At 70.4% G+C, this 55,460-nt stretch carries 57 protein-coding genes, 1 tRNA gene, 1 pseudogene and 1 riboswitch (2 of these 60 only partly in view); of the genes and pseudogenes, 18 read left to right on the top strand and 41 right to left on the bottom strand.

The window, feature by feature from the left end:
• The 3 genes from K7C20_RS11540 to K7C20_RS11530 all read left to right on the top strand — a co-directional run.
• Positions 1–2,601, top strand: the 3' portion of a protein-coding gene (locus K7C20_RS11540) for a phosphoribosyltransferase (protein ID WP_053208888.1). 75 nt of this gene lie to the left of the window's left edge; only the last 2,601 of its 2,676 coding nucleotides appear in the window; its start codon lies beyond the left edge, outside the window; the stop codon is at positions 2,599–2,601.
• A complete protein-coding gene (locus K7C20_RS11535) occupies positions 2,601–3,422 on the top strand; it encodes an HAD family hydrolase (RefSeq protein ID WP_030081447.1) in 822 nt (273 codons plus the stop codon). Before K7C20_RS11540 ends, K7C20_RS11535 begins: the two co-directional genes overlap by 1 nt.
• 241 nt (positions 3,423–3,663) lie before the next feature.
• Positions 3,664–4,287 carry an O-methyltransferase gene (locus K7C20_RS11530; protein WP_209443869.1) on the top strand — a complete coding sequence of 208 codons (624 nt, stop codon included), beginning with the start codon at positions 3,664–3,666 and terminating at the stop codon, positions 4,285–4,287.
• Between the two features lie 138 nt (positions 4,288–4,425).
• Here the strand turns inward: K7C20_RS11530 and K7C20_RS11525 are convergent, their stop codons facing one another.
• From K7C20_RS11525 to K7C20_RS11490, 7 genes are all read right to left on the bottom strand, one after another.
• Positions 4,426–4,635: an FmdB family zinc ribbon protein gene (locus K7C20_RS11525; protein ID WP_030081451.1), complete on the bottom strand. Its 210-nt coding sequence runs from the start codon at positions 4,633–4,635 to the stop codon at positions 4,426–4,428.
• A 25-nt stretch (positions 4,636–4,660) separates the two neighbouring features.
• Entirely contained in the window at positions 4,661–5,818 is a 1,158-nt protein-coding gene (locus K7C20_RS38155; protein WP_280921982.1) for a sugar kinase, read from the bottom strand.
• An 86-nt stretch (positions 5,819–5,904) separates the two neighbouring features.
• A complete protein-coding gene (locus K7C20_RS11510) occupies positions 5,905–6,525 on the bottom strand; it encodes a bifunctional 4-hydroxy-2-oxoglutarate aldolase/2-dehydro-3-deoxy-phosphogluconate aldolase (RefSeq protein WP_053208889.1) in 621 nt (206 codons plus the stop codon).
• Between the two features lie 309 nt (positions 6,526–6,834).
• Positions 6,835–7,980, bottom strand: coding sequence for a galactonate dehydratase (gene dgoD / locus K7C20_RS11505; protein ID WP_030081455.1), 1,146 nt, complete (start codon positions 7,978–7,980; stop codon positions 6,835–6,837).
• A gap of 184 nt (positions 7,981–8,164) precedes the next feature.
• The gene (locus tag K7C20_RS11500; protein WP_245171016.1) at positions 8,165–9,043 is read right to left on the bottom strand and encodes a FadR/GntR family transcriptional regulator; all 879 of its coding nucleotides are present in this window, start codon (positions 9,041–9,043) and stop codon (positions 8,165–8,167) included.
• 124 nt (positions 9,044–9,167) lie between these two features.
• Complete coding sequence (locus K7C20_RS11495; RefSeq protein ID WP_030081459.1) at positions 9,168–9,815, bottom strand: DUF4383 domain-containing protein; 648 nt, start codon at positions 9,813–9,815, stop codon at positions 9,168–9,170.
• A gap of 218 nt (positions 9,816–10,033) precedes the next feature.
• On the bottom strand, positions 10,034–11,419 hold the full coding sequence (locus K7C20_RS11490; protein WP_078953018.1) for a coiled-coil domain-containing protein: 1,386 nt from the start codon (positions 11,417–11,419) through the stop codon (positions 10,034–10,036).
• Between the two features lie 142 nt (positions 11,420–11,561).
• On the opposite strand from K7C20_RS11490, the gene K7C20_RS11485 reads away from it, so the two are divergent.
• A tRNA-Val gene (locus K7C20_RS11485) sits at positions 11,562–11,636 on the top strand.
• A gap of 68 nt (positions 11,637–11,704) precedes the next feature.
• On the opposite strand, the gene K7C20_RS11480 is transcribed toward K7C20_RS11485, so the two are convergent.
• The 13 genes and pseudogenes from K7C20_RS11480 to K7C20_RS11420 all read right to left on the bottom strand — a co-directional run bounded on the left by K7C20_RS11480 (position 11,705) and on the right by K7C20_RS11420 (position 19,052).
• Positions 11,705–12,859 (bottom strand): tyrosine-type recombinase/integrase, encoded by a 1,155-nt coding sequence (locus K7C20_RS11480; protein ID WP_030078311.1) that lies wholly within the window; start codon positions 12,857–12,859, stop codon positions 11,705–11,707.
• Positions 12,859–13,047, bottom strand: a complete 189-nt coding sequence (locus tag K7C20_RS11475) for a helix-turn-helix transcriptional regulator (RefSeq protein ID WP_030078309.1) — start codon at positions 13,045–13,047, stop codon at positions 12,859–12,861. The genes K7C20_RS11480 and K7C20_RS11475 overlap by 1 nt, the downstream gene beginning before the upstream one ends.
• Entirely contained in the window at positions 13,044–14,441 is a 1,398-nt protein-coding gene (repSA, locus tag K7C20_RS11470) for a replication initiator protein RepSA (protein ID WP_030078307.1), read from the bottom strand. Before repSA ends, K7C20_RS11475 begins: the two co-directional genes overlap by 4 nt.
• Positions 14,438–15,097 (bottom strand): methyltransferase domain-containing protein, encoded by a 660-nt coding sequence (locus tag K7C20_RS11465; protein WP_030078305.1) that lies wholly within the window; start codon positions 15,095–15,097, stop codon positions 14,438–14,440. Before K7C20_RS11465 ends, repSA begins: the two co-directional genes overlap by 4 nt.
• The gene (locus K7C20_RS11460) at positions 15,097–15,291 is read right to left on the bottom strand and encodes a hypothetical protein (RefSeq protein WP_030078303.1); all 195 of its coding nucleotides are present in this window, start codon (positions 15,289–15,291) and stop codon (positions 15,097–15,099) included. The genes K7C20_RS11465 and K7C20_RS11460 overlap by 1 nt, the downstream gene beginning before the upstream one ends.
• A 5-nt stretch (positions 15,292–15,296) precedes the next feature.
• Complete coding sequence (locus K7C20_RS11455) at positions 15,297–15,479, bottom strand: hypothetical protein (protein ID WP_048829028.1); 183 nt, start codon at positions 15,477–15,479, stop codon at positions 15,297–15,299.
• A gap of 91 nt (positions 15,480–15,570) precedes the next feature.
• Complete coding sequence (locus K7C20_RS11450; protein WP_030078301.1) at positions 15,571–15,894, bottom strand: hypothetical protein; 324 nt, start codon at positions 15,892–15,894, stop codon at positions 15,571–15,573.
• 15 nt (positions 15,895–15,909) lie between these two features.
• Positions 15,910–16,098, bottom strand: coding sequence for a mobile element transfer protein (locus K7C20_RS11445; RefSeq protein WP_030078299.1), 189 nt, complete (start codon positions 16,096–16,098; stop codon positions 15,910–15,912).
• 12 nt (positions 16,099–16,110) lie between these two features.
• Positions 16,111–16,830, bottom strand: coding sequence for a DUF2637 domain-containing protein (locus K7C20_RS11440; protein ID WP_030078297.1), 720 nt, complete (start codon positions 16,828–16,830; stop codon positions 16,111–16,113).
• Positions 16,831–16,900: 70 nt separating this feature from the next.
• Positions 16,901–17,080: a hypothetical protein gene (locus tag K7C20_RS11435; RefSeq protein WP_030078296.1), complete on the bottom strand. Its 180-nt coding sequence runs from the start codon at positions 17,078–17,080 to the stop codon at positions 16,901–16,903.
• 5 nt (positions 17,081–17,085) lie between these two features.
• A complete protein-coding gene (locus tag K7C20_RS11430; protein WP_030078293.1) occupies positions 17,086–17,286 on the bottom strand; it encodes a hypothetical protein in 201 nt (66 codons plus the stop codon).
• A gap of 91 nt (positions 17,287–17,377) precedes the next feature.
• A pseudogene (locus tag K7C20_RS11425) lies at positions 17,378–18,720 on the bottom strand (FtsK/SpoIIIE domain-containing protein).
• Between the two features lie 2 nt (positions 18,721–18,722).
• On the bottom strand, positions 18,723–19,052 hold the full coding sequence (locus tag K7C20_RS11420; RefSeq protein ID WP_030078289.1) for an SCO3933 family regulatory protein: 330 nt from the start codon (positions 19,050–19,052) through the stop codon (positions 18,723–18,725).
• A gap of 180 nt (positions 19,053–19,232) precedes the next feature.
• Between K7C20_RS11420 and K7C20_RS11415 the strand changes: the two genes are divergently transcribed.
• Complete coding sequence (locus K7C20_RS11415) at positions 19,233–19,991, top strand: GntR family transcriptional regulator (RefSeq protein WP_030078288.1); 759 nt, start codon at positions 19,233–19,235, stop codon at positions 19,989–19,991.
• A 6-nt stretch (positions 19,992–19,997) separates the two neighbouring features.
• Here K7C20_RS11415 and K7C20_RS11410 read toward each other — a convergent pair whose 3' ends face one another.
• The 3 genes from K7C20_RS11410 to K7C20_RS11400 all read right to left on the bottom strand — a co-directional run bounded on the left by K7C20_RS11410 (position 19,998) and on the right by K7C20_RS11400 (position 22,856).
• Positions 19,998–20,567, bottom strand: a complete 570-nt coding sequence (locus K7C20_RS11410; protein WP_245171017.1) for a nuclease-related domain-containing protein — start codon at positions 20,565–20,567, stop codon at positions 19,998–20,000.
• A 609-nt stretch (positions 20,568–21,176) separates the two neighbouring features.
• Positions 21,177–21,626: a HEPN domain-containing protein gene (locus tag K7C20_RS11405; RefSeq protein ID WP_150127180.1), complete on the bottom strand. Its 450-nt coding sequence runs from the start codon at positions 21,624–21,626 to the stop codon at positions 21,177–21,179.
• A 45-nt stretch (positions 21,627–21,671) separates the two neighbouring features.
• Positions 21,672–22,856, bottom strand: coding sequence for a DUF262 domain-containing protein (locus K7C20_RS11400; protein ID WP_078953020.1), 1,185 nt, complete (start codon positions 22,854–22,856; stop codon positions 21,672–21,674).
• A 622-nt stretch (positions 22,857–23,478) separates the two neighbouring features.
• Here K7C20_RS11400 and K7C20_RS11395 point away from each other — a divergent pair.
• Entirely contained in the window at positions 23,479–24,543 is a 1,065-nt protein-coding gene (locus K7C20_RS11395; protein ID WP_030078286.1) for an HNH endonuclease, read from the top strand.
• A gap of 423 nt (positions 24,544–24,966) precedes the next feature.
• Here the strand turns inward: K7C20_RS11395 and K7C20_RS11390 are convergent, their stop codons facing one another.
• Entirely contained in the window at positions 24,967–25,707 is a 741-nt protein-coding gene (locus K7C20_RS11390) for a GntR family transcriptional regulator (RefSeq protein WP_030078285.1), read from the bottom strand.
• Positions 25,708–25,796: 89 nt separating this feature from the next.
• On the opposite strand from K7C20_RS11390, the gene K7C20_RS11385 reads away from it, so the two are divergent.
• Positions 25,797–26,891 (top strand): DUF1152 domain-containing protein, encoded by a 1,095-nt coding sequence (locus tag K7C20_RS11385; RefSeq protein WP_167352501.1) that lies wholly within the window; start codon positions 25,797–25,799, stop codon positions 26,889–26,891.
• A gap of 20 nt (positions 26,892–26,911) precedes the next feature.
• Here K7C20_RS11385 and K7C20_RS11380 read toward each other — a convergent pair whose 3' ends face one another.
• On the bottom strand, positions 26,912–27,811 hold the full coding sequence (locus K7C20_RS11380) for a LysR family transcriptional regulator (protein ID WP_030078283.1): 900 nt from the start codon (positions 27,809–27,811) through the stop codon (positions 26,912–26,914).
• A gap of 246 nt (positions 27,812–28,057) precedes the next feature.
• Between K7C20_RS11380 and K7C20_RS11375 the strand changes: the two genes are divergently transcribed.
• From K7C20_RS11375 to K7C20_RS11345, 7 genes are all read left to right on the top strand, one after another.
• On the top strand, positions 28,058–28,504 hold the full coding sequence (locus tag K7C20_RS11375; protein WP_245171018.1) for an ATP-binding protein: 447 nt from the start codon (positions 28,058–28,060) through the stop codon (positions 28,502–28,504).
• Positions 28,505–28,694: 190 nt separating this feature from the next.
• Entirely contained in the window at positions 28,695–29,999 is a 1,305-nt protein-coding gene (locus K7C20_RS11370) for an MFS transporter (protein WP_246655295.1), read from the top strand.
• A 194-nt stretch (positions 30,000–30,193) separates the two neighbouring features.
• Positions 30,194–31,564 carry a M20/M25/M40 family metallo-hydrolase gene (locus K7C20_RS11365; protein WP_053208892.1) on the top strand — a complete coding sequence of 457 codons (1,371 nt, stop codon included), beginning with the start codon at positions 30,194–30,196 and terminating at the stop codon, positions 31,562–31,564.
• A 48-nt stretch (positions 31,565–31,612) separates the two neighbouring features.
• A complete protein-coding gene (locus K7C20_RS11360) occupies positions 31,613–32,839 on the top strand; it encodes a CaiB/BaiF CoA transferase family protein (RefSeq protein WP_030078271.1) in 1,227 nt (408 codons plus the stop codon).
• The gene (locus K7C20_RS11355) at positions 32,836–33,630 is read left to right on the top strand and encodes an enoyl-CoA hydratase/isomerase family protein (RefSeq protein ID WP_053208893.1); all 795 of its coding nucleotides are present in this window, start codon (positions 32,836–32,838) and stop codon (positions 33,628–33,630) included. Before K7C20_RS11360 ends, K7C20_RS11355 begins: the two co-directional genes overlap by 4 nt.
• Positions 33,631–33,833: 203 nt before the next feature.
• Positions 33,834–34,385: a DoxX family protein gene (locus tag K7C20_RS11350; protein WP_030078267.1), complete on the top strand. Its 552-nt coding sequence runs from the start codon at positions 33,834–33,836 to the stop codon at positions 34,383–34,385.
• 153 nt (positions 34,386–34,538) lie between these two features.
• Entirely contained in the window at positions 34,539–35,039 is a 501-nt protein-coding gene (locus K7C20_RS11345) for a VOC family protein (protein WP_053208894.1), read from the top strand.
• Between the two features lie 83 nt (positions 35,040–35,122).
• Here K7C20_RS11345 and nicT read toward each other — a convergent pair whose 3' ends face one another.
• From nicT to K7C20_RS11330, 3 genes are all read right to left on the bottom strand, one after another.
• Entirely contained in the window at positions 35,123–36,301 is a 1,179-nt protein-coding gene (gene nicT / locus K7C20_RS11340; RefSeq protein WP_030078263.1) for a Nickel transporter NicT, read from the bottom strand.
• Positions 36,300–36,549: riboswitch (cobalamin riboswitch) on the bottom strand. Its footprint overlaps the gene before it by 2 nt.
• Before the next feature lie 75 nt (positions 36,550–36,624).
• Positions 36,625–37,473, bottom strand: a complete 849-nt coding sequence (locus tag K7C20_RS11335; RefSeq protein WP_030078261.1) for an alpha/beta fold hydrolase — start codon at positions 37,471–37,473, stop codon at positions 36,625–36,627.
• Positions 37,470–38,120 carry a MarR family winged helix-turn-helix transcriptional regulator gene (locus K7C20_RS11330; RefSeq protein ID WP_078953023.1) on the bottom strand — a complete coding sequence of 217 codons (651 nt, stop codon included), beginning with the start codon at positions 38,118–38,120 and terminating at the stop codon, positions 37,470–37,472. Before K7C20_RS11330 ends, K7C20_RS11335 begins: the two co-directional genes overlap by 4 nt.
• Before the next feature lie 118 nt (positions 38,121–38,238).
• Between K7C20_RS11330 and K7C20_RS11325 the strand changes: the two genes are divergently transcribed.
• Entirely contained in the window at positions 38,239–38,664 is a 426-nt protein-coding gene (locus tag K7C20_RS11325) for a hypothetical protein (protein WP_030078257.1), read from the top strand.
• Here K7C20_RS11325 and K7C20_RS11320 read toward each other — a convergent pair.
• The 8 genes from K7C20_RS11320 to K7C20_RS11285 all read right to left on the bottom strand — a co-directional run bounded on the left by K7C20_RS11320 (position 38,621) and on the right by K7C20_RS11285 (position 47,792).
• Positions 38,621–39,277, bottom strand: coding sequence for a nucleoside/nucleotide kinase family protein (locus tag K7C20_RS11320; protein WP_053208895.1), 657 nt, complete (start codon positions 39,275–39,277; stop codon positions 38,621–38,623). The two genes, K7C20_RS11325 and K7C20_RS11320, sit on opposite strands and share 44 nt — an antisense overlap.
• A gap of 169 nt (positions 39,278–39,446) precedes the next feature.
• A complete protein-coding gene (locus K7C20_RS11315) occupies positions 39,447–40,643 on the bottom strand; it encodes a methyltransferase (protein WP_053208896.1) in 1,197 nt (398 codons plus the stop codon).
• Between the two features lie 269 nt (positions 40,644–40,912).
• Positions 40,913–41,491 carry a GNAT family N-acetyltransferase gene (locus tag K7C20_RS11310; RefSeq protein ID WP_030078252.1) on the bottom strand — a complete coding sequence of 193 codons (579 nt, stop codon included), beginning with the start codon at positions 41,489–41,491 and terminating at the stop codon, positions 40,913–40,915.
• Positions 41,492–41,623: 132 nt separating this feature from the next.
• On the bottom strand, positions 41,624–42,268 hold the full coding sequence (locus K7C20_RS11305) for a DedA family protein (protein WP_030078250.1): 645 nt from the start codon (positions 42,266–42,268) through the stop codon (positions 41,624–41,626).
• A gap of 264 nt (positions 42,269–42,532) precedes the next feature.
• Entirely contained in the window at positions 42,533–42,997 is a 465-nt protein-coding gene (locus K7C20_RS11300; RefSeq protein WP_030078248.1) for a DoxX family protein, read from the bottom strand.
• 79 nt (positions 42,998–43,076) lie between these two features.
• Positions 43,077–45,059, bottom strand: a complete 1,983-nt coding sequence (locus K7C20_RS11295; protein ID WP_030078246.1) for an FAD/NAD(P)-binding protein — start codon at positions 45,057–45,059, stop codon at positions 43,077–43,079.
• Between the two features lie 204 nt (positions 45,060–45,263).
• Complete coding sequence (locus K7C20_RS11290) at positions 45,264–47,012, bottom strand: alkaline phosphatase D family protein (RefSeq protein ID WP_048829025.1); 1,749 nt, start codon at positions 47,010–47,012, stop codon at positions 45,264–45,266.
• Between the two features lie 135 nt (positions 47,013–47,147).
• On the bottom strand, positions 47,148–47,792 hold the full coding sequence (locus K7C20_RS11285; protein WP_030078241.1) for an HNH endonuclease family protein: 645 nt from the start codon (positions 47,790–47,792) through the stop codon (positions 47,148–47,150).
• A gap of 208 nt (positions 47,793–48,000) precedes the next feature.
• Here K7C20_RS11285 and K7C20_RS11280 point away from each other — a divergent pair, with 208 nt between their 5' ends.
• Together K7C20_RS11280 and K7C20_RS11275 are read left to right on the top strand one after the other, a co-directional pair.
• Complete coding sequence (locus K7C20_RS11280; RefSeq protein WP_030078239.1) at positions 48,001–48,759, top strand: ABC transporter permease; 759 nt, start codon at positions 48,001–48,003, stop codon at positions 48,757–48,759.
• A gap of 224 nt (positions 48,760–48,983) precedes the next feature.
• The gene (locus K7C20_RS11275) at positions 48,984–49,565 is read left to right on the top strand and encodes a TMEM165/GDT1 family protein (protein ID WP_030078237.1); all 582 of its coding nucleotides are present in this window, start codon (positions 48,984–48,986) and stop codon (positions 49,563–49,565) included.
• A 76-nt stretch (positions 49,566–49,641) separates the two neighbouring features.
• On the opposite strand, the gene K7C20_RS11270 is transcribed toward K7C20_RS11275, so the two are convergent.
• Entirely contained in the window at positions 49,642–50,304 is a 663-nt protein-coding gene (locus tag K7C20_RS11270) for an HAD-IA family hydrolase (RefSeq protein ID WP_030078235.1), read from the bottom strand.
• Positions 50,305–50,521: 217 nt separating this feature from the next.
• The gene (locus tag K7C20_RS38980) at positions 50,522–51,664 is read right to left on the bottom strand and encodes a peptidoglycan-binding domain-containing protein (protein WP_280921983.1); all 1,143 of its coding nucleotides are present in this window, start codon (positions 51,662–51,664) and stop codon (positions 50,522–50,524) included.
• A gap of 233 nt (positions 51,665–51,897) precedes the next feature.
• On the opposite strand from K7C20_RS38980, the gene K7C20_RS11260 reads away from it, so the two are divergent.
• Complete coding sequence (locus K7C20_RS11260) at positions 51,898–53,976, top strand: MDR family MFS transporter (protein ID WP_053208897.1); 2,079 nt, start codon at positions 51,898–51,900, stop codon at positions 53,974–53,976.
• A 177-nt stretch (positions 53,977–54,153) separates the two neighbouring features.
• Here the strand turns inward: K7C20_RS11260 and K7C20_RS11255 are convergent, their stop codons facing one another.
• From K7C20_RS11255 to K7C20_RS11245, 3 genes are all read right to left on the bottom strand, one after another.
• Positions 54,154–54,693 carry a GNAT family N-acetyltransferase gene (locus tag K7C20_RS11255; protein WP_053208898.1) on the bottom strand — a complete coding sequence of 180 codons (540 nt, stop codon included), beginning with the start codon at positions 54,691–54,693 and terminating at the stop codon, positions 54,154–54,156.
• Positions 54,694–54,758: 65 nt separating this feature from the next.
• Positions 54,759–55,091 (bottom strand): antibiotic biosynthesis monooxygenase family protein, encoded by a 333-nt coding sequence (locus K7C20_RS11250; RefSeq protein ID WP_030078223.1) that lies wholly within the window; start codon positions 55,089–55,091, stop codon positions 54,759–54,761.
• Between the two features lie 61 nt (positions 55,092–55,152).
• Positions 55,153–55,460, bottom strand: the 3' portion of a protein-coding gene (locus tag K7C20_RS11245; protein WP_078953025.1) for a DUF2000 family protein. It continues 175 nt past the right edge of the window; the window shows 308 of its 483 coding nt (coding positions 176–483); its start codon lies off the right edge, out of view — the gene reads right to left on this strand; the stop codon is at positions 55,153–55,155.

Raw genomic sequence — 55,460 nt, 5'->3', positions numbered from 1 at the left:
CTGAGCGGCGGGGACGAGCTGTCGGAACTGCTGGGACTTGCGCTGCGGCGCAACCCCAAGCGGGCCCATCTGCTCGTGTCGAACGTGCTCGGCAAGCACGTGCCACAGCGACCGGGTGTGGTCCATGGCGCCGGCTACGGGCTGGGGCTTCGGGTGCGGAAGCTGCTGGGCGACGAGGCCGCGGCCCGCTCCGTCGTCCTGGGCTACGCCGAGACCGCCACCGGCCTGGGGCATTCGGTGGCCGACGGCTTGGCGCTCGCGCCCTATCTGCACTCCACCCGCCGGCCCGTGGCGGGCGTGGCGCAGGTGGGCGGGTTCGAAGAGGAGCACAGCCACGCCACCTCGCATCTGTTGCTCCCCGAGGACCGCGAACTCCTCGCCGGGGACGGCCCGTTGGTGCTCGTCGACGACGAGTTCTCCACCGGCCGGACGGTCCTGAACACGATCAAGGCGCTGCATGCGCGCTTCCCCCGCGAGCGGTACGTGGTCGTCGCCCTCGTCGATATGCGCTCCGACGCGGACCGCAGCCGTCTGGAGAAGTTCGCCGCGGAACTGGGCGCCCGCGTCGACCTCGTGGCCCTGGCCGCCGGCGGTGTACGCCTGCCCGCGGACGTCCTCACCCGCGGCCAGGAACTCGTCGCCGCGCAGGAGGCCCTTGCGGCGCAGGCCCCGGCGCCTGCCACGGGGAGCACGTCAGGGAGTACGTCCGAGGGCGCGGGCCCCGTGTCCGCCGGTTCCGCATCTGCTGGGTCCGAACCCGCTGATGCCGAGTCCGGTCCGGCGGGTGCTGCGCCGGCGGCCGGCGGCCGTGGTGCGGATGTCGTACGGGTGGACCTCGGCTGGCCCGCCGGGCTGCCGGACGGCGGGCGGCACGGTTTCACACCGGCGCACCGCGAACGGCTGGAGGCCGCACTTCCGGGCATGGCGATCCGGATCGCCCAACAGCTGGACGGCGCCCGCCGCATCCTCGTCCTCGGCAACGAGGAGTTGATGTACGCGCCGCTGCGGATAGCCGAGGCCCTGGACGCTCTCATGACCGGGAAGGAGCGCGGCGCCACCTCGACGACGGACGACGGCACCGGCGCGGGGCACGGCGCCCTCGTGCCACGCCCCGGTCGGCTGTCCGCCCCGGCCGGGGGCACGGGCATCTTCTTCTCCACCACCACCCGGTCGCCGGTGCTCGCCGTCGATGACCCGGGTTACGCGATACGGACCCGGCTCTCCTTCCCCGCCCACGACGAGCCGGCCGACGGACCGGGGGAGCGGTACGCCTACAACGTCGCGGCCGGCACCGACCCGGAGCGCCGCTTCGACGCCATCGTGGCCGTCGTGGACTCGCACGGCGACCTCCCGGAGCTGCACGCCGCCGACGGTCTGCTGGACCGGCTCGCCGCACACACCGACCGGCTGCTGCTCGCGGTCGTCCCCTCGTACGCCCCGCAACCACAGGCCGGATCCATGCCCCTCCCCGAGCCGCTGCGCGGCCCCGCCTTCTCCTCCTACACCGCCGACGAGGTCGGCTGGCTGCTCCAGGACCTTTCCGACGTCACGCTGGAAGCGCCGACCGAGGAACGCGAGGAGGCGATTCAGCGCGGTGGTGCCCACTACGCGGAGTCGCTGCCCGTCGAATACCAGCCGAACGAGCAGTACCAGGCGCTGTTCCACAGCGCGCTGCGGACCTCCGCGAGCCGGATCGCGCGGGCCGTCGGGACCGTCACCGAGACGGTGCTCGCGGAACGCAGCCCGCGCCCCGTGCTGGTGTCGCTGGCGCGGGCCGGAACACCCGTCGGGGTGCTGATGCGCCGCTGGGCGCTGCACGCCCACGGCGTGGAGGTCCCGCACTACGCGGTCTCGATCGTCCGTGGCCGGGGCATCGACACCACCGCGCTGCGCTGGCTGGCCGCCCATCACGACCCGGCGGATGTCGTCTTCGTGGACGGCTGGACCGGCAAGGGGGCCATCACCCGCGAACTCGCCCAGGCCCTGGAGGACTTCCCGGGCTTCGACCCGCGGATCGCCGTGCTGGCCGACCCCGGCGGCTGTGTCGACACCTATGGCACCCGGGACGACTTCCTCATCCCGTCCGCCTGCCTCAACTCCACTGTCTCCGGCCTCATATCCCGCACCGTCCTGCGCGACGACCTCGTGGGACCGGACGACTTCCACGGCGCGAAGTTCTACCGCGACCTGGCCGCGACCGATGTGTCGCGCGCGTTCCTGGACGCGGTCAGCGCCCGTTTCGACGACGTGGCCGCGGAAGTCGCCGCGGAGGTGAAGGAGCTGGCCGCCGCCGACCGGGCTCCCACCTGGGAGGGCTGGGCGGCCGTCGAGCGGATCAGCGAGGAGTACGGCATCCACGACGTCAATCTCGTGAAGCCCGGGGTCGGCGAGACCACGCGCGTACTGCTGCGCCGGGTCCCCTGGAAGATCCTGGCCCGGCAGGGGGCCGGGGCCGACCTCGATCATGTGCGCCTCCTGGCGGAACAACGGGGCGTGCCCGTCGAAGAGGTCGACGAACTGCCCTATACCTGTGTCGGGCTGATCCACCCCCGCTTCACCCGCGGAGCCACGGGTGCCGACGGCAAGGCGGTGACCTCCTGATGAGCGCCCTCGTCGCCAGCGACCTCGACCGCACCCTGATCTATTCGGCCGCCGCGCTGGGTCTCGCCATGCCCGATGCCGAGGCCCCCCGGCTCCTGTGTGTCGAGACATACGAGCGCAAGCCACTGTCCTATATGACGGAGACGGCCGCCGGGCTGCTCGCCGAACTGGCCGGCAGCACCACCTTCGTGCCGGCCACCACCCGCACCCGGGAGCAGTACGGCCGCATTCATCTCCCCGGACCGGCACCGGAGTTCGCCATCTGCGCCAACGGCGGCCATCTGCTCGTACGGGGCGAGTCGGATCCGGACTGGCAGCGCACCGTCGCCGCGCGGCTGGCCTCGCAGTGCGCCCCTCTGGACGAGATCCGCGCGCACCTCGTCCGCACCGCCGACCCGGCCTGGCTCCTCAAGGAGCGCATCGCCGAGGACCTCTTCGCCTATCTGGTCGTGGAGCGGCCGCTGCTGCCCGACACCTGGGTGAAGGACCTCGCCGGCTGGGCGGACGAACGCGGTTGGACCGTGTCCCTGCAAGGCCGCAAGATCTATGCCGTGCCGCGGCCGTTGACCAAGAGCGCGGCCGTGGCGGAGGTGGCGCGCCGTACCGGGGCGTCCGAGATCCTCGCGGCCGGGGACTCTCTTCTCGACGCGGATCTGCTGCTGGCCGCGGACCGCGGATGGCGGCCCGGCCACGGCGAGCTGGCGGACTCCGGCTGGCACGCCCCTCATGTCACGGCGCTCGACGAGCGGGGTGTCGCGGCGGGCGAGGAGATCGTGCGGGCCTTCCTCCGCGGCGCCGCATCCCCGGGCCACGCCGGCTGACCCGGGCGGCCGCAGAGACCGCCACCGCCGTCGCGGCCGCCCCAAGGCCACCCTCGAACGCACCTCCACGAGCGAGGGTCGGCACGCAGGCGGAGCGGGCGAATAGCGGCCGGTGGAGGTGGGGCTCGGGTTAGTCTCGCGAGGCGGTCGGCTGCATCGTCCGGTGATCGGCCGAGACCGCAATCCTTGATCAAGAGGAGAGCCCGTGGCTGAGTCCAAGAGCACGCCGATCACGGCGGAGATGTACGACTACATCCTCGCCCACAACCCACCGTTGGACGCCGTACAGCGGGACATCGTGGAGATCACCCGCCAACAGTTTCCCGAGGCGGCGGGGATGCAGTCGGCGGAGGAGCAGGGGCCGCTGCTGGCGTTCCTGGTGCGGCTGATCGGGGCCCGGCATGTCGTCGAGGTGGGGACCTTCACCGGGTTCTCGGCGCTGTCCATGGCTCAGGCGCTGCCCGCGGACGGCACGCTGATCGCCTGCGATGTGTCCGAGGAGTGGACGGCGTACGGCCGGGAGGCATGGGCGAAGGCCGGTGTCGGGGACCGTATTCAGCTGCGGATCGCGCCCGCGCTGGAGACGCTGCGGGCGATGCCGGCCAGCCCCCACATCGATCTCGCCTATCTCGACGCGGACAAGGGCGGCTACATCGCCTACTGGGAAGAGCTGGTGCCCCGGCTGCGGCCGGGGGGCCTGATCGTGGCGGACAACGTGCTGTACCACGGGGAGGTTGCCGACCCGGCGGCAACCGGGTCGGCCCTGGCGATCAGGGCGTTCAACGACCACGTCGTGGAGGACGACCGTATGGAGGCGGTGATCCTCACGGTGGCGGACGGCGTGACGCTGGCGCGCAAGCGGTAGCGAGCCGAGGCCTCAGGAGCATGGCAACGGGGCACGGCCTCAGACCGCGGCCCCGGCCCTGCCCCGGACATGGCGGGGCCCGCTCCGCAGTGCTCCGCCGGGACGTGTCACGGCCGGGCCCCGGGACGCGCCTCGGCCTCAGCCGCAGCAACCGCCTCCGCAGCAGCCACCGCCCCCGCCCTTCGGGGCAGGAGCGGTTGCGGAGCCGCCGACGGCGACCGTGGAGAGGAGCTTCACGGTGTCCTCGTGGCCCTGGGGGCAGACGGCCGGGGCGGAGGACTCGGCCATCGGCCGGTTCAGCTCGAAGGTGGAGCCGCAGGGGCGGCACCGGTATTCGTAACGGGGCATGGGCACAGGTTAGCCGTGGCGCTCCTCAGCGGACGACGGTGCCGGGCGGCGCGCCCAGCATGCCCAGCTCCGAACGGGTCGGCGCGCCTTCCCAGTCGCCGCGGGACGCGACCGCGAACGCTCCGGTGGTGACGGCGCGCTCCAGGCAACCGGCCGGCTCCTCGTCGTCCAGCAGGGCCGACAGATAGCCCGCCACGAAGGCGTCGCCGGCACCCACGGCATCCACGGCCCGTACCGCCTTGGCGGGCTGGTGCAGGGATCCGCCGTGGGTGAAGGCCGTCGCCCCGTCCGCGCCGAGCTTGACCACGACCTCGCCGACCCCCAGATCCAGCAGGAGCTTGGCCTGCGACGCAAGGGTGGCGGCGGTGTCGTGGGTGGCTCCTTGGGGCGTCCTCTCGGCTTCCTGCGCCCTCTCGGGCCCCTGTACGCCCTCGGCCCCCTGTGCCCCCTCGACTCCCTGGGGCCCGCCCGGCGACCCTGCCCCGCCCGGCGCCCCTGCCGATCCGGCCTCACCCGGCGCCCCTGCCTCACCCGGTGGCCCCTCCCCACCTGCCCCTTCCGGCAGGCAGAGCGGCAGCTCGTCATCGGAGGCGATCAAGACATCCACGTAGGGAATCCACTCGCGCAGGATCCCGGCGGCCTGCTCGGCGGTCCAGAGCCGAGCGCGGAAATTGACATCGAGGCAGACCAACGAGCCGTGGTCCTTGGCGAGTTGGAGGGAGTGCCGGGCCGCCGAGTGGGCCGTGGGGCTCAGGGCCGGGGTGATGCCCGTCAGGTGCAGCACGCGGGGCGGGGCGGCGGAGAAGGCGCGCTCGACCACGCCTGCCGTGAGCCGTGAGCCGGCCGATCCCGCACGGTAGTAGTGCACCCGGGTGACCTCGGGCAGCCGCGGCTCGAAGAGGAGCAGCCCGGTCGGGGCACCGGGATCGGTCGAGGCGCCGGACACCTCGATGCCCTCGGCGCGCAGCGTACGCAGTACCAGTTCCCCGGCCTCGTCCTCGCCGACCGCGCCCGCCCATCGGACGTCGTGCCCGAGCCGGGCCAGGCCGATCGCGACATTGCTTTCCGCTCCGGCGATGGAGACATGCATCGTGCCGCCGAGCTTCAGCGGTCCGCTGCCGCGGAGCGCGACCATGGTCTCGCCGAAGGTGAGGACGTCCGGGCGCCCCGGTTGCCGGGGCACCCGTGGACGGCCCGAGGTGGCCGCGGGCCGGGGAACTGCGCCCCCTCGCTGCGCGTCCTCCCCGCCGCCGGAATTCGGCTGTCCCGTCATCGTGCGCACACCGCCCTGAACTCCGCCGCGCGCTTGCGCAGCCCGTCCAGATCGCCGCCGTCCGCCGCGTCCCCGATCAGCGGCGAGCCGACTCCCACCGCGACCGCCCCGGCGGCGAAGTACGCCTGTGCGGCGGCCGCGTCCACGCCACCGACCGGCACGAACGGCAGCTCGGGGAAGGGAGCGCGCAGCGCCCGCAGATACGCGGGCCCGCCGACCGACGCCGGGAACAGCTTCAGGGCCGAGACACCCAGCGCATCGGCCGCGATCACCTCGGACGGCGTCATCACTCCGGCGAGCGTCGGCAGCCCCTGGCGTACGGACTCCTCCAGACCGGCCCCCAGACCGGGCGTGACGATGAGATTCGCCCCCGCTTCGGCGGCGCACCGGGCGTCGGACGCGGTCAGGACGGTGCCGGCGCCGAGCCAGGCCGCGTCGCCGAGCTCGGCGCGCGCCCGTCGGATCACGGTGAGGGCGTCGTGTCCGCTGAGCGAGATCTCGATCAGTGGCAGGCCCGCTTCCGCAAGCGCCATGACCGTACGGAAGGACGCCTCCGCATCCTTGCCCCGGATGATGGCGACCAGCCGCTCGGTCCGGAGCGCTGTGCTGAGGTCCATGGCGTTTCCTGCTTTCTCCTGCACCCCGCCGCGTGCGTACTGCGCGGCTGGGTCGTTCGGGCGCGCGGGTGACACCTTCGATTATTCCGGGCCGGAGGGACGGGCGGGTGGAGTGTGCAGCATGGGACAAGCCTGGAGCGTTGGGGTTGACCTGCGTGTTCGTCGCCGGTACCGGGTCGCGGGTGCCGGGCACCGGGGGGCGGGGTGACCCGCTACCGGAGTCACCGGTTCCCCATGACGGGGGACAGGTCTTCCCCTACGGGGACAGGTCTTCCCGCACGGGGGCCGGCCTTCCCCTACGGGAACACCTCACCATTCCGCGAACGCCCCGTCCTCATGGCGCCACACGGGGTTCCGCCATGCGTGGCCCCGCTCGTCCGCCGCCCGCACCGCTGCCTCGTCGACCTCCACGCCGAGCCCGGGACGGTCGGTCCGCAGGAGTGACCCGCCGTGGAAGCGGAACGGCTCCGGGTCCGCCACATAGTCCAGCAGCTCGGCGCCCTGGTTGTAGTGGATCCCGATGGACTGCTCCTGGATGAGGAAGTTCGGGGTGGTGAAGGCGACTTGGAGGCTGGCGGCCAGTGCGACCGGGCCGAGCGGGCAGTGCGGGGCGAGCTGCGCCCCGTACACCTCCGCGAGCGCGGCGATCCGACGCAGCTCGGAGATGCCGCCCGCATGCGAGATATCGGGCTGGAGGATCGCGACGCCGGCCTGGAGAGGAGCCAGGAACTCTCGCCGGGTGAAGAGACGTTCACCGAGTGCGATCGGGATGTTGGAGGCATTGACCAGATCAGGGAGGGCCTGCAGGTGATCGGAGAGGACCGGCTCCTCGACGAACAGCGGGGCGCAGTCGGCCAGCAGAGGGAGGAGCCTGCGGGCATTGGCGGGCGAGACCCGGCCGTGAAAATCGAGGCCGAAGTCCCGTTCGTCGCCGAGGACTTCGCGGGCGGTCTCGGCGCGCAGCAGGCATTCCCGTACCTCGGCGCGGGTCGCCACGGGCGTCATCCGCCCGCAGCCGTTCATCTTGACGGCGGTGAAGCCCGCCTCGAGCTGCGCGGTGACCGCGTCGCGGATGGCATGCGGTTCATCGCCGCCGACCCATGCATAAGCGCGGATACTCTCGCGGACCGGCCCGCCCAGCAGCTGATGGACCGGGACCCCGTGCCGCTTCCCCTTGATGTCCCACAGGGCCTGGTCCAAGCCGGCGACGGCGGACGACAGGACGGGCCCGCCGCGGTAGAAGCCGCCCTTGGTCATGACCTGCCAGTGGTCCTCGATGCGCGCCGGATCCTGGTCCAGGAGGTACTCGGACAGCACTTCCACGGCCGCCCTGACCGGCTCGGCCCGGCCCTCGACCACCGGCTCGCCCCAGCCGACGACGCCCTCATCGGTCTCCACCCGCACGAACATCCAGCGCGGCGGGGCGAGGAACGTCTCGATGCGGCTGATCTTCATGGACCGGTCCGTCCTTTCGGCGTGCGATGTGCGGCGTTCGGCGTGTGATGTGCGGCGTTCGGCAGGGCGCGCGAGATGCGTCCTGCCGTGTCCGGCCCGTGCGGCGCGTTGCGTCCGCCCGTGCGCGGTGTTCTGCCCACCGAGGGCATCGCGGTAACTGGTGCCGGGCTGCCGCCCACCGCCCCTACGGATGCTCCTGCGCCGACAGATCAAGCAGTTCGAGCATCGCCATATAGGCCCCGTCGACGTCCCGGTTGCGCACGGCCTCGACGACCGCGGCATGGACCGCATGCGGATGCTCGAACGCGCCGTCCGCGGTGAGCACCGCCCGGTCGCGCTGGACGAGTACCGGCACGATCACCCGGCGCATCTGCGCGTAGAAGCGATTGTTCGACGCGAGCAGCATCGCCGTGTGGAAGGACGCATCGGCGCGGATGAGCAGCACCGGATCGTTGTCGGTCGCGGCCATCGCGCTGAGGGCGGCGTCCAGTGCCGCCAGATCGTCGTCCGTACGGCGCTCCGCGGCGAGCGCGGCCGCCGCGGGCTCGATGGAACGGCGCAGTTCGAGCACATCGGCGAAGAAGTCGGACGAGACCCCGGCCGCGAGCTTCCAGCGCAGTACGTCCGAGTCCAGGAGGTTCCAGTCCTCGCGGGGGCGGACGAACGTGCCACGCTTCTTGTCCGTATCGAGGAGGCCCTTGGTGGTCAGCACCTTGACCGCCTCACGCAGTACGGTCTGGGTCACGTCCAGCTCCGCCCTCACCTCCGGCATGACGAGGCTGTCCCCCTCGCGGTAAGTGCCCTTCAAGATCCGCCTGGCGAGCGCTTCGACCGCCACGTTGTGGCCCCCGTGCCCCGTGGAGGAGTCGGCGTGCCCCGAACGGCTCATCATGTGCTCCCTGCTCCGCTCCTTGCTCCGCTCCCCGCGTTCGCTGACCGGCGTCCCGCCCGCGCCACGGTGCCGCCCGGCCACCACCTCGGCCGGCCCGGCCCACCCCGACCACTGTGGACGGCCGCTCCGCCGAACCGGCCGCATCCAGCGGTAGTCGCCGAGCCCGTCCACCGACGGTCACCCGTCCACCGACGGTCACCCATCGACCGCCCACCGACCGCCCCGCACCAGCCGTCAGGGCGTACCGAGCACCCCATTCCCACCTCGGTACGCCCTGACGTCTCCTCGCCCCGGCTCAGGACTTCTTGCCGCCGGTGCCGGTGCCGGTGCCTGTTGCGGTGCCCGTACCGGCACCGGATCCGGTACGGGATCTGCTCCCGCTGGTGCCGGCGCCGAGCGAACCGCGCCCGGCATGCGAGGCGCCCTGCATCCTGACCCGAGCGGCCTGCCGTGCGGCCGTCATGCCGGAGACGGGACGCAGCTGCCCGCGGTCGAACCGCTGCGCCTCCTCCGGGTGCCGGGCGCGCCAATACGGATTGTCGTGTGGAAGGCCGCCGCTGACCCGTCCATACATCCCGAAGACCAGCAGCATCAGCCCGACCACGAAGCTGAAGAGGACGTTCTGGAGCTGGAAGGCGAGGAAGTTCGCGTCGGTCTCCAGCAGCGCCAGGTTCACAAAGCCGCTCAGAAGGAAGAGGCAGCCGAACACGATGTTGAGGGTCGAGGCGAAGTTCCCGCCGAGCACCATGCCCGCGACGAGAATCGCTCCGAAGACGATCGAGAGCACGCTCAGGGCACCGTTGGTGTTCAGCCCGGCCACGGTGTCGCCGCCGGTGTCGAAGAACCCGATGTGGTGGGTCAGTCCGAGCACGCCGAATGCGACCAGGACCAGGCCCATCAGCCCCGCACCGATGCGGTAGACCTTGCTGAGCCGGTGGTCCACGGGCAGATGCTCATCGAGCCGTGTGTGGTGCGTTTTCACCCGGTGCAATGGGTTCGAGGGCCCGTGCAGGGTCTGGCCAGTAGCCCCTGTAGCCATCTCCGGCCTCCTTTGCGCAGGTGTGCCGCCTGGGCCGTGCTTCCCTCCAGGATCCGTCCACGTGGGACATCACGCCATCGCGCCCGGACACCGAGCAAGGCGGGCGGTCTACCGCGGGGCCCTCAGCCGTTGGCCCCGGCGCCGCCCCTGGCGTCGCGGATCTCCTGCACCACCCGGGCCGCGGTCTGCCGTACCGCCTCGGTCTCCGTCAGGAAATGCCACCAGTCCGGATGCCGTCCCTCCAGATCCGCCACGGCGCGGTCCAGCCGCGCCACCGCATCGTCCAGGGGCCCGGCATGCCGCGGATCGGGGGTGCTGCGTCCGGCCATCGCCAGCCGCTGCGCGTCCCGGATCGCGAAGCGCGTCCGCTCGATCTCCTTCTGCCGGTCGAACGACACCGCATCCAGCCGCTGCAACCGGTCACCGGCCGCCGACACCGCCTCGTCGGTGCCGTCCAGCAGCGCCCGTACGGTCGCCAGCAGGCTCGTGGCGTCCGCCCAGCGCTGCTCGTCACGCGCCTGCTGCGCCTCCCGCAGCTTGACCTCGGCCTGCTGCACGGACTGTGTGGCCCGTTCCGGTACCTGCTGAAGGTCCTGCCAGCATGCCGCGCTGTACCGCCGTCGCAGCTCGCTGAGGACCGGGTCGACCTTCCCGGCACGCGTCGTGATCGCCTGCGCCCGGGTCCGCAGCGACACCAGCCGCTTGTCGAGCTCCGCCGCCTTCCCCGGCAGCCGCTCGGCCTCGGTCCGTACGCCCTCGGCCTTGCGCAGCACATCGTCGGCGCGCCGGATCGTCTCCTGCACGCCGTGCTGCCCGGCACCCTGATTGAGCTTGGTCAGCTCGGGCCCGAGCGCCGCCAGCCGCGTCGCGAGATCATCGGCCCGCAGCCCCTGCGCACGGACCGTGTCCAGCGCATTGCTCGCCGCCAGCAGAGCCTGCCGCGCCCGCTCCACGGCCGGGGCCAGCCGCGCCAGCTGCGTCTCGGCGGTCTGCAACAGGGGGCCGAGCCCCTGCGCGAACCGTTCGAGCTCGCCCTTGACGCGATCCAGCTCCTCCTTGGCACGGGTCAGATCGGTGCGCGCCCGCGCCACCGCGGCGCCGTCCAGATCGTCACGGTCCAGGTCGTGGGAGTCGACCGCGGTGATGTACCGCTGACTCACCTCGTCGATCCGCCGGCCGAAGCCCTCGTAGTCCTCCGCCGCTTTCCGCGCGGAGGGCGAACTGTCGACCGCGGTGATCGTCTCTATGGAGATCCGCAGGTCACGGTGTGCGGTGTCCAGCTCGTAGAACGCCGCCGCCGCGGCATCCTTCGCGGCCTGCGCATCGGCCCGCTGGCTCTCCCCGCGCCCGAACCAGCGCCGGGTCCCGCCGCCCGCGAACGACATCGGCACCATCGCCAGCAACAAGGGCAACGGCAGCAACACGAGCCCCATCACATCCCGGAGCGGGCCCCCACGGCCGCGACGGCGTTCTCGCTGCTCATGCGGCTGCGTGTCTGTCGCCGTCACTTCCCTCTCCCGATCGGATCGCCCCAGAACCGAATGTCATTCTCCCACTCACCGGAAACGAACACACCGGCCGGTAAGTTCGCACTTCGAGCACTGGTTTGCAGTGCAGCCCAGGAGGCAAGGTAGTCTGTCGGCTCGGCCAGGGCGCATAGCTCAGCGGTAGAGCGCTGCTCTTACAAAGCAGATGTCGGCGGTTCAAATCCGTCTGTGCCCACCAGTCAAAAGACCCCCTATTGATCATCGTAGGGGGTCTTTGACATCTGGATTCGACATCAACGCCAGTGGTCACCCGGAGGCGGGCCGGCGCTTCAGAAGCCGGTCCATGTGGCTCACGGCCTCACGCTGCGTGTCCTGCACGACGTGCGTGTACGTGTTCATCGTGATGGCGATCTGACTGTGTCCCAAGATCTCCATGACCACCCGGGGAGCGACGCCGGCTGCGGTGAGCAGCGTGGCGCAGCCATGCCGGGCGTCATGCAGGCGGATCACACGAAGGTCCGCGTTCTTCGCTACGCGAGTGAATGATCGGTACAGATTCCGCGGCTCGATCGGCCGACCCGTGCGAGTCGTGAATACATATCCGGTCTCCGCCCAGCTCTCCCCGGCACGCTCCCGCATGCTTGCCTGCCTCATTCGCTGCCACCGGAGCGGGGCGAGGCATATGGCCGGCAGCGGAAGAGTCTGACGACGTCGACGGCCCTTGGGGGCATCGTCATACGCTTCGCCGCCAACCCGCTGCCGCTGTTTCCGCAACCGGATCTCCCGCTTATCAAGATCCACGTCCTTCCAGCGGAGACCGACGATCTCACCCCGGCGGAAGCCGAGCGCGATGGCGAGCACGAAGGCTGCATACAGCGGGTCGCGACGGGAGGCCGAGAGGAACGCCAACGTCTCGTCCAGCGACCAGGGCGAGAGATCGCGAGACTCCGGCGACGGCGGCTCGACGAGAGTGGCGACGTTCCGGGTGATCAGCTCTTCCCGGCAGGCCGCCATGAGCGCAGTGCGCAGTACCCGGTGAGACTCCTTGGCGGTGGCGGCCGACTTCTTCTGTTCCACCTGTCGCAGGAATCGCCGTACGTCGCCGACGCTGAGCGATTCGAGCCGCTTCGTGCCGAGCATTGGCACCAGGTAGAGCCGCACGTGGATCTCATACTTCGCGTACGTCGTGCGCTTGCGACGCGGCCTGATGATGTTCTCCAGCCAGTACGGCAGCCATTCGGCGAGCTTGGCCGAGCGGGTGGGGACGGGTACGCCACTGTCCACCTTGGCGAGGAGGTTGCGCCGCTTGGTGTCGCACTCGGCCCAGGTCTTGCCGTAGGCGAACTTGCGGGCGCGGGTGCCGTCGGGCTGGAGGACGTAGACAGCGGCTTGGTAGCGGCCGTCCTTGCGCTTGGTGATGGTGCCGGCCCCGTTGGGATTGCGCTTTCGCTGCGGTGTCATCAGGCGGCCTCCTCGATCCGGTCACGGATGTAGTCCTGCACCGCGTTTTCGGGGATACGGCGAGAGCGACCCTCAGTGATCGAGGTGAGGCGCTTTGAGCGGATCAGGTCGTAGACCTTCGAGCGCCCGAACTTGAGCCGTGCCATGACCTCAGGCACGGTAAGCAGCTGGCTGGTGGCGGTCGTCATGCCCAGTCGTCTCCTTCGGCTTCGAGTTCGGCGCGTGTTTGGCGTGCGGTGTCGCGGTTGGCTTGGATGTCGCGGGCAATGTTGGCGGCGAGCCAGGATTCGCCGGGGGTGTGGCCGTGGCCGGCGTAGGCCCAGTGGGCGAGGGTGAGCGTGGTGGCCTCCGGGTTGTCGTCGGGGTTGGGGAGGCCGAGGGCGGCGCGTTGTTGGGTGGCGCGGTAGTCGGCGCGGACGTGTCGGAGGGCGCCGAGGGTGGTGGAGTAGCGGCGGGATTTGGTGGAGAAGTGGCCGCGGAAGCCGAGCATGTGCGCCCACTGCCAGAGACGTCGGTCGGGGTAGAGCTCGTCGAGGTCCCAGCAGGCGCGGATGAGGCGTCGGGTGTGGTCGGGCAGGTCGGGGAGCTTGTCGAGTTCGGCGAGTTCTCCGATGCGGCGGTCGACGGTGCCGGTGGCTTCGGCGGCCTTGGTGGCGTATTTGGCGACGTAGGAGGCGACGGCCTGTTCGGTGAGGTCTTCGCCGTTGCCGAAGGCGCCGATGGGCTGGATGTCGAGCTGGGTGCCCCAGCGCAGGGTCCGGGCGGGCTGGTCCCCGGTGGGAGACAGGAGGACTTCTGCGCGGGCGGCGGCGGCTCGTAGGGCGTCGGTGAGTAGGTCGAGGGTGGCCCAGGGCGGGGGTTCGGTGTCGGGGCCGTCGGGTCCGTCGAAGCGGATGACGGCGTGGAAGTGGATGGCGCCGCGCTTTTGGTACTCGGCGACCTTGCCGTAGGAGACGCGGAGCCGCTCTTTGAGGGCGCGTTGGGTGATCCCGGCCCGCTTGGCCAGCTCGCGCGGCAGGTAGATCGTGACGTAGCGCCAGAGGTGACCGGCGTGGTTGTTCCACAGCACGGCGCCCGCGTAGTCGTAGGTGTCGGGGTTGAGAGCAGTTCCCAACTCGGGGGCGCCATCGGGGTGATGGATGCCGCAGCGGCAGCGACCGTTGGTGGGGCGGTTGTGGACGGGGCCGAAGGAGGGGGCTGTGAGGGTGGCGAAGACGCGGGGGTGGTCGCGGACGGTTTCGGGGGTGCCTTTGGCTTCGTCGCCGGTGAGGCCGGCGCGGATGAGGTGGTAGGTGTCGCCGGCGTAGGTCCAGGCGCAGGAGGGGCAGCGGGAGGCGCGGCGGTTGCCGCAGGCGATGGGGAGCCGACCGCCGGGTTCCGCGTCGGTGGAGTAGGTGTGCAGGACGGTGCTGGTGGTCGGGTCGAGGGTCTTGGTGGAGCCGGTGAGGTGGATGGGGTCGGAGCAGCCGCCGGTGCGGCGGATCTGGTCTTGCCAGCGGTCGAAGCCGGGGTCCCCGGCCACCCGGAGCAGGTCGCCCAGGGTGGTCGGGTCCAGGCCCGCCAGGGTGGCGGGGTCGGTCACGCGGCCACCTCCACGTCGGTGGTGGTGAGGAAGTGCCTGGCGATGTGGTGGGTGTAGGCCGGGGGGATGGCTTCGCGCAGGCCGTCGCGGGTGGCCCAGGGCATGCCCATCACTTCGCGGGCGAGGGGGACGTTGGAGAAGTTGCCGACGATGTGCATGAACTCGCCGTCATGTACTGGGCGGCCCATCTTGGCGTTGGGTGCGAGGTGCCGGGGGTGGTGACGGTGGGGGAGAGGGAAGGATGTTTCGAAGAGCCGGTGGCGGTAGGTGCGCAGGCCGAACATGGCGCCGCACAGTTCCACCGGGTCGAGGAGCGGGGCGCCGGGGACGTTCTCGATCGCATACGGGCGTCCGGTCTTGTGGAGGAGTTCGCGGACCGGGGCGATCAGGTCGGGGTGTGCACGGGACTGGATCTGCTGGCAGCGGGTGTACCGCTGGCAGGGCATGGAGGCGTGGATCAGGTCGAACTCCGTGCCGTGCTGGGCGAGATAGTCCAGGGCGTCAGCCTGGATGAAGGTGAAGGGGTAGCGGGGCTGGGGTGTGACGTCGATGCCGGTGACGTCGAATCCGGCCTGGTGGTAGCCCATGCTGGCGCCGCCCTGGCAGCAGAAGAGGTCCAGGACACGCAGGCCGTTGCGCGGGGTGTTGGCCATCATCACTGGCCCTTCCGTCCGGTGCATGCGGCACGGTGGTCAGTCCAGCCGGTGACCAGGTCGCGCACGTCCTCGTCGCCCTTGGCCTGTTGGGTTTCGCCACAGCGGCAGGCGTAGGAGCCGTTCGCGGGGGCGTACACGGAGTACTTGGAGACGTGGAGGCCGGGGGTGTCGGGGGTTGATGTCAGGTCGGCCATGGCGGTCACCGCCCGAGCGACGCGGCGAGGCGACGGCCGGCCAGAACGCCGGTGCCCTTGCACGCGCGGCAGGTGACGGAGGTGGTCTTGCGGGAGCCTTCGGGGGTGCGCTGGCCGGTGGTGATCGCGACTGTGGGGAAGCCGTCGCAGTCGGAGCAGCGGCGCGTGCGGGCGGTGTTGTCGGGCATGATGAGAGTCCCTTTCGGGTCGATGGATCTGGAAGGGGTGCAGGCGCCCGGGGCGGCGGAAGTTTGGCGACCGAGGCCGCCCCGGGGCCGTTCAGCGGTGGCTGTTGAAGTCCTTGAGAAGCAGCCGCAGGACCACGGCGCACACGGCGACCGAGACGCCGGTGATGGCGACCGCGAGGAGCATCGAGACCAGCACGGAGCCGACCACGAGGACGACGGCCGTGCCGCCGACAGCGACGGTGAGCAGGCCGCCCGGGGTGAGCTGTACCGCGGGGCGGGCCGACGGCATGGGCAGCGGAGACGCGGCGGCAGGAGTGGCCGGTGTAGTGTTGTCGGCCGTCGGCGCGAGCGGCGAGACCGGGCTCGTGGTCGGGGCCGGGGCTGTGTCCGGGACCGGGTATTTCGGTGTGAACATCTCGGGTCCTTTCGGTCAGGGGTTGCAGCGGTGGGTGCGGGCGGCGAGTTCGGCGGCGGAGCGGTCGTTGTAGTCGGCGGAGAAGCCGCAGCCGGGGGCGGTGCAGGCGGCGGTGTGCTTGGTGCGTCCGCGTCCGTCGTGGTGGCTGCCGACCTGGACGAGGCCGATGCGGATCACGTCGTAGAAGCGGTTCGGCCGGGCCATGTGGTCCTTCTTTCAGGCGAGTTGGGCTGTGATGGCGTTGGCGAGGGGCACCGGGACTCCGAGGCGGGTGCGCAGGGTTTCGGCGTCGATCGCGGAGCCGGTGGTGGAGCGGTAGGTGTCAGCGACCTTGCGGGCGTGATCGAGCAGTGCCGGCGGAAACGTCGGCAGTGGCAAGGCAGTGGGCTCCGGTGCGGGGGCCGGTACCGGAGCGGCAGGCAGTTCGTGGAGTTCGTCGTCGGCGTCAGGCTTCACGTCGTGCGCAGGATCCAGCTCGGCCGAAGGCGCCTCCCGGGCGCGGTCCACCGTGATCGGGTCGGCGGGGGCGGGTTCGGCTTTCTCCTCGGTCTCCGTCCGCGGGGCTGTGGGGGTGTGGGCGAGGAGTGTGCCGCCGAGGAAGGCGAGGGCGGGCCATCCGGCGACGAGGATGCGCAGCCAGGCCGGTACAGCGCCCAGGTCGAGGAGTCCGGCGGTGGCGATGTTCGCGCCGAGGGACGCGGCCAGGGCGATGACAAACCAGGTCCAGGCGGCGCGGGCCGCACGGTCGTTGGCCCGCAGCGTTCGCAGTCGGCGCCAGGCAGCGACGAAGAGCAAATCGACGCTGATGGGGTAGGCCCAGGCCTTCCAACCGTGCTGGCCGGCCGCTTCGGCGATGTCGTGCAGGTGGGCGAAGGACAGGGCACCGGCGATCACGGCCTGAATGAGCACGGCGTCGAGGCGGAGCTTGGGGCGCATCGCGGTTCCTCCTTCCAGGTTGGGCCGGGCCGGGCGGGGCTCTTACGTCCGACGCCCGGCACGCGGCGGTTCAGGCGGGGGCTTCGCCGGAGCCCCAGCAGGTCAGGCACAGCGCCTCCTGCTTGTGCTGGCTGTCGTGCTTCTTGCGGGCACCGACCTGGAAGGTTTCGGAGGTCTGGCCTGCGTCCTTGCAGTCCGGGCACCGCACCGGCTTGGTGGCCTTGCGGGTCGCGGGCTTCTTGGTCGCCATGGCGGTCAGCTCTCGTCGCCGGGGTAGCCGTGGCCGGTGGGCGGGTAGTCCTTCGGGCTGGTGGTGACGCAGCCGTTCAGCACGGCCGAGCCGAAGTCGGAGTCGGCGTCGTCGCGCTGGCAGTAGGCCTGCGCGGAGTTCTGGAGTTGGCCGGTCAGTCGGCGGTCCTGGGCAGAGTCGCTGTTGCTGCGGCGGTCACGTGCCATTGCTGTTCTCCTTCGTCGAGGCCCGTTTTGGGCATGGCGGTGCTAGGGACTTGGCGCGAGACGGTCACGCCGGCCGTGTGGTGCGGGGGTGTTAGTCGGTAACGGGCCGGGGCTTGATCAGCGACGGCACATCGTCAGTCGTCGGCTCGGCGAGAACAGCCGGCCGGAACGGGGTCAAAGCGGGCAGGTCCGGAGCGAGGTGGGCGTACTCGCGGCAGACGGCCGCCGCCTCAGCGGGCGAAGTTTCCGGGGTGCGGATGCGCGACCAGCCGCCGGAGGCGTCACCGGCCACCGCGACGCCGGGTCGGTCGGGCGCAATCGTGGTGACGGCGAACACCGCCTCCGGTGCCACGTCACCGAGGCCCATCTCTGCGGTCTGCTTGTCGTTGACCCGGTGGATGACACGGCCGGTGAGCTGGGCGCGGAGCATCGTGGCGCCCTTGCCGAGTTCGGAGCCGAAGCGCTGCCCGCAGATCTCCAGGTAGATCCCGATTGCACGGGCCATCTGCCCCAGGCGAACCATCTGCATGACCATCCGGTCCCGGCGTTCCTCGTCTTTCTTCGCGGCGGTCAAGAACAACTCCGCCACCTCGTCAACGAGGACCACCAGCGGCACCGGCCGCACCTTCTCCGGCAGGTCCCACAGGTCGGAGACCCCATGAGCACTGAGCAGATCGAAGCGCGATTCCATCTCCGCAACCAGCACATTCAGCAGCTCGGAGGCCATCTCCGGCGTGGTCGCCAGAGCCGAGAGCCGGGGTGCGTAGGGGCGTTGTTCCACCCCGCGCTTGCAGTCGATACCGACCAGTCCCACCGGCAGCTTGGCCAGACCGGCGATCAGGTTGCGCTGGTACATCGACTTGCCCGACTGGTTCGCGCCCAGCGTCAGCGCGTGCGGCACCTTGCGGTAGTCGCGCACGAACGCGGTCCCGTCATCGCGCAGGGCCACCGGCACCACCATCGACTGCGCTTTGAAGCGGCGCGGCATCCGCACCCGCTTGAGCACGTCATAGCCGGTCATTCGCAGCTCCACCACACCCGGCTTGCTCTCCACCACGTTGATCGAGTGGACGCCCCAGGCGTGCCGTAGCCGCTCGGAGGCCGCTGCCACATCCGTCGGTTCGAGGCCGGCCGGGAGCCGGAGCGAGACCCGTAGCCCGGTCGAAGTGCCCCGGACGCGGCGGACCTTGGGCGGGACGGGCTGGACTTCCCGGCGGGCGACATTGCGGACCACGAACGCCCGCAGACCGGACGGCCGCACCGTCAGCCCGCACACGTCCATCGTGGCCCCGTACGTCACCGTGAACCGGCCCCACGTGATCGGCAGACCCACCAGCGACCAGTACACGCGCGGGGCGCGAACCTTCGCGTAGCCGAGGCGCCTGCGCCTGCTAAGGCGCCGGTCGCTTCGAGCACCGTGGTCAGGTCCGACATGATCAGACCCCGGGCGTGATGGCGACGGCGCGGAACGAAATGCCGTGGCGCTTCTGGCCGTTGAACTCGTTCTCCCAGTCCCGAGCCTTCAGCCCCACCACCGAGATCGGAGTACCCGGGTTCAGATTCTCCGGGACACCCGTCTCGGGAATCGCTACCTGGTACAGGTTCCCCTCTCCCTCATCGGAGATGAGCAGGCCCACCGTCATCATCTTGGCGCCGGTCTCACGGTCCACCGCGATCTCGCCCGTCTGCTTGTTCACGAGCTTCGGAGTCGGCGCGGTCGCGACGAACACGACAGCGGTCGAAGTGTCGATCTTGAACGAAGGCATGGAGCTCTCCTTGAGTTCGGGCCGCCACTTGCGGCTACATCTCTAGAGAACTAGAGATCTCTAGAGATGTCAACGCCTTCGTTTCGGGTGCGTGCATGCCCGGCAGGCGGGGCACCCGGCCGGGACGGTGACTCCACTTGCAACTAAGCTGTCTAGAGAAGCGGAAGGAGGGTGGAATTCATGGCCAACCAGGGCAAAAGCCGCCAGCCGAAATACCAGCGCATTGCGGACGCGCTGAAGTCAGCGATCGAGGCAGGCGAGTACAGGCCTGGGGACCGGTTGCCGGGCGAGAACGACCTCATGGCCACGTACGAGGTGGCCCGCATGACAGCTCGGCAGGCCATCGGCGTACTGCAGAGTGAAGGACTGGCCGAGGCGCGGAAGGGTGCCGGAGTCTTCGTCCGGGACTTCCGGCCGTTGCGACGTCAGGGCATCAAGCGCCTGTCTCAGGAGCAGTGGGGCAACGGGCGCTCCATCTGGGCCGCAGACATCGGTGACCGGACGCTCGAAGTAGACCAGGTGGCGGTCACCGAGCAGGCCGCGGTGGAGCGGATTGCCCACGTCCTGGGCCTTCAGGTTGGCGACGCGGTGTGCGTGCGTAGCCGACGATTTGTCTTGGATGGCAAGCCGGTTTTGCTTGCCACCAGCTACCTGCCGGCGGATCTCGTGGCGGGCTCAGCTATCACCCAGAAGGACACGGGCCCAGGTGGCACCTACGCCCGGCTCGGCGAGCTGGGACACAAGCCTGTGCACTTCCGTGAAGAGATCCGTTCTCGGATGCCTTCGCAGGAAGAGGCCGACAAACTCCAGCTCACGATGGGTACTCCCGTCATCCTTGTGTGCCGGACTGCCTTCGCCGATGGCGGTAATGCTGTCGAAGTGAATGAGATGACACTCGACTCGGCTTCCTACGTGCTGGAGTACGCCTTCGACGCATGAGGGCGGCTATTCGCTTGCCCACGTTCTCGCATCACGAGCGACTTCGTAGATGCGCGCTACCTGGTCGGCAGAGAGCGCGGGCGACATGCCCGCCAGGCGGCGTGAGAGGTCTACCGCTTCGATCACGAGGACGGGCGGGGCTGCATTCTTGACAGTCAGCTTCGTAGCGTGCACCACGGCGATCACTGGCCGTACCGTCACCGAGAACCCGCAAGGACGGGACAGCACCCGTGCTATCCGCTGCGCTTCATGCTGACTGATTGCGATGTGCCGCGTGGGAGCCCGGTTGACCGTGAGGGCTCTATCGCCGTACCAAACCTCCTTGCCCTTATGGCGTTTGGAGTTGATCGCGAAGACACCTGCCGGCCCCACCGCAAGATGGTCGATGTCCGAGCCACTCGGCCACTGCACGGCGTGCAGCACTTTCCATTGGTTGCCTAACCTGGCCAACCGCCGTCCCGTGAAGCGCTCCCCGACGAGTCCGCTCGCCCAGTTCCTCACATCCCGATTTCGTGACCAGCGAGCGAAGAGCCGCCTTGCGGTGTTGGGTTCTAGCTCGACGAGCTTCTTCAACACGGCATCCCCGGGGCGGTTCTGGGCTAAGTCCGCAGATCGCTCAATCACGGCAGGGCCTCCATCAGCGCTGACGAGCATGCGGCAGTGCATGCCCACTGGATCGAGCAAAGCACCTTGGGGGAGAGCTGTTACAGGTTTCTCTACCTCATCAAGGCACCCGGCTGCGCTCCGCTCCGCCGGGCGCGCTTCCCGGCTCTGGCTGCGCCCGCGCTCCTGCCTTCGGCCCGCTCGGCGCTGCCGCCGCCGACGCGCGCCCGCAGTGGATAGGCCGAAGGGCATGAGTCGAGACCGATCCGCGGGCCAAGGACATGCCTCCGGCGGGGGCGCTCAGACTCCGGGATGGGAGGGGCGCCGTTCGCGGGTGCCGGCGGATTAGTGGTGAGCGTTGTGGGCTCCCATCCCGACCACCTTCGACCCAGGCAGAGCCGAGCAGTCGCGGCCCAGGGCGTCAAGGTCGTTCGTACAGTGGCGCGCTCCACCTTGACGCCCTGAACCACGACCGCTCCACGGTGTGTGGGTCGAAGGCGGACGGGATGGGAGCTGGCGTGAGTGCTGGGTTCGGGTGTGGGGTGCCGGAGAGCGCCAACACTGATCGATGCAGCATCCCGGCTACGCCACCATGCGCTCCACTACCCACTCGTGGAGATCATCAACTAGCTCCTTGTAAGAGCTGATATTGGCGAGACTCCCTGCGTAGCTTTTCCCATGAGCAGTGTCGTTCCTGATCTTGATCAGATTTCCAAGAGAGCTGCGATTGTTACCCTTTTCAAGCAGTTCATCCAGCTCGCCCGTCCACTTATCTCCAAATCTCGCTATCAGCTTCTCTAGCGCGCCTGGATTCAGGTTCGGTGCATTTCTGAACCACGAAAGCGTGAATTCTTTAGCTGCGCCACTTGCGGATCCTGCTACGTAAGCACAGATAGCCTGATGCAGCAACTGTTCTAGGTACCCAGAAAGCCGCACGCACATATAGAGGTGGAGATCCTGCTGCACTGAGAGCGGCACGTCCAGAATTGACGTTTTGTAGCGGTCGTAAGCAGAATCAAGTGAGGACTTCATTCTGTGAATTTCGACCCGCGCGACTGGCTTATTATTTGCCATTCATCACTCCGAGAATGCGCGCAGGGTGGAATCTAGCCGTTTCCGTACACTCGTCCTGTGAGATGTACTTTTCTGAGTGCTCTCCAGATAATCTTCATCATGCTCAAGCTTCCGAAGCGCCGAGCTTACTGTTCCCGCGCTGATACCGGGGTTGGCTCGAATCGCCAGAGTCAGACCAGTCAGGATCGAATCTGCGCGCGCGGCGTTGATAACCCTGTTGCGCTTCAGGGCGTCTTTGCCCTCAGCCGCAATCAGCAGCTTGCACGCTGATCCGAACTCGGACTGCTCGCGCTCCTGGTCTTCCTCTGGCATTTCTTCATGGGCTGCCAGGAAGCCGGACATAAAGCTTGCCATAGGTGGGGTGTATTTTGCGGACCCCTCGATCCCGCCGGATTGCATCTCTTCAGCTACTTTTTTAAGTGACAGGTACCGAAGGATTAGCTCTTGGTCCCGCAGATCGCGATGCCTGGGCCCGAAAAGTTGCCGCCAGCTCGGATCTCGATTCAAGTTGCGAACAAGCTGCGTGGCAGCACCTGGGAAGATGGCGACCCTAATTTGCTGATCTTTCAGCTGGGTTCCACCACTATTGATTCGCTCGAACAGGGTGTAGATCGCGAGCTTGCCCGAGTCTCCGACAGGCAGCGTCACGGTTGCCTGGATTAGTGCATTGTTAAGAACTCGCTGATCTGCCGCTTCTAGTGAATTGTAACTTCTTCCCTTAAAGGGTTCAGCTGCATATTCAAGCGTGAACTCGCGCGTGCCACCCCCAGCCTTTTCGACCTCTCCTTTGTAGAACGCCTTCAGGGTGGTCAGTCGCTGCTGGCCATCGAGCACGAGGTATTGGCGACTTTTCAGTTCGACTAGAAATATCCCTGGAACCGGGTATCCGAGTAGGATTGATTCGATGAACCTATCCATCTGGCGCTTCTTCCAGACGAAATCGCGCTGGAAGCCTGCGTATCCAGTTCCCTTATTTTCTGGTTCTTCCGGGTCAAACCTCGGAACGATGAGCTCCTTGCGTTCAAATCTACGCACCAGGCCCTCTACGTCGAAATCAACTCCGAAGTACCTTAGCGACTCTTCCGCCGAGGGAGGGCCAAGAACCACCTCATCTTCATCTTCTTCTGGATCGAATACCTCGGTTTCATCCAAGCTTGCGTCTTGAACTTGAATCTCTTTCGCTTCCATGGTTTAGCTCTCTTTCTGAGTGTGAGTGTGGCGTATCATCGGCCTGGCAGCCGGTCTCTATCCCTCAAGCGTTTAGGCTGCTGTGGAAAGTTTCAGGTCCAGGCGGGCTTGGGCGTTTCTCAGTATTACGAACGTGGGGGGTGTGCATGGCGTGAGCAAAATTCTCAAGCTGTTTCAGCGCGGGGCGTACGCTGTCGTTGATCCGGTCGTCGAGGAGGGGAGCGCGCTGCGCAGCCGTGGCTTCGGACCAGCCGGCACGCTCTACCGCCCACATCAGTAGGGCAGGCTTCACTCGCACGCGAACAGTCACCTGCTTACCTCTCCTCGGTGCTAGCTCCAGTCTTCCCTTGCAATCCGCCCTCCACTGCCAGTAATGGAGAGGTTACTGATGTTGCTCCCTTCTTCCTAGATGCTGTCGGCGCATCGCGGCAGAAGGTTGCCAGGGGCTCGCGTGTGGACGCGATCGTCCCCATGGGCCCAGCGAGTCGCAGCAGGCATGCTGGACCGCCCTGAGGCCGTGACAGGAGGGTCGGCAGCGACCGACAACACTCACTGGCGGCCGGGGCCGGGGTTCTGCTGAAAGCCGAGGGGAGCTGTCAGTGCTCGGCCCTACGATCCTCCTATGCGAAGAGGAGCAATCACGCGAGAGTCCGTGCTCAAGGTGCTGGCGGAGCATGACGAGTTCGGGCGTGAAGCCTTCCTGTCGAAGTATGGCTTCGGGGAGGCGCGGTCCTATGTCCTGGTTCACGAGGGCCAGGAGTACGACTCCAAGGCCGTTGCCGGGGTGGCCCACAGGTGGGATCAGGGACGTGCCCTGACGCCGGACGACTTCAGCGGGGGCAAGGATCATGCCGCGGCGTGGCTCAAGCGAGTGGGCTTCCAGGTCAAGGCCGTGAAGAACCCGGACTGGGCTCGCGACGAGATCATCCTTGCCTGCCACCTCGTGATGGAGAACGGCTGGAAGGGGTTGGACGCCCAGGACGACCGGGTGGTGGAGCTGTCTGCCCTGCTCCAACTGCTGCCCATCCATGCAGAAGCGGACCGCAACGAGAAGTTTCGCAACTCCAACGGCGTTGCTCGCAAGACGTTCGACATTGCCACTCGGCACCCGGAGTACCAAGGGAAGCCCACCAACGGCGGCGCGCTGGATGTCGCGGTGCTGCACGAGTTTCTTGCCCGACCGGAAGAGATGACCGAGGCCGCCCGGCTCATCCGTCAGGGCATCGCGACCGGCGAACTACTGTCGTTCGCGCCGACTGAGGGCGAGGAGTTCGGCGACGACTTCAGTGCGCCCGAGGGTCGACTGCTCATGCGCCGACACAGGGCGCGTGAACGGAACAAGAGCCTGCGCAAGAAGAAGATCGCTTCTGTTCTTCGGCGTGGCGTACAGCTCGCCTGTGAGGCGTGCGGCTTCGACTTCGAGAAGATCTACGGGGACCGCGGCGCCGGGTACATCGAGTGCCATCACGTCCTTCCACTCCACGTAGCGGGAGAGGGGCGGACAAAGCTCAGCGATCTCGCTCTCATCTGCGCCAACTGCCACCGCATGATCCACCGGCATGCGCCATGGCCGACCCCTGCGGAGCTTCGAGCCTCGATAGAGCAGAAGCATGCAGACGACAGGCGCGCCGCGGCGGCTCTGACGCGGCCGCGCAGGGCAGCCGACGAGCGGGTGCCGAACCCGTGAGCTGACATCCACTGCCGACATCAACGTCGGCGCACAATGGCAGCCGCGGAGAACCCTGGACGGCAGCTGTGGCCGGTCCCGTCAGGGTGCTTGACCACCTCCGGCCGAACTTACAAAGCAGATGTCGCAGGTTCAAATCCTGCTGTGCCCACTCACCACGCTAATGACAAAGGCCCAGGTCATCCGGCAGGAACTCGGATCCCTGGGCCTTGATCATTTATCGGCGCGGCGGAATGCGGCCGAGGTGGCCGGTCGCGCCACTCGCCGGCCCTTTTCTCGCAGTGGTTCTCAAAGTGCCCCTGAAGTGGCTATAGCCACTCACCGGACAGCAGCCTCGGCCACTCGACGCTCACCCCCCTCACGTGCCCCTTGCATGTCCCTCGCGTATCCCTCACGCGGCCGCTCGTCGACGATCACCGCTCGCTACCCGAGCGGATACCCCTGCTCGAATGCCCAGCGGTGGGGCGGATAGGTCGCCTCCACGAACTCCAGAGGATGATCCTGGAGGTCGTAGACGAGGTGGTGCACGATCAGCACTGCCGAGCCCGGCTCCAGCTCCAGGCCGGAGGCCTCGTTCTCGGTGGCGGGGCGAGCGCACATCCGGTCCTCGGCGTAGGTTCCCTGACGTCCCGTCATGTGCTCGACGTACCTCAGCGGCCCGTCCGGGATGCCGTCGGGACCCAGGAGCTTCGGCGCACGGTCGCCCACGTCAGGAGCGAACCAGGAGGTGGAGAGGGCGATCGGCCCGCAACCGTTCCTGGTGACCCATTGGCGGTGTACCGCGTGGGCGCCGGCCGGCAGGTTCAGCGCTTTCGTCACGTGATCCGGGGCTGCCGAGCGGCCTGCCGACGTCATCACCGCGTGCTCGCCCGGCGGGGAGATCCTCGCGGGCTGCTTGGGGCGGCCGTGCAGGTCATGGGCGCGGCGATGGGCCGCCGGGCCCCGCACATAGGTGCCCGACCCCTGCCGCTTCTCGACCAGCCCCTGGTGCCTCAAGGTCTCCAGCGAACGCGCGGCGGTCGGTCGCGACACCGCCCAGTCCGCTGCCAGTTGGCGCTCCGACGGCACTTCGCCGCCGGGCCGCAAGTCGCCCCGCAGGATCTGATCGCGGAGGTGGTGTGCGATCTGCAGGTACTTGGGCCGGGTCTCCTCGATCTTCGGCATCCGTTCCATTCCCCCCCTGACGTAAGTGGCTATGGCCACTAGCCACTATAGAGTGAGTGGCCAGTACGGCAGCCCGTACGCTGACGCACGTGGCGCGCTTGATCGTGGCAGCAGGAGGAGGCGGTGACGCCGTCGCCGCTGCGATGCTGGATGCGGCCCTCTACGGGGGCGAGACTCCGGCGGTGGTGCTCACCTACGCATGGGACCGCCTCTTGGTCGACCCCGTTCCGGGTCCCCGGGGCCCGGCCAACTTCACCGGCCTTCGCCCCCTCACCCGAAGCGTGCGGGCCGTTCCCGCCGACGCCGCCCCGATCGCTCCCGCGGGCTCCACCCTTCCCCGGCTGGCCGCGGAGCTCCCGCAGACCTTCGCGCTCATCGACCCGCACCATGGTGCCGAGGGCATCATTCGCCAGCTCGAAGAGCTCGTCCAGCACCTGGAACCGGACACCGTGGACCTCCTGGACGTGGGCGGCGACATCCTCGCGCACGGCGACGAGTCCACCCTCCGCAGCCCTCTTGCCGACGCACTCACTCTCGCTGCGTGCTGCGAACTCAACTTTCCGGTTCGGCTCCTGGTCGCCGGCCCCGGCCTGGACGGTGAGCTCGCCCCCGACGCCCTGCGCGACCGCCTGGGCCCCGTGGCCCTGACCTTCACCGCCGAGCACGTCCAGCCGGTCGGCCCGGTACTGGAGTGGCACCCTTCCGAGGCCACGGCCATGCTGGCCGCCACGGCACGGGGCGCCCGCGGTGTGTGCGAGGTGAGAGACGCCGGGCTCCCGATCCCGCTCACCGACGAGGGCCCCACCGTGTACGAGGCCGACCTCGACGCGGCCCTCGACCGCAATCAGCTCGCCGGTGCCATCCTCGCAACGGAGAACCTGCACGAGGTCGAGCAGCGGAGCCGCGAGATCTGCGGCTTCTCCGAAATCGACTACGAGCGCGAAAAGGCCGGCCGGTTCGGCAGCCGGCCCGCCCGGCAGCTCGATCCGGAAGCCGTGGGCCGCCGGCTCGACGAATTCGAGGCCGAGGCCCGGGGCCGCGGCATCACACACACCACGTTCCGCCGGCTCACCGAGGCGTTCGGCCTCAGCGGCAACCAGCGCCAGGACCTCAGGTCCCTCCTGCTCAGCACCCGTCCGGAGCAATATCGGGCCCCGCTCTGGCACATCCCGTCCGGAGCCTGAGGCACCGGAGGCGCACCCCCCTACACCTCGATTTCCGCGAGTTGCCGGACCAGGAGGTCGGCGAATGCGCTGACCACCGCCGGGAGTTGGCGGCCCGCCATGGCTTGGATCTGGATGGTGCGCAGGTGCATTTCCGGGTTGAGGAGGGTGATGGCTTTCAGGCCTTCGATGCGCAGGCGTTCATGCACGCTGATGTGGCCGATCAGGGAGACGGCGTTCGTCTCTTTGACGAAGGTCGACAGGGCGCTGGAACTCGAGCTGACCAGCAGGGGTTCGAAGGTGATTCCCTCGATGGAGCAGCAGAGGTCGAAGAGGCGCCGGTTCGTGGTGCCTACTTCGGTGAGTGCGACCGGGTAGGGGAGGAGGTCGCGGAGGTGGATTTCGTCGCGCTGGGCCAGTGGGTGATCTGATCTGACCATGGCCTGGATCGGGGCCCGCTGGGCGTGCACGACACGGACGTCGGGTGCGGGGGCGAGGCTGAAGGTGACGGCCAGGTCGACCGACCCGTCCTGGACCATTTGGGTGGCCAACGAGGGGTTCACCACGGGCAGTTGGAAAGTGGTGCCGGGATTTTCCTTGCGGAAGTCGGCCATGGCGTGCGGGAGGAATTCCTGTGCGGCGCCCTGTGAACTCGCCACACGGACGACACTTCCCAGCCGGCCGCGACCGCGGATATCCGCGAGCACCTGATCGGTTTCCAGTGCGGCGCGGCGCGCATAGGCGGCAAGGAGGGCACCGGCCTCACTGGGCACCATTCCGCGTGGTCGGCGCTCGAAGAGCGGGACGCCGATTTCCTGCTCGAGTTTGCCGATCTGCCGGCTGATGGCCGAGCCGGCGACCAGCAGCCGCCTGGACGCCTCGTTGACCGAGCCGGTGCGGACCACCTCGAGGAAGTACTCAAGAGCCGGACTGTTCAGCATGGCGCCAGCTTATGGAGCTATTGCATTTCGGGCAATGGTTTGTTCTGTAAATTGCGATTGTGCGAATGGTCGGGCGGTGCCTACCGTCGTCCTATGCCCTGCGGGCTCACCGGCCGGGCGGACCACACGGCGAACGGACGCCCCTCCTCTCCTTACGGCGGCTTCGTCGATCAGCGGTCGGCCCAGGGCCCCCACAGCCACCCAGGTGTGCATCTTCCCCGCAGGCAGTCGAGTCAGGGGAAAACGATGAATGCGACAGCCCCCAGCGGATTCACCGGCACGCCCGCGATGCCGTACCGGGACGCGGAATTTCTCTGTCCGCTGCCGCATATCCCGGAGGCTGTCGGCTTTGTGCGCCGGCGTGCGCAGACGGTCCTGACCGGCTGGAATCTGCCTCCCGCCACCATTGAGGACGCGGTTTTGGTGATCTCGGAACTGGTCACCAATGCGGTCAGTCATGCCCTTCCCCCGGCTGTCCTGCAACTGTCGCGGACGGGTGCCGACGGGCCCCGTGCGCTGCGTATCGAGGTCACCGATGCGGGCCCCGCGGCGGGTGCCCGGCGACCGGCCGACGGTGGGCAGCCGGAGGAGCACGGGCGGGGGAGCGGCATCGTCACCGCCCTGTCCGTCCGGCACGGCATCCGTGCCCACCGCGGCTGGATCACGCGATGGGCGGATCTCCCGGCGGCGTGAGAGCGTTCCCCGCCGCGTTGCCGTCTGGGCAATCAGGTGTTCTAGAAGTTGCGATTGTGTGAACACCCCGGTGGCTCTAGCGTCATCGCTCAGCGAGTTCACGAGTCCCCGTCCTCCGCTTCGGACTCACCCATCGGCGGTACCACCCTGCGCGACAGTTCGCCCTGCTCGATTCGAGGGAGTAACACTCATGACGACCGCTAGAGAGACAGGTCAGATGATTGCCGAAAAGCCCCGGGGCAAGAATCGGGCGAGGCGTGCCGTACTCGCGGCAACAGCCGGAAACACGCTCGAATGGTACGACCTGACCTCGTACGGATTCTTCGCGGTGTCGATCTCCAAAGCGTTCTTCCCGGCCGGCGACCCGGCCGTTTCCCTGATGCTCGCCTTCGGCACGTTCGGGGTGTCGTATCTGGTCAGGCCATTGGGCGCACTCGTCCTGGGGACTTATGCGGACCGCACCGGACGCAAGGCCTCGCTGCTGCTGACGATTCGGCTCATGATGATCGGCACCTTGCTGATCGCCGTGATGCCCACCTACGAATCCATCGGCATGGCCGCACCGGTCCTCATTCTGGTGGCCCGCCTGCTGCAGGGATTCTCGGCGGGCGGCGAATTCGGCAGTGCAACCGCGTTCCTGGCCGAACAGGCGCCGGAGCGGCGCGGTTTCATGGCGAGCTGGCAGTTTGCCTCGCAGGGCCTGGCGACCTTGCTGGCCGCGACCTTCGGCACCGTACTGAGCCTGACGCTGTCCGGATCGCAGTTGGATTCCTGGGGCTGGCGTATTCCCTTCCTGATCGGCCTGCTCATCGGCCCGGTGGGGTATGTGATTCGCCGCCAGGTACCGGAGACTCCTGAATTCGTCGATGCCGCCGAGGCGGGAGAAGTCGCGACGACGCCGGTCCGGCAAGTGCTCCGGGATCAGAAGCTGCGGGTGCTCCTCATGGTCGGCGCCCTGGTGATGTCCACCGCCGTGACCTACGTGATCGTCTATATGCCGACCTACGCACACGAGGTCCTCGGTCTGCCGCCCTCCGCCGGCTTCATCGGGGCGGCGGTGTCCGGTGTGGCGCTGACGACCGTGACGCCCCTGATCGGTCACCTCTCGGACCGGGTCGGCCGGGTCAAGATCATGCTCCTTGCCGGGATCGCGATGGTGCTCAGCATCTACCCCCTGTTCCTGCTGCTGTCGGGGAGCCCGTCGCTGCTGGTCATGGGCGTGGTGATGTTCATCCTCGGCGTGTTGAAGGCCTGCTACTTCGGTGCGCTGCCCGCGTTGATGTCCGAGGCCTTCCCGACCGCGACCCGCAGCACCGGTCTGTCCCTGAGCTACAACATCGGTGTGATGTCCTTCGGCGGCTTCGCTCCCGTGATCATCACCTGGATGATCGGCGCGACCGGCAGCCACCTCTCGCCGAGCTTCTACATCATGGTGGCCGGCGCCCTGAGCATCGCCTCCCTGCTGGCGAGCCGGCGCTTCCTCGCCCTGCGCTGATGCAACAGCCGGGTGCCGCGGCCCCCGTATCCGACGAGGCAGCCGGCACCCGTGCCCGACGAGGCAGCCGGCCCCCGCGCCCCGTGACGGGCGAAGCGCGCGGACCCGCACCCGGTCCCCGACGAACCCACCCGTGACGGCCCCGACCCCGAGGGCGCCCCACGCCCGACGATCCCACGAAGGAAGAGGCCCCCATGACGGACGCTTCCCCGGTCCGCGCCCAACTCCCCGGCACTCCGCGTTCCCTTGTGGACGCGTGCCAGGACGAGCTGATCGCCGGACTGATGGACTACGTCAGCCAGCCCAGTGTGAGCGCGACCGGCGAAGGGTTTCCCGCCGCGACCGACCGCGCGCTCGAAGAGGTCAAGCGGGCCGGGCTGACACCGACCGTGCTCGTCGGCGACGGCCGGCCGCTGGTCGTCGGCCACCGCGCCGGGCCGGCCGGAGCACCGCATGTGCTGATCTACGGCCACTACGACGTCCAGCCGACCGGCCCACGCGAGTTGTGGGATTCCGACCCCTTCGCCCCGGTCGTACGCGACGGGCGGATCTGGGGGCGCGGCACCGGTGACAACAAGGGGCAGCATTACGCGCACCTTCAGGCGCTGCGCCTGTTCGACGAGCATGTCGGCGCGCTGCCCTGCTCGGTCACGGTGGTGCTCGACGGGGAGGAGGAGATCGGCAGCCCCTCTCTGGCGGGCCTCCTGCGCGCGCACCCCGAGCGGTTCGACTGCGATCTCGTCGTCTGGAGCGACCGTTCGGTGCACGAGTCCGGTGAATGGTGCGTCTCGCACGGGGTGCGCGGCATGCTCCGTCTCCGGCTCCGGGCGACCGGCGCCGGCCGCCCCCTGCACTCCGGCAACTTCGGCAATGTCGCGCCCAATCCGGCATGGCAGCTGGTCCAGGCGCTGGCCTGTCTGAAGGACGCCGGCGGCCGGGTCCTCGTCGAGGGGTTCGAGGACGGGCGTGAACCGCTGTCCGACACCGACCGTGCCGCGTTCACCGCGCTTCCGCTCGATCTGCCGCAGGTCCTCGGGGACATCGGGCTGACCGAGATGGACCCCGCCTTCAACGGGCTGTCCTTCTATGAGCGGCTGGCCGACCGCCCCACGCTGACGATCAACGGGATCACCACGGGTGACGTGAACCGGACCATCATCCCCGACACCGCCGAGGCGGGCGTCGACATCCGGCTGACGGCGGGCCAGGATCCGCAGGCCGTCTTCGAGCGCGTGGCCGCACACCTGCGAACCCACGCCCCCGAGGTGACGGTCACCAAGGCCGGTGGCGTACCGGCCTCCCGGACCCCGATCGACAATCCGTACACGCCCAGGGTGGCGCGTGCCATCTCCCGGGTCACCGGGCGCGATCCCCTGCTGATCCCCGCGTACGGCGGCACCCTTCCCGACTGGATCTTCACCGGGATCCTCGGCGTGCCGAGCATCGGTCTGCCGCTGGCCAACGCCGACCAGGCCAACCACGCGCCCAACGAGAACCTGCGCGTCGACTACTTCCTCGACGCCACCGCCATCTGCATGGAGCTGCTGCTCGAACTGGGCGACTGACCTTCCGGACCCCCGGCGACACCACAGGAACAGAGGCGTGACACCGCAATGCGCACCACACCACACCCCCCGCCCTGGCTCGTCCACGACGGCGTACTGACCGGTCTGAAGATCCTCGATCTCTCCCGCATCCTGTCCGGGCCGTTCTGCAGCATGATGCTGGCCGATCTGGGCGCCGATGTGATCAAGGTCGAGGACACCGTCTCCGGCGACGACACCCGCGCCTGGGGTCCCCCCTTCCAGGGCGAGGACGCGGCGTACTTCCACAGCGTCAACCGCAACAAGCGTGGCATCGCCGTCGACCTCAAGGACCCCGACTGCCTGCGCCTGATACAGGAGCTGGCCGGTACCGCCGATGTGGTCGTGGAGAACTTCCGGCCCGGCACAGCGGCCCGCCTCGGCCTGGGCTACGAGGACGTCCGCGTCCGCAACCCCGCTGTCGTGTACGCGTCCATCAGCGGTTACGGGCAGACCGGTCCGTACCGGAGCGAGCCGGGCTACGACGCGATCGCGCAGTCGGTCAGCGGCGTGATGAGCGTGACCGGGGAACCCGCGGGCCCGCCCGTGCGGTTCGGGGTGTCCCCGGCCGACCTCGCCGCCGGGATGTGGGCCGCCATCGGCATCCTCGCGGCGCTGCGCAACCGCGAGCACACCGGCAGCGGCGAGTGGGTCGATGTCTCGCTGCTGGACGGGCAGGTGGCCTGGCTGAGCTATGTCGCCGGCGGGTACTTCGCCTCCGGCAACGTCCCGCAGCGCTACGGCTCGGCGCATCCGACGATCGTGCCCTACCAGGCGTTCCCCACCGCAGACGGCCACCTCATGGTCGCCGCCGGCAATGACGGCCTGTGGCGCCGCTTCGCCACCGCGATCGGGCTCGCCGCGCTGGCCGACGATCCACGGTTCGCGACCAACCCCGACCGGGTCCGCCGTCGCGAGGAACTGCTCCCGCTCATCGAACGGGCGCTGAGCGCACGCGGTGCCCAGGAGTGGGCCGTGCTTCTCACCGAGGCGCAGGTGCCGGTCGGACCGATCAACACCGTCGACCAGGCGCTGCGGCACCCGCAGGTCATCGCGCGCGAGATGGTCACCGAAGTCGAGCACGCCGACGCCGGCACCCTGCGCACCGTCGCCTCCCCCATCAAGCTGGCGGGCAATCCGGCGGCCGTGCGCACCCCGCCGCCCCGGCACGGGGAGCACACCGCGCAGGTCCTGACCGGCCTCGGCGTCGGCCCACGGCAGTTGGCCGCTCTCCGCGCGCGAAAGGCCGCGAAGTGACCTCCCGCCCCGCTCCCGAACCCGCCATCGCCACGTCCTGGTCCGGCGCCGTCGCCGAGATCCGTATCGGTGACGGCAGCCGGCGCAACGCCCTTCCCGGCCGGGCCTGGGCGCAACTGGCCCGCCAGGTCGGAGAGCTGGGAGAGGGCCCGTCGCTGCGGGTGCTGGTGATCCGTGGGCACGGCGACACGTTCTGCGCCGGCTCGAACATGACCGACTGGGTGGATGCGGATTCCGGATACGTCGAGGAGTCCTTCGCCCATATGGAAGCGGCGTTCAGCGCGATCGAGGACTGCCCCGTTCCGGTGATCGCCGAGATCCGCGGTGTCGCCGCGGGCGCGGGCTGCCAACTCGCTCTCGCCTGCGATCTGCGGTTGATGGCGGACAGTGCACGCATCGGGATGCCGATCGCCCGGCTCGGCATCCTCGCCAGTCCGGCCTTCGCGGCACGCATGGTCGCGCTGGCCGGACCTGCCGTGGCGCGGGAGTTGCTCTACACCGGCCGACTGGTCGACGCCCGTACCGCGGTGGGCCTCGGGCTCGCGGACGACAGCGTGCCCGAGGAGCACCTCGCCGCCCGCACCTCCGGACTCGCCGCCTCCATCGCCGAGCAGCCACCCGCGGCGATCCGGGCCGCCAAGCTGGCGGTGGCCGCGGCGCTGGCGCCGCAGCGGGAGGCGGCCGCCGCCAATCCGCGGCCGGCGGTGGCACGGTCCGACTTCGACCGGGCGATCGCCGCGTTCCTCGGGCCGCGGTCGGCAGCCGCAGCGGTCCCGCCCGCCGCACCCTGACCGGTGCCGGGCCGGGCGGGCGGGGAGCACGGCGGGGAGCACGGCGGGGCGGGGCGGACGGGGCGATGTGCTCCCGGGACCGGTATTACGCGCTGTTGTTCGTCGTGGGGTCGCTGTGTAGGGTCGGGACGTGACTTGAAGTTTCAAGTAATTATCCGCGGCGCCTCGCGGACCCGTCCCCGACATGCGAAAGAGCGCTCCCCATGACATCCCCCCTCGGCACTCTCCAGTCCGCCCGCCTCGGCACCCCTGCGCGCCACGCCCCCTCGCCGCACGGCTACGACACCGGGCTGTTCCTGCTGCGGATCGCGCTCGGCCTGACCATGGCGGTCCACGGTGCCCAGAAGCTGTTCGGCTGGTTCGGAGGTCCGGGTCTGGACGGGACCGCGCAGTTCTTCACGATGAGCGGCTATCCGTCGGGCAGGACGATGGCCGTCGTCGCCGGGCTGAGCGAGACGCTCGGCGGGCTCGGGCTGGTGGCCGGGCTGCTCACGCCGCTCGCCGCGGCAGCGGTCGTCGGCACGATGATCAATGCTCTCGCCGTGAAGTGGGGCGGGGGCTTCTTCGCGCCCAAGGGCGTGGAGTACGAGCTGCTGCTGACCGCCGGTGCGGCGGCACTGGCGCTGACCGGGCCCGGCCGCTACGCCATCGACCGCGTCCTGCCGGGCCTGCGCGCCCATCGGGCGCGCTACGGCGTGGCCGCGCTGGTGCTGGGCGTGGTGCTGGCAGGCGTGGTGCTGCTGGTCCGGAAGTGAACCATCCCCCGGACCTCGGTCCTCGGGCCGGAAACCCTCCGGGAACCGGCCCGGGGATTCCGGGCAGGGACGGGGCGGGCGGGGTAGAGCAGAGTGGGGAGGGCGCAGCGGCCCCTGGCCGTACCGCTGCGGCAGAAACGGAGAGCAGGCTCCATGTCCGTACGACGTCTCAACCACGCGGTGCTCTACGTCCGCGATGTGGCGCGGTCGGTCGCCTTCTACACCGACGCCCTCGGGCTCACGGTGGGGATCGAGGTTCCGGGACGGGCCGCGTTCCTCCGCGCTCCCGGCTCGCTCAACGATCATGACCTGGCGCTGTTCGCAGTGGGTCCGGACGCACCGGGGCCCGAGGCCGGGCGGGTCGGGCTCTACCACCTGGCCTGGGAGATCGGCACGCTCGGCGAACTCGTCGCGGCACATGCGCGGCTCGTCGAGCGGGGCGCACTGGTGGGGTCGAGTGATCACCTCGTCGCCAAGTCGCTGTACGCCAAGGACCCGGACGGCAACGAGTTCGAGGTGATGTGGCGGGTCCCGCGGGAGGACTGGCCGGGCCCGGACCAGCCGGACCGGCTGCTGCCCCTCGACCTGGCGGCTGCGCTGGAGCGCTGGGGGCCGGATCTGATGACGGGGGCGGCGGCCGGTTCGGCCACGTGAGCGGACAGCCGCGCCCCGGCGGCGGTACGGGCGGCGGCTGCGTACGGGGCTGCCGGGGCTAGGGGGCGTCTCCCCCTAGCGCCTCAGGAGCCCGGTGCGGCCTGTTCCGCCGGCTCCGCCTGTGTCGTCGGCTCCGTTCGCTCCGCCCAGCGCTTCTCGACGCCGGCCAGTCGCCAGTACGCCAGCGCCGCGGCCCACACCACCACGAACAGGCCGACGATGAGGAAGCCGACATTGTCGAGGTCGAGGCCGGAAATCCAGCCGGTGAGCGGGTCGTTGAGGGCGAGCTTGTCGTGCAGCACGGTCACCAGCTCGATCGTGCCGATGAAGAAGGCGACGGCGATCGACAGTCCGGTGATGGTGAGGTTGTAGTAGACCTTGCGCACCGGGTTGGAGAACGCCCACTGGTAGGCGAAGTTCATGAAGGTGCCGTCGAGGGTGTCGAACAGGCTCATCCCGGCGGCGAAGAGCAGCGGCAGACACAGCACGGCGTACCAGGGCAGGCCGGCCGCGGCGCCGCTGCCCGCCATCACCATCAGGGTCACCTCGGTCGCGGTGTCGAAGCCGAGCCCGAAGAGGAAACCGAGCGGGAACATCTGGCCCGGACGGGAGATCGAGCGGGTGAAGCGCCCCAGGAAGCGGTTCATGAAGCCGCGTGCGTCGAGGCGCTGTTCCAGCTCGGCCTCGTCGTAGTGGCCGTTGCGCATACCGCGGAAGACCCGCCAGACCCCGGCCAGCGCGATGAGGTTCAGGGCGGCGATGAGGTAGAGGAACGTCCCCGAGATCGTGGTGCCGATGGTGCCCAGGATCTGGTGCGTACGGGATTCGTCGTTGAGCAGAGTGCCCGCGAGCTGGGCGCCGCCCGCCACCAGGGCCGCCATCGCGACGACGACACTGGAGTGGCCGAGGGCGAACCAGAAGCCGACCGACACCGGCCGCTTTCCGTCGGCCATCAGCTTGCGGGTGGTGTTGTCGATCGCGGCGATGTGGTCGGCATCGAAGGCGTGCCGCATGCCGAGGGTGTAGGCGGTGATGCCGAGTCCCACACCGAAGACCTGGCTGCCCACGGCGTAGTGATGGGGGACCACGAGCAGGAAGAGCACGCCGAAGGCGACGACGTGCAGACCGGCTATGACGGCCATCAGGCCCGCGGTGCGGACGGTGTCCTGCCGGCGCCAGCGGAAAGCGGCGGAGGCAGGGGTGTTGCGGGTATCGGTGGACAGGGCCATCCGGCGGTCACGCTCCAGCACCTCGTGGATCAGTTCGTGAGATGCCGTGGCCGGTCTCCTGGCTTGCGGGTACCACCCTGCTCCTTGAGAGCTTGGGGGAGGGTGTATGCGTCCGCCCCCCCGCCTTCCCGGCCGCGGGCTGCGGTCAGTGGCGCCACAGGCGCGCCGTGCGCCGGTGGAAGGGGTGAAGACTCCCCGATCACAGTGGCGAGGGCCGCTCCGGACTGGGACCACAAGGTCCGTCACCGGTCTTCCCGAACACCACGGCCCGGTCACTCTAACTGCCGCCCGGGAGGTGCGAGGTTCGCGGGGCCGGGCCGGGCCGTGGGCGGAAGGGGAGTGGTGGTCGCGGGGCGTCAGTACTCCAGGGCCGAGAGGAAGGCATGGAGTTCGTGGTCGAAGAGCGCGGTGTTCTCCAGATTGACCATGTGGGCCGCGCCCGGTATCCGGACTCTTCGGGCGCCGGGGACGGTCAGCGCTATCGCATGGGCGTTGGCGGAGATGTCGCTGCTGTCGAGGTCACCGTCGAACACGACCGTCGGCACCCGGATCTCGCCGAGGCGGTCGGCGGCGCCGACCTCGAGGGGCATACCGGCGCCCACTCCATCGGCATGCACCTCCACATTGGCCTCGGCGGAGGCACGCATCCGCTCACGGAATCCCGGGTGCACCGCGGACGGTTCGCGATGCGGTCCGTCCACCCACATCCGCAGGAAGTGCTCGACATAGCGTTCCGCACCGTCGGGGGCGCCGATCGCCGCCACCTGCGCCTTGATGTGCTCCAGGATGAAGGGGTCGGAGAAGGCGCGGCCGCTGATCCCGGGGGAGGCGAGCGCGAGGGCCGTCACCCGGTCCGGGTGGGCTATGGCGGTGTCGAGCGCGACCCGCGCACCGTGGGAGAGGCCGACGAGGACGGCGCCGGGGACATCGAGCGCGTCGAGCAGGGCGCACAGGTCGTCGTGGTTGGCGTAGTCCCCGGTCACGGTGGAGGAGAGGCCGTGGCCGCGGAAGTCGTAACGGATCGCGCGCAGGCCGGAGTTCACCAGCCAGGCGAACTGCTCGTCCCACATGTGCTGGTCGAGCATGCCGCCGTGGAGCAGCACCACCGCGGGGCCCGAGCCGGCCGTCTCATAGAACAGCTCGCCGTCGTCGATCGGCACGATGCCGTTGTCGATCTCGGACCAGGCGGTGATTCCTCGGGTCATCTTGCGGGCCGTCCTTTGTGTGCCTGATGCGGTGAAGCGGGCGTGATGCCATTGTCGTCGCTATTGCCGCGACTGCCGTGACTGTCGCTTTCCTCCGGCGCCTTGCGTGGGCCGTTCGCCAGGTGCCGGAATTCCTCGCCGAGCCGGTCCAGTACATGGAGTGCGGTACGAACGTCCCCGGCGGGCAGATCGGCCAGTCGCTGCCGCAGCTCCGACGCCTCGAACGCCTGGATGCCGCCTATCGCCGCCGTGCCTTCGGTGGTGAGCCGGATCAGGGAGGAGCGGCGGTGTGCGGGGTTCGGGGCCGTCACGACCAGGCCCAGTTCAGCGGCGTGATTCACCCAGCGCTGCACCGGCTGCCGGTCGAGCCCCATGGCGCGCGCCAACTGCGGGACGGTCTGCGGGCCTTCGCTGCGCAGCACGTCCAGCAGGGCGTGTTCGCCGGCCGTCATGCCCGTGCCCGCCAGCTCGTGTTCCACCGCGCGGACGACCGTGCGGTGCAGTGGCCACAGGCGTCGGATGACGCCGTACAGCAGGTCTTCGGCGGGCGTCGGATCCCCGCCGCCGGCCCGCCCCGCATCGCTCGCGACGACACTCACGGCATCCCCCTCGGCATCCTTCTCGACCTCCCCCTCAGTGACACTCATGATGTCATGATGACATCGCTGATGTCGTTTGGGAAGAGGGTTGCCGCGGAAAGGAGTTGATGAGGCGGCGGGCATGACGGGGCCTGCGCGGCCGGTGGACGAGAAAGGTGGACGGCCCATGAAGGTCGGTCTGTTGCGTGCGGTCGGGGTGGCCACGGCCGTGTACGGGGTGGCGGTGGGGGTGGTGCCCGATCTGCTGGCGCGGCCCTCGGGGCTGGTCGACGCCGAGGGGCGGACCGAGCCGGCGACCCGGACCTCGCTGCGTCCGCTGGCCTGGCGGGATGCGGTGAGCGGGCTGGCGCTGGCGCTGGCTCCGGAAGGCCAGGCGCTGCGCACCGCCGCGTATGTGCGGATGGCGGCGGACTTCGGGGACGCCGTACTGCTCGGCGCGACGCTGCCGGGCCGCGACCGCAAGCTGAAGGCGGTCGCGGTGTCCGTGGGATGGGGCGCGCTGTCGGCGGCCGGGCTGCTCGCCGGCCGACAGCGGCGGGGGCGCGGGGTTATGCGCTCGGTGGAGGCGGGGCCTCTTCGGGTGCGAAGGTGATGACGAGGTCGGCCCGGTCGCGAGTGGCCGCCACGACACGGGCGTTGGCCTCGTCCGAGGTGTGCACGAACCGCTCGGCGTCGGCGCGCGGACGTCCGAAGCGCTCATGCCGGTCGACCAGCCGCCGGATCCGCTCCGGGGTGTCCAGCTCCACGTACCAGACCTCGTCGAGCAGCGCCCGGACCCGCGGCCACGGGGCGGATTCGAGGAGGAGGTAGTTGCCCTCGGTGACGATGAGCGGAATGTGGGGTGCCACGGGAATGCTGCCGGCGACCGGCTCCTCGATACGGCGGTCGAAGGCCGGGGCGTAGACGGCGGTGTCCGGCTCCGGGGAGCGCAGGCGCGCCAGCAGTGCCGCATAGCCGGCCGGGTCGAAGGTGTCCGGCGCGCCCTTGCGGTCCGTACGGCCCAGCCGGCGCAACTCCGCCTCGGCGAGATGGAAGCCGTCCATCGGTACGAGCGCCGCCTGCCCGGCCAGCTCCGCCACGAGGTGGGCGGCGAGGGTGGACTTGCCGGCGCCGGGCGGGCCGGTGATGCCGAGCAGCCGGCGCCGGCCGGGAGTCGCGGAGGCGGCGAGCCGGCGGGCGCGGGAGAGGAGGTGCCGGGAATCCATGGTGCGTCCATCGTGCCTGAGGGGCGGGGCGCCGGCCGGACGCGCCCCCGCCGGTGGCCGGGCCGGTGACAGCCCGGGATGCTCAGTGGCTCGGCGACACGGGAGGGGCGGCCCCGAGGAGCGCGCCCTCAGGGGGATGGTCCTCGGGGCCGGCCGGGCGGAGCATGCCCTACCGGGGGCCGGACGCACCCCGGTTCACGAGGCCCAGCCGCCACAGGGAGGTGACCTCAGCCGCGCGGGCCACATGGAGCGGGTCGGAGGCGTCGCGGGCGCGTGGATGGCGCGGGGTGATGTCGAGCCGGCCCAGGACCGTGAGGCCGGCCTCGGCGAAGGCGCCGAGGAGTTCGGCGTGCGGGCGCAGGCCGAGGTGTTCGGCCAGGTCGGAGAGGATCAGCCAGCCCTCGCCGTCCGGGGTCAGATGGTCCGCGAGGCCGCTCAGGAAGCCGTGCAGCATCCGGTTGCCCGGGTCGTACACCGCGTGCTCCACGGGGGAGGTCGGTTTCGCGGGCACCCACGGAGGGTTGCAGACGATCAGCGGGGCACGGCCGGCCGGGAACAGGTCGGCCTCGACCACCTCCACCTGACCGGCGACGCCCAGGCGTTCGGTGTTCTCGCGGGCACAGGCCAGCGCACGCGGATCCTGGTCGGTGGCCACGACCCTGCGCACACCGCGCCGGGCGAGCACCGAGGCCAGTACGCCGGTGCCGGTGCCGATGTCGAACGCCAGCTCGTCGTGGGGCAGCGGCGCCTCGGCCACCAGGTCGACATACTCGCCGCGGGCCGGGGAGAAGACGCCGTAATGCGGATGGATACGGTCGCCGCCGAGCGCCGGGATCTCGACGCCCTTCTTGCGCCATTCGTTGGCGCCGATGAGCGCGAGGAGTTCGCGCAGCGAGACGAGGGAGGCGGTCGGGTCCGGGCCCTCGGTGCCGTCGGCGGCTTCCGTGGCGGCGGGCTCGCCGGGGCCGTACACCCTGGCGCAGGCCTCGCGGACATCGGGGGCGCGGTGCAGCGGGACGGCGAGAGTCGCATCGAGCGGAACCAGCAGCATGCCCAGGATGCGGGCGCGGTGATTCTGGGCGGCGCGGTGCACATGGAACGCCTGGGTGACATCGGCGGGCGGCGCCTTGCGGGGGCGGCGGTCGATGCGGCGGGCCAGCGCCGTCAGCAACTGGCGGGCGTTGTGGAAGTCGCCGCGCCACAGCAGCGCGGTGCCCTCGCAGGCGAGTTTGTAGGCGTCATCGGCCTTCGTCCGGTCGTCCGCGATGACGATGCGGCGGGGTGGCGGGGCGCCGTTCTCGGAACGCCAACGGGCGGAACGGGGCTCGTCGGCCTCGGTCCATTCGACGACCGGCGGTTGGTTCACCGAAATGTGCCTCGCGTGTTGGTTCGGGCCCGTCCCAAGGGTGCCGCGGCGCGGCGCCGGTCCGGCGCCGGGGGCGCGGTGAGGCGCTCGCAGGAGGCGGTGGGCGGGGTGGTGTGACGGTTGACTTTACTCCGGATCGGGATCGTCCCCGGCCCGTACCGTCGGCAGCGCGGGCCGGACCAGGCCAGGTCAGGTCGGCGCAGGCCGGACCCGCGCAGCGCGGCGCCGGGGGCCTGGAGGGCCGGAAGCCCGGCAGGGCGGAGCCGGCGTCAGGCGATGCCGAACGCCGCGGCGTAGCGCACCGTGCCGCGCGGGGGCTGGGAACCGTCCAGGGACAGCGCCATGAAGGCCTCGTCCGGCCAGGGCTGCGGGGGCAGGATGCCGAACCGGTCGGCGGCCGGCGCGAAGCCGAAGCGTGGGTAGTACGGCGGATGCCCGAGCACGATCGCGGTCCGCTCGCCGGCGGCCCGCGCGGCCTCCAGGAGCCCCCGGATCACCGCACTGCCGGCACCGCACTTCTGATACCCGGGGACTACCGCGCACGGGGCGAGCGCAACGGCCGGGACCGTGCCGACATGACAGCGCGTCAGCAGGGCATGGGCGGCGGGTGTGCCGTCCGGTGCCTCGGCGACGTAGGACAGGCCCGGCAGCCAGGCCGCGGGGTCACGGCGCAGGGCATCGACGAGGTCCGCCTCGCCGGCCGTCTCGAAGGCGGCGAGGTTGATCCGGCGGACGGCCGGCACGTCCTCGGCGGTTTCGGGGCGGGGGCGCCAGGCAGAGGGGACCGGGACTCGGGGGGTGCTGTCGCCGGTGGCGGGCGGGCCGTTGCTTTCGTGGGTGCCGCTCATGTGCTTCATCGTCGCACCGGGCTCCGACAACCGGCCAAGGGTTTCCGCCCCGCCGTGCGGGGCGGCGGTCCGGGGCCGTTCCGCACGGCGGTCTCGCATCCGGACGGTCGGGCGGGCTCCGTTCCCCGGCCGTCAGTGCGCCGTGCTGCGGTCCGGGCGGCGCATCAGGAAGGCGGCGGCCGACCCTGCGGCGAAGAGGGCGACGACGGAGAGGGCGGTACCCACCCAGGAGGTGCCGAGCCAGTGCCCGCCGAAGTAGCCGAGGCTCACGCTGTAGGCGGCCCAGGCAAGACCCGCCAGCGCCGACCACGGGAGGAACTCGCGGACCGTGCGGTGCGCGACGCCGGCGCCCAGGCTGACCACGGAGCGCCCGGCAGGTGCGAAGCGGGCGAGTACGACGATGCCGCCGCCGCCTCGCGTCAGCGCCGCGCCGAGCCGTTCCTGCGCCGCCGTCAGACGACGGGAGCGGCCGATGGCGCGGTCGAAGCGGTCGCCGCCGCGCCAGGCGAGCCGGTAGGCGACCATGTCGCCGAGCACCGAGGCGGTGGCCGCGCACAGCATCAGGGAGAACATCTCGGCCAGGTGGGCGCCGGTGTGGACGGAGGCGACGCCGCCGACCGCGTCCGCCGCGGTGCCGGCGCCGGCGGCAGTGGTGGCCGCGGTGATCACCAGGACCCCGCTGGGCAGGATCGGGACGAACACGTCGAGAACGATCGAGAGACTGACGATCACATACACCCAGGGGGTGCCGCGAAGGGACCCCAGGCTCTCCAGCAACGTCCTACTCCCGGTACGGAACCCCGCCGCGACGTCGCTCGGTGCGGCAGGGGCGGCCCTACAGCCATACAGCGTACGCCTGGCCTTTGCGGGCGGGAGGCCGGGGGCGGAATGCGAGGGAATGCGAGGAATGCGGGGCCAATGCGGGGGAGCCGGTATCGCGTCGGGATTCCCCGCGGACGCCGCACGGCCCGTACGGCGGCGCTGCCGTGAGGGCCGTGCGGGGGCGGGCCGGGGAGTGCCGGGCCCGCCGGGGGTGGTGCGTCAGGCGGCGGAAGGCTCCTGGTGAGCGGTGGGAGCCTGCGTCTGCTCGGGCTCGCCGAAGAAGACCCGGTCGAGGGCCCACGAGCCGGGGCCGATGAAGAAGATGAGCAGGAAGGCCCAGCAGAACATCGCGGACGCCTCGCCGCCGTTCTGTATCGGCCACAGCGCCGAGCCCTGGTGGGCGGAGAAGTACGCGTACGCCATCGAGCCGGAGCTGATGAACGCCGCGGGGCGGGTGCCCAGGCCGAGCATCACGAGGATGCCGCCGGCCAGCTGGATCACCGCGGCGTACCAGCCCGGCCAGGCGCCGGTGGGGACGGTGCCGCCCTGGCCCATGGCGCCGCCGAGGACGCCGAAGAGCGAGGACGCTCCGTGGGAGGCGAAGAGCAGTCCGACGACGACGCGGAAGAGCGCGAGCGCGTGCGGGGCCGATCTCTGGGCGAAGGACGTCAGAGGTGCGGACATGTGGGGACTCCTACGGCTTCTGGGGACGAGGTAACCGTTGGAGGCGAAGGTTAGGGGAACCTAATCAATACTTGCAAGTTCAACCTCTGGCCAAAAAGGACCTTTGGCTCGAAGTGGCCGGGCCGGCGTCCGGAACCGCGCCCGCGCCCGCACTTCCACCGGCACTTCCACCCGAGCCCGCACCCGTCACCGTGGCCCGTAGCGCCGCCCGCGCCACCGCGTCCGTATCGGCCAGGGTGACCGACCCCACCCCGGGGCGCGCCCCCGCTGCCGTCACCCAGTGCACGCCCTCCGTCGGCACCCCGACCGCGAACCGCCGCGGATGGAGCCCGCCGTCGGCCTCGACCAAGTGGTACGGGCTCGCCGACACATCGATCCCGCCCGTCTCGTAGCCGTCCGCGCTGTGCGGCCGGCACCCGCCGTCGGCCAGCAGCCGGGCCAGCAGCGCGTCCGCGGTGCGCCGGAGGTCCGGTTCCGGCAGCCGCGCCTCGATCAGTGCCGTCGCCGTCACCTCCGACCCCGGAACGTCCGGTGAGTGCGCCGTGAAACCGGGCCCGTTGCCGTCGGCGGTGCCGAGCCGGACCGTCATCCGGGGACCGACCACCTCCAGCACCCCCGCCTCGATCAGCGCGGTCATCTCCTCGATCCGGCGCCGCGGCGGACCGATGGACAAGAAGGCGTTGAGCGGGGTGTACCAGCGGTCCAGGTGGTCGCGGCGGGAAACGCCGGCCAGCCCGCCGTGGTCGACGATCTGCCGCAGCTCGTTGCGCAGATCGCGCAGCACGTCGAGGGCCGCCTTGAGCGGCCCGGAGACATTGTCCTGCCGGGCGTGTGCGACGTCCTCGCGCAGATGCTCCAGCAGCCACGCGCGGAAGGCCGGGCGGCCGGCGAACGACCGCTCCACGTGCGGCCGGGCGACCCGGTCCCAGTCCCAGCGGTCGGCCGGCGCGATCCCGGAGGCGTCCAGGGCCGCGGCCTCGTCGGTGCCGCGGTGCGCGCTGCCCAGGAAACGCTCCCGGAAGCGGTGGCGCGCCGCACCGTCCGCACCGCGCCGCACCAGCAGCGCCTCGTAGTAGACCGCCTCCACCTCCTTGGCCACCAGGGGCCAGACCTCGGTCAGGAAGTCGGGCAGATCGCCGGAGTCCGCGCGCTTGCGGAAGGCCGCTATCACGTCCGGTGTGAGCAGCAGCGGCAGATGACGGCCGTGCGCGCCCTTCGCGTTGTCGCCGCGCGCGTGGTACGGGATGCCGCGCCGGGAGCCCGCGAACAGCCGGGGTTCGCGCCCGGACGGCCGATAGCTCAGCGACCCGTCGTCACCGCGGACGAAGCGGCCGCCGCGGGCCGTCGTCAGCAGCGCCATGTGGTCGAAGAAGTTGAGGCCGAGACCCCGCAGCAGCACCGGGCGGCCCGGCGCCAGCGCCTCCAGGGCGGCGGAGAGGTCGGCGGGGTTGGCGGGCGGCAGATAGCGCAGGCCGTGCCCGGCGGCGTAGTCGGCCAGGCGTCGTTGCTCCGGGTCCGCAACGGCCGGCAGATGCCCCTGTGCGAGGACCACCGCCCCCAGGCCGTCCAGCGTCCGGCCGTCGTCGAGGGTCAGCGACTGCGAGCCGTCGGGCCCCTCGGCCAGTCGCACGGCACACGCCCGGTGCGCCACGACCGTCACCTCCTCGGGAGCGGTACGGACCGTGTGGCGGAAGACCCACTCCAGATAGCGGCCGTACAGCGCACGCCCCGGATAGTCGTCCGGGCCGACCTCGCACCCTTCCCACGCGTACAAGCTCGGTCCGCTACGTATCGGTCCTGCGCACTCGACACTGTCGTCGGTGAACAGCGTGACCTGCGACGCCACGGTGTTCATCAGCAGCTCGGGCGGCTGGGCGGTACGCCACACCTGGCCGGCGCCGGGCGGCGCGGGATCGATGACATGGACGGTGAGACGGGCGCCCGGGGCCAGTTCGGCGGCCGAGGCACAGATCCGCTCCAGAACGCTCGTCCCGCGCGGCCCCGCGCCGACGATGGCGAGGGCGGGCCGGGTCCGGCGGTCGGCGGGATGGTCGGCTGCCAAGAGGGGCTCTCCCTGGGGCGGTGGACGGCCGGCGCGCGGGCGCGGCCGCCCGAGAGTGCGGGTGACGGGCGAAGGTGGGCCCCATCATCACCGTCAGATCCGCCGACGCGGCACCGGGGGTGGGCAAAAACACGTCGGATCCGCGGGGCAGTTGCCCGGCGCCCGGCGCCTCACCGGTCGCTCAGCGGCCCGGGAGCGGCCGCATCATCCGGACTTGGCGCGTTCGGTACCCGGTGCAGGGCCGCCCGTACCACCCGATTTCCCGGCAACTCGCGCATCGGACAACGCCGCCCGCCAGACCGTGACGAGCCGGACGCCGCCGCTCTTCTCCCGGCGGGCCTGGTCCAGGGCGAGGCGCGCCGTACGGCCCGCCAGCGTCAGCGTCATCAACTGGTTGCCGAACCACGGGCCGCCCGTACGCCGCCACTTCACCGCCGGCCGGGTCAGCCGCCCGTGCCGGGCCAGCAGCTTCCCCAGCCAGCGGCCCGACCGGCTCCAGCCGAAGCGGAAACCGGCCTGCAGCGAGCCGGGAATGCTGTTGTGGACGGGGGAGCAGGTCAGCTGGAGCACCCGGCTCGCGGGGTGCGGTCCTGCGCCGCGCCAGTGCGGCTCCGCCACGTAGGCGTGGTGCACATCCCCGGACAGCACACAGACCGTCGCCGGGGCCTCCGCGCCGGAACCGGCCTCGGCGATCAGTTCGGTGAGCGCGGCGAACGAACCGGGGAAGGCCGCCCAGTGCTCCAAGTCGGCGCGCTGGCGCAGGAATTCGCCCCGACGGGCCCAGCGGGGGCCGCGCTCGCCGGCGCACAGCGCGGCGTTCCAGCCCTCCGCGGCATGGATGAGGTGCGGCAGCAGCCAGGGCAGCGAACTGCCGAGCAGCAGGTGGTCGTAGCTGCCGCGCCCCTCCAGCACGGCCTGCCGCAGCCATTCGCCCTCGGTCTTGTCGAGCATCGCGCGGTTGCTCTCGTCCAGCACGCGGGTCGCCCTGGTGTCGATCATGACCAGACGGACCCGGCCGAACTCGCGGCGGTAGCTCCAGCGCGCGCAGGCCGGATCGGTATCCGCGTCGGCCGCGAACGCCCGCACCAGGTCCGTCCCGTCCGGCACCGCCCGCACCCGCGCGTACAGCTCGTCGGCGGCCAGCTCAGCGGGCGAGAGATTGCCCAGATGCTGGTACACCCAGTACGACATCAGGCCGCCGAGTATCCGCTCGCGCCACCACGGGGTCGCCCGCATCCGGGCCAGCCAGGCCGCCGAGGTGTTCCAGTCGTCGATCACATCGTGATCGTCGAAGATCATGCAGCTGGGGACCGTGGACAGCAGCCAGCGGACCTCGGGGTCGAGCCAGGACTCGTCGTAGAGGTGGGTGTACTCCTCGTAGTCGGCGACCTGTTTCCCGGGCGGCTCGCCGATGTCGCGGCGGGCGGCCAGCACCTGGGCGGTCGCGTCGGAGGTCTGGTCGGCGTAGACCTGGTCGCCCAGCAGGAGCAGCACGTCGGGGCGCTGCCGGCCGGAATCGGCGGCCAGTGTGGCGGCGAGGGTGTCCAGGGCGTCCGGGCCGACCGGGTCGTGCGCCGCGTTCGAGGGGGTCGCCGACCAGCGGCAGGAACCGAAGGCGAAACGCAGCGGCTCGTCGGCGGAGGCGGGGAGGGTACGGATCGTGCTCGCGGGGAAGCGGCTGCCGGGCGGCGGCCAGACCATCTCCCCGCTACCGCCGGGAGGGGCTTCCGGCTCGTCGAGCAGGACCTGGTAGGGCGTCTCGCTGCCGGGCGCCAGACCGGTCACCGCGACCAGCGCGTAGTGGTGCCCGGCCACCTGCCAGGTGCGTTCCGTGCCGACCGACCCGTCGTCGCAGCGGATCCGCACCACGCACGGCTCGTCGGTCTCCACCCACACCGTCGCGCTCTGCGCGTCGACGTAGCGCAGCAGCGGCCCCAAGCGCAGTCCGGCCATCGTGCCTCCCCACTTGTCGTGGTCAGAGGATAGGAGCACAACGGGCACGGTGGGGGACCGGGGCGGCGGCGCGCCCGCCGGCCGGTGGTTTCCGGTCGGCGGGCGCGCAGGGCCGGCAGCGCCGGGGAGTGCGGCTCAGCAGCCGTCGAGGATCTTCTTCAGCGCGGCCTTCTCCGCGGAGTCCGCGGTCATGCCGTACTCATGCTTCACCCAGACCCACATCCGGGCGTACTCGCAGTGGTACGAGGTCTTCGGCGGGAGCCACTTCGCCGGGTCCTTGTCGCCCTTTTCCTGGTTGAGGTTGTCGGTGACGGCGATCAGCTGGGAGTGGGTGAGATCGTTCGCCAGCTCCTTGCGGCGCTCGGTGGTCCACTGCGCGGCGCCGGACTTCCAGGCCTCGGACAGCGGTACGACATGGTCGATGTCGAGGTCGGCCGCGTTGGTCCAGGTGGCGTCGTCGTAGGCCGAGACCCACTTGCCGCTCTTCGCCGCACAGCTGTCGTCCTGCTGCACGTCCGTGCCGTCCCGCTTGAGCACCACCTCGCGGGTGTTGCAGTTCTTGCCCTGCTCGATCCAGTGCGGGAACTTGTCACGGCTGTAGCCGTCCTGGGGGCCCTCGGCCTGTTCCTTGATGTCGGCGAGGTACGTCCGTGCGGTGGCCGCGTCCGGCGGGCTGGGCGGTGCTGCCTGGGCGGTCTGTCCGCTGAGTGCCAGCGTGCAGACCAGTGCCGCGGCCGATCCGGCGGCGAGCGAAACTCGACGCGCGTAGACCTTTTTCATCGAAACTCCCGGAATGTGGGGGGAAGTTGCCGTGCGGTGCCGACCCATGGTGGCGATGTGGGGTTTCCACAGGATGGGCACCAGGTAACAGAGTGGCGACATGCCCACGTCAGTTCAAGGGGAGCTGACGGGGCACCACAAATGCATCACGGCACTCCGGTTGAGTCGCCCCCGCGCACGCGCCCCTGCCGCCGCCTACAGTGAGCGCGTGCTGCTGCCGGTCAACGCCACCCTCGGGGTCGTTCTCGCCGTCCTGCTGGCCGCCGCCGTGGCCCTTGCCGCCGTGGCGCGCCTCGGTCACGCCCGGGCCATCGCCGTCGCCGGACTGCGCGCGGCCGCCCAACTCGCCGCCGTCTCCTACCTCATCGGCTGGGTGGTGCACGCCCTCCCCTGGCTGCTGTGTTTCCTCGCGCTGATGTTCGCGGTGGCCGTATGGACCGCCGGCCGCCGGATCACCCGGAACCGCACCTGGTGGTGGGCCGCTGCGCCGATCGCCGCCGGGGTCGTCCCGGTCGTCGTTCTGCTGCTGCTCACCGGCCTGGTGCCGCCGCGCGGGCTGACCCTCATCCCCGTCGCGGGCATCCTGATCGGCGGCGCACTGACCGCCACCGTCCTGGGCGGGCGACGGGCGCTGGACGAGCTGGAGACCCGGCGCGGCGAGTTCGAGGCGGGCCTGGCGCTGGGGCTGCCGGACCGCGACGCGCGGATGGAGGTCGCCCGCCCGGCCGCCTCGGACGCCCTGCTGCCGGGGCTCGACCAGACCCGGACCGTGGGGTTGGTCACACTGCCCGGCGCATTCGTCGGGATGCTGCTGGGCGGCGCGTCCCCCGTACAGGCGGGTGCGGTGCAGTTGTTCGTGCTGGTCGCCCTGCTGGCGGTGCAGGCGGCGGCCTGTGCGACGGTGCTGGAACTGGTCGCGCGCGGACGGCTGCACCGCGTACCCTTGACGGCAGCAGAAGGGGAGTAGCTCTCTGCCGGACCGTCGACATACTGCCCTCCCGTCGCCCGACCACCACCCTGGTGGAGCGCGTTCCGCGCGCTGACGACGTGGAGAGCCGGCGCCCGGAGCCCGGTACGGACACGTACCGCGCCAGCGAGACCTTCGGCCGCAGTGTTTGACGCTGCCGTGCCGAAGCGACCCCTTTCCCGGGCCCCTTTGGTGCGGCCCGACCGATCGAGGTATGCCACCCCGTGTTCAGCCTTACCGTCGCCGCCGTCGTCTTCGGCGTCGTCTTCCTCGCCGAGCTGCCCGACAAGACCGCCCTGGCGGGTCTGGTGCTCGGCACCCGCTACCGCGCTTCGTACGTCTTCGTCGGCGTCGCCGCGGCCTTCCTCGTGCATGTGGCGCTCGCCATCGCCGCCGGCAGCGTGCTGACGCTGCTGCCGCACCGCCTGGTGCAGGGTGTGGTCGGCGTCCTCTTCCTGGCCGGCGCCGCCGTGCTGCTGTTCCGGAAGGGCGACGACGAGGAAGAAGTGAAGAAGCCCGCCGACCAGAGCTTCTGGAAGGTCTCCGGGGCGGGCTTCATGATGATCCTGGTCGCCGAGTTCGGTGATCTGACCCAGATCATGACCGCCAACCTCGCGGCCCGTTACGACGACCCGCTCTCGGTCGGTGTCGGTGCCGTCCTGGCCCTGTGGGCGGTGGCGGGCCTGGGCATCCTGGGCGGCCGTACGCTCATGAAGTATGTGCCGCTGGGGCTGATCACGAAGATCGCGGCGGGTGTGATGCTGCTGCTGGCGGGCTTCAGCCTGTACGAGGCGATCGCCGGCTGAGGCGTTTGCAGGACCCGTCGGGCGAGGGGGCCGGGGGCGCTTCGCCCGCCCCTCGCCGCCCGCCGGGTACGGGCTCTCAGCCCGTGATGTGCACAGCGATCATGCCGTCCGGCAGCGCCTCGACACGGATGCCGGTGAGGTCGCGTACCTGCGCGGTGGGCGCGAACGCGGCGGCCCGGTCACCGACGCCGACCACGCGCATCCCGGCCGCCCGGCCCGCCTCGATGCCCGCCTGGGAGTCCTCGAACACCAGGCAGTCCTCGGGGGCGTACCCCAGCTCGGCGGCGCCCTTGAGGAAGCCCTCGGGATCGGGCTTGCTGGCGCTCACGCTCTCCGCAGTGATCCGCACGGCCGGCATGGGCAGCCCGGCCGCGCCCATCCGGGCGTCGGAGAGCGGGATGTCGGCGGAGGTCACCAGGGCGTGCGGGAGCGTGGCGAGAGCGGCCATGAAGGCAGGCGCGCCGGGGACCGGCACCACGCCGTCCGTGTCGGCGGTCTCCTGCGCCAGCATCCGGCGGTTGTCCGCCATGTTGAGCTCCCTCGGGCGGTCCGGGAGCAGTGCGGCCATGGTGGCCCAGCCCTGCCGGCCGTGGACGACCTTGAGGACCTCGTCCGCGTCCAGCTCCTGCTCGGCCGCCCAGCGGCGCCAGCAGCGCTCGACGACGGCCTCGGAGTTCACGATCGTGCTGTCCATGTCCAGCAGCAGGGCGCGGGCGGTGAGCGTGGTGGTGGCCGTCATCGGCGGGCTCCTGAGCGCTACGGGCATACGGACGGTGCGGCCGCATGCGGACGGGGCGGATCGCGCGGGGGAAAACAACGTGGCCCCGCCCGCCGGTCAGGGAGAACGAGCGGGGCCACTTTGTTTCTTCACGATACAAAACGGATCCGGGTCCCGACAACCGGGCCTGGTCAGCGCGGCGCCACGGGCTGTCCGGCCCCGGCCCGCCGGGCAGCCCCTACGGCTCGTGGGTGCGGGACTCCAGGGACGCCCTGGTCCGCGCGCCGTAGACGCCGTCGGGGTCGCCCGTCACCCCGTAAGCCTGCTGGTAGCGGGATACGGCGGCCCGTACCTCCGTGCCGTAGTGGCCGTCGTCCGGGCCTGTATAGACGGCCAGTTGGCGCAGCCGTCCCTGTAACTCCGCCACCTCCGGGCCGTCGGCTCCCTCGCGCAGCACGATCGGCCCCGTGGGCGGGGCGCTGGGGCCGTGGCTGCCGGGGGAGTCCGTGACGCTGCCGGAGGCCCGGGTGGGAGCGGGGGGAGGGGGGCTCGTGGTGCGGTAGCGCTGCACGGTGGCCGTGGGGGAGTGCAAGCCGGTCGCGTCCGGTGACGGTGAGCGGGTCGCGGAGCGGGAGGGAGCGGCGGCGCTCCGGGTGGGGGCGGCCGCGCCGTCGGTGGGAAACCCGGCGCTGGGGGAGACGGTGCCGCGGTCGGGCGGCGCCGCCCGGTCGTGGGTGCCGCCGGACAGCGCATCGGTGGTGATCAGGACCGCGGCGGCGGCCACCGCGGCTCCGGCGGCCGCCAGTACGGCCGGTAACGCGCGCGGACGGCGACGGGGCCGGAGCAAGGGGCCGGCGGACTCCTCCCCCTCCGACGCGCGGAACGTCCGGGAGGCCGGGCCGGGGCGGCGGCGCGCACGGGGCAGCGGGGGCGGCCCGGAGCCGGAGCCGGAGCCGGAGCCGGAGCTGAAGTCGGCGGAGGCGGTAGAGGCGGACGGCGGGGCCGCGGTGTCCGACGGGGCGGACAAGGGGAGCGGTCCGGTGGCGGAATCGCGGGCGGGGGAGGGGGTGTCCGCGGGTGAGGGTGCGTCGGCTCGGTGCACGGCCGCGTCCACCCCGGGTAAGTCCTCCAGCCGGTCACCCCCGCTGAGGGAGGGCCAGCCCCTCCCGTCGTCGTACGCGGTGCCGCCCGGACCGTCGTCGTACGTGGTGCCGCCCGAGTCGCCGTCCTCGGCGTCGTCCTCGTCCTCGTCCGGCAGTGACACGTACGGCCGAATGCGCAGCGGGTCAAAGTCCTCCGCGTCGACCGCCGCACACAGGCAGGTGGGGTGACCGCCGCCGCGTACGGGGGCGGAGCAGTGCGGGCATGTCCGTGCCGTCACGAGCGGTCCCCTCCCTGGAGGCCTCGAACCGGCAGCGATTATCCAGAGGCCGCACCCGTTCGCGCAGGCACTCGAACACATCCGTACGGCAGGCCCCGGGTGTCCCCTGAACGGCCCCGGATACCGGACGCCGTTCGGCGGGCCATATCCGGCCGAACCGCCCAGGATGGAAGAAGCCCGAACGGCGGTCCACCACGGAAAGGGCGGCCTGGCGGAACACAGAGGGAGAGCTCATGGCGCAGGACACCAGCGCTCCTGCCGTCCCTGGCGAGGACCGGTCCCGGCGGACGGTCCTCGTCGCGATCGGCGCGCTGTTGCTCGGCCTGCTCCTCGCGGCGCTCGACCAGACCATCGTTGCCACCGCACTGCCCACGATCGTCAGCGAGCTCGGCGGCCTGGACCACCTCTCCTGGGTGGTCACCGCCTACCTCCTGGCCGCGACGGCCGCGACGCCCCTGTGGGGCAAGCTCGGTGACCAGTACGGCCGCAAGAAGCTGTTCCAGACCGCCATCGTGATCTTCCTGATCGGCTCGGTGCTGTGCGGTGTCGCGCAGAACATGGGGGAGCTCATCGCCTTCCGGGCCCTCCAGGGGCTGGGCGGCGGCGGTCTGATCGTGCTGTCGATCGCGATCGTCGGCGATATCGTGCCGCCCCGCGAACGCGGGAAGTACCAGGGGCTGTTCGGTGGCGTCTTCGGCGGTGCGAGCGTCCTCGGCCCGCTGCTCGGCGGGCTGTTCGTGGACCACCTCAGCTGGCGCTGGGTGTTCTACATCAACATCCCCGTCGGCATCGTCGCGCTCGCCGTCATCGCCGCCGTGCTGCACATTCCGCGCCGCCGCACCCGGCACCGGATCGACTACCTGGGCACCGCCTTGATCGCCGCGGTCGCCGCCTGCTTCGTCCTGATGACCTCGCTCGGCGGCGTCAGCTACCCCTGGGGCTCCTGGCAGATCGTGGGATGCGGTGTGCTCGGCGTCGTGCTGCTGGGCGCGTTCCTCGCCGTCGAGAGCCGGGCCGCCGAACCCGTCCTGCCGCTGCGCCTGTTCCGGAGCCGCAGCTTCACACTGACCTCCGTCATCGGCTTCATCGTCGGCTTCGCGATGTTCGGATCGATGACGTACCTGCCGACGTTCCTACAGGTCGTGCAGGGGGTTTCCCCGACCCTGTCCGGGGTCCACATGCTGCCCATGGTGGCCGGCATGCTGCTGGCCTCCACGGGCTCCGGGCAGATCGTCAGCCGCACCGGCCACTACAAGGCCTTCCCGATCGCCGGCACCGGCGTCGTGGCCCTCGGCCTGCTGCTTCTGCACCAGCTCGACCGGTCCAGCAGCTTCGCCGAGATGAGCGCCTACTTCTTCGTCTTCGGCTTCGGACTCGGCCTGGTCATGCAGGTGCTGGTGCTCATCGCGCAGAACTCCGTCGCCTACCAGGACCTGGGTGTCGCCACCTCCGGCGCCACGTTCTTCCGCTCCATCGGCGGCTCGTTCGGCGTGTCCATCTTCGGCACGATCTTCACCAACCACCTCCGTCCGCGGATCGCCGAGGCGCTCTCCGGGGCGCAACTGCCACCGGGCATCGCCCCGTCCACGATCGCCGAGGACCCGCGGACCGTCGCCCGGCTGCCGGCCGGGCAGGCGGCCGGGGTCCTCGACGCCTACGCGGTCTCGATCACCGATGTCTTCCTCTACGCCGTCCCGGTCGTCCTGATCGCGTTCGCCCTGGCCTGGTTCCTCAGGGAGGAGCCACTGCGCAGCAGCGTCACCGCCCCCGACACCAGCGAGGTGCTCTCCTCCAACCCCGTCGAACGGTCCTCGCGCGACGAATGCGCCCGCGCGCTGTCCAAACTCGGCAGCAGGGAAGGCCGTAAGCACATCTACGAGAAGATCACCGCACGGGCCGGACTGGACCTCAGACCGGCCGCCGGCTGGCTGATCCTGCGCATCCACCGCCACCGCGCGGTGGAACCGGCGCTGCTCGCCGAACGCAGCACGGTGCCGCTCGGCGTGATCGCCGAGAGCATCCGCCAGATCGAGGAACGCGGACTCGCCACCCGTGACGGGCTGCTGCTGCGGCTCACCGACCGCGGCCGGGAGACCGCCGACCGGCTCGCGGCGGCCCGCCAGCAGTCGCTCGCGGAGATGCTGGGCGACTGGTGGACCGGGGACCGGCCCACCGACCTCACCGAACTCGTCCGGGAGCTGACGGCGGAACTGTGCGGCTCGGACGCGGAGGAGCCGCACAACGGCGACGCCCGCCGGCAGTTGCCGCGCACCCATCCGCCAGCGCCACAGCCGCCGGATCTGGCGAAGTGAGTGTGGTGGTGAGGGCCGCGGTGGTGATGACCGAGGTGGTGATGAGGGCCGCGGTGGTGATGACCGAGGTGGTGAGCTGACCACGGTCGTGAGCTGACCACGGTCGTGAGCTGACCACGGTCGTGAACTGACCACGGTCGTGAACTGCATACGCCCGGTGGGCAGATGCCGGGCCGGTCAGCCGGTCAACGGGCCCTTGTCCGCGTCCAGCCGCTTCTCGAAGTAGATCTCCGCGTAAGGGTCTTCGTGGTACGGGTCGATCTCCGTGAAGCCGTGCCGCCGGTAGAGCGCGACGGCCTCCACCAGATCCAGCCGGGTGTCGAGCCGGACCCGTTCGGCGCCCAGCTGTGCCGCGGCCCGCTCGGCGGCCGTGAGCAGCGCGCCCGCACCGCCCCGGCCGCGCCGGCCGGCCCGTACGTACATCTGCTTGAGCTCCGCGGTCCGTGCGTCCAGTAGCCGCACCCCGACACAGCCCGCCACCACCTCGCCGTGGCGGGCCACCAGCAGCACGCCGTTCGGCGGCGTCAGATCGGCGCTGGGGTACTCCGCCACCCCCTCGTCGATCTCCTCCGGTGTCGAGCGGCGGCCCTCGTGCAGCGTGAAGTAGCGGTCGGCCACCTCGGTGTAGTACTCGCGCAGCAGCGCTTCGGCGTCCGGCGAGCCGACCGGCTCGGCGGCGACGGTCCAGGGGAGACGGAGGGTGGCGGCATCACTCATGGCGTCATTGTCGCGGCCGGGGTGGCGCGCGGCGCAACGGATTTGAGTGACGCCGCCGAGGGTGGTCAGCCCTGCTTCGGCCCGGCCTGCTGCACCACCTCGAAGGACCACAGGGTGGAACCAGAGGCGGCGGGCTTGGGACGCTCGCCGCCCTCGGCGGCGCCGCCCTGCTGGTGCGCGGCCTTCATCGGGCCCTCCATCCACGCCTGGAACGACTCCTCGTCCCGCCACCGGGTGTAGACGAGGTACTGGTCGGTGCCCTCCACGGGGCGCAGCAGCTCGAACCACTCGAAGCCGTCCGAGGAGTCCACCGTGCCGGCACGGGACGCGAAGCGCTTCTCCAGGACCTCACGCTGCTCGGCGGGCACGGACAGTACATTGATCTTCACGATGCTCATACCGCCCATCGTGCCGCATGGTGCGAAAGGGGCGCGGGCCAGGGCCGGACGGCACGGCCGCTCAGCCGTGCAGCTTCAGCCCCTTGGTGATTTTGTCGACGATGCCGCGCGGTCCGTATACGGCGAGTCCCACCAGATCGAGGCCGTCGGCGGTCACCGCCCGCACCGCCGCCCGGTTGTCGTCGTCGTTCCCCGTCGTGAACATGTCGGCGGTGTACAGCGCGGTCGGCACGGCACGGCTGAGCGCACGGGCGTGCGTACGGGTCAGCGCCCCGGCACCGGCGGTGTAGCACAGCACCGGCTCCCGGAACAGCGCCAGATAGTCGTGTCCGCAGGCGTCCTCGTAGCGCTTGCCCATGATGTCGCCGG

This window comes from Streptomyces decoyicus (assembly GCF_019880305.1).
Classification (GTDB): Bacteria; Actinomycetota; Actinomycetes; order Streptomycetales; family Streptomycetaceae; genus Streptomyces; species Streptomyces decoyicus.
Note: the sequence above shows the minus strand (reverse complement) of the source record. Positions and strands in the feature narration are given on the sequence as shown.

Coding starts and splice junctions, on each gene's coding strand:
- K7C20_RS11535 (WP_030081447.1), top strand. CDS start 2,601: ATGAGCGCCCTCGTCGCCAGCGACCTCGACCGCACCCTGATCTATTCG.
- K7C20_RS11530 (WP_209443869.1), top strand. CDS start 3,664: ATGTACGACTACATCCTCGCCCACAACCCACCGTTGGACGCCGTACAG.
- K7C20_RS11525 (WP_030081451.1), bottom strand. CDS start 4,635: ATGCCCCGTTACGAATACCGGTGCCGCCCCTGCGGCTCCACCTTCGAG.
- K7C20_RS11510 (WP_053208889.1), bottom strand. CDS start 6,525: ATGGACCTCAGCACAGCGCTCCGGACCGAGCGGCTGGTCGCCATCATC.
- dgoD (WP_030081455.1), bottom strand. CDS start 7,980: ATGAAGATCAGCCGCATCGAGACGTTCCTCGCCCCGCCGCGCTGGATG.
- K7C20_RS11480 (WP_030078311.1), bottom strand. CDS start 12,859: ATGACACCGCAGCGAAAGCGCAATCCCAACGGGGCCGGCACCATCACC.
- K7C20_RS11475 (WP_030078309.1), bottom strand. CDS start 13,047: ATGACGACCGCCACCAGCCAGCTGCTTACCGTGCCTGAGGTCATGGCA.
- K7C20_RS11465 (WP_030078305.1), bottom strand. CDS start 15,097: ATGATGGCCAACACCCCGCGCAACGGCCTGCGTGTCCTGGACCTCTTC.
- K7C20_RS11460 (WP_030078303.1), bottom strand. CDS start 15,291: ATGGCCGACCTGACATCAACCCCCGACACCCCCGGCCTCCACGTCTCC.
- K7C20_RS11455 (WP_048829028.1), bottom strand. CDS start 15,479: ATGCCCGACAACACCGCCCGCACGCGCCGCTGCTCCGACTGCGACGGC.
- K7C20_RS11450 (WP_030078301.1), bottom strand. CDS start 15,894: ATGTTCACACCGAAATACCCGGTCCCGGACACAGCCCCGGCCCCGACC.
- K7C20_RS11445 (WP_030078299.1), bottom strand. CDS start 16,098: ATGGCCCGGCCGAACCGCTTCTACGACGTGATCCGCATCGGCCTCGTC.
- K7C20_RS11440 (WP_030078297.1), bottom strand. CDS start 16,830: ATGCGCCCCAAGCTCCGCCTCGACGCCGTGCTCATTCAGGCCGTGATC.
- K7C20_RS11435 (WP_030078296.1), bottom strand. CDS start 17,080: ATGGCGACCAAGAAGCCCGCGACCCGCAAGGCCACCAAGCCGGTGCGG.
- K7C20_RS11430 (WP_030078293.1), bottom strand. CDS start 17,286: ATGGCACGTGACCGCCGCAGCAACAGCGACTCTGCCCAGGACCGCCGA.
- K7C20_RS11420 (WP_030078289.1), bottom strand. CDS start 19,052: ATGCCTTCGTTCAAGATCGACACTTCGACCGCTGTCGTGTTCGTCGCG.
- K7C20_RS11415 (WP_030078288.1), top strand. CDS start 19,233: ATGGCCAACCAGGGCAAAAGCCGCCAGCCGAAATACCAGCGCATTGCG.
- K7C20_RS11405 (WP_150127180.1), bottom strand. CDS start 21,626: ATGAAGTCCTCACTTGATTCTGCTTACGACCGCTACAAAACGTCAATT.
- K7C20_RS11400 (WP_078953020.1), bottom strand. CDS start 22,856: ATGGAAGCGAAAGAGATTCAAGTTCAAGACGCAAGCTTGGATGAAACC.
- K7C20_RS11395 (WP_030078286.1), top strand. CDS start 23,479: ATGCGAAGAGGAGCAATCACGCGAGAGTCCGTGCTCAAGGTGCTGGCG.
- K7C20_RS11390 (WP_030078285.1), bottom strand. CDS start 25,707: ATGCCGAAGATCGAGGAGACCCGGCCCAAGTACCTGCAGATCGCACAC.
- K7C20_RS11380 (WP_030078283.1), bottom strand. CDS start 27,811: ATGCTGAACAGTCCGGCTCTTGAGTACTTCCTCGAGGTGGTCCGCACC.
- K7C20_RS11375 (WP_245171018.1), top strand. CDS start 28,058: ATGAATGCGACAGCCCCCAGCGGATTCACCGGCACGCCCGCGATGCCG.
- K7C20_RS11370 (WP_246655295.1), top strand. CDS start 28,695: ATGACGACCGCTAGAGAGACAGGTCAGATGATTGCCGAAAAGCCCCGG.
- K7C20_RS11365 (WP_053208892.1), top strand. CDS start 30,194: ATGACGGACGCTTCCCCGGTCCGCGCCCAACTCCCCGGCACTCCGCGT.
- K7C20_RS11360 (WP_030078271.1), top strand. CDS start 31,613: ATGCGCACCACACCACACCCCCCGCCCTGGCTCGTCCACGACGGCGTA.
- K7C20_RS11350 (WP_030078267.1), top strand. CDS start 33,834: ATGACATCCCCCCTCGGCACTCTCCAGTCCGCCCGCCTCGGCACCCCT.
- K7C20_RS11345 (WP_053208894.1), top strand. CDS start 34,539: ATGTCCGTACGACGTCTCAACCACGCGGTGCTCTACGTCCGCGATGTG.
- K7C20_RS11335 (WP_030078261.1), bottom strand. CDS start 37,473: ATGACCCGAGGAATCACCGCCTGGTCCGAGATCGACAACGGCATCGTG.
- K7C20_RS11330 (WP_078953023.1), bottom strand. CDS start 38,120: ATGAGTGTCACTGAGGGGGAGGTCGAGAAGGATGCCGAGGGGGATGCC.
- K7C20_RS11325 (WP_030078257.1), top strand. CDS start 38,239: ATGAAGGTCGGTCTGTTGCGTGCGGTCGGGGTGGCCACGGCCGTGTAC.
- K7C20_RS11320 (WP_053208895.1), bottom strand. CDS start 39,277: ATGGATTCCCGGCACCTCCTCTCCCGCGCCCGCCGGCTCGCCGCCTCC.
- K7C20_RS11310 (WP_030078252.1), bottom strand. CDS start 41,491: ATGAGCGGCACCCACGAAAGCAACGGCCCGCCCGCCACCGGCGACAGC.
- K7C20_RS11300 (WP_030078248.1), bottom strand. CDS start 42,997: ATGTCCGCACCTCTGACGTCCTTCGCCCAGAGATCGGCCCCGCACGCG.
- K7C20_RS11290 (WP_048829025.1), bottom strand. CDS start 47,012: ATGGCCGGACTGCGCTTGGGGCCGCTGCTGCGCTACGTCGACGCGCAG.
- K7C20_RS11285 (WP_030078241.1), bottom strand. CDS start 47,792: ATGAAAAAGGTCTACGCGCGTCGAGTTTCGCTCGCCGCCGGATCGGCC.
- K7C20_RS11270 (WP_030078235.1), bottom strand. CDS start 50,304: ATGACGGCCACCACCACGCTCACCGCCCGCGCCCTGCTGCTGGACATG.
- K7C20_RS11260 (WP_053208897.1), top strand. CDS start 51,898: ATGGCGCAGGACACCAGCGCTCCTGCCGTCCCTGGCGAGGACCGGTCC.
- K7C20_RS11255 (WP_053208898.1), bottom strand. CDS start 54,693: ATGAGTGATGCCGCCACCCTCCGTCTCCCCTGGACCGTCGCCGCCGAG.
- K7C20_RS11250 (WP_030078223.1), bottom strand. CDS start 55,091: ATGAGCATCGTGAAGATCAATGTACTGTCCGTGCCCGCCGAGCAGCGT.